A 41,519-nucleotide genomic window follows, 5' to 3' on the forward strand; every position below is an offset into this window, starting at 1 on the left:
GGCGGGCGCGCCGCCCCCCCCGGTGGGCCCACCGGCGCCCCCCGCGGGCGGGCTCCCCGGGGATCGGGGAGCCGGCCCTGCGCTGCCGATTCGAGGAGTCAGACCTTCACCGGCTCCGGCATCTGCGGCGCCACCGGACCGCCCGAGGCCACCGGGACCTCCGCCGGCTCCGTCTCCACGTTGAACTCCTCCAGGAGCTCGCGGCTGAAGCCCCAGAAGTACGTCGCCACGAAGCCCACCACGTAGCCGACCAGCAGCCCGCCCGCGTAGATCGCGATCGTCTCGCCGAGGCCCTTGTTGCCGTCGAGGAGCGGGAAGAGGGCCCAGCCCGAGGGGCCGATGGCCGTCGAGCCGACCTTGTCGCCCAGCATGTTGAACAGGCCGACGAAGCCGCCGCCGAACGCGCCGCCGACGCAGGCCGTGACGAACGGGCGGCCGAGCGGGAGCGAGACACCGTAGATCAGCGGTTCGCCGACACCGAGGAAGCCGGCGGGGAGGGCGGACTTGATGGTGCGGCGGATCGAGCCGTTGCGGGGGAGCTTGAGGTAGACGGCGACCGCCGCGCCGACCTGGCCCGCGCCCGCCATCGCGAGGATCGGGAGGAGGACGGTGAAGCCCTGCTGCTCGATCAGGGTGGTGTGGATCGGGATCAGGGCCTGGTGAAGGCCCAGCATCACCAGCGGCAGGAACAGTCCGCCGAGTACGAAGCCGGCGCCGGCGCCCGCGTTGGCGAGGAGCCAGTTGGCGAAGTCCCCGATCGCGGTGGAGACCTCACCGGCCACGAACATCAGGCCGAAGATCGTGACCAGGCCGGAGACCAGGACCGTGAGCGTCGGAGTGACCAGGACGTCGAGCGCCTCCGGCACCCAGCGACGGCACCACTTCTCGACGTACACCGCGAGTACGGCCGCGCCGAGCGCGCCGAGGACACCGCCCTGGCCGGGCGACAGCGTCTGGCCGAAGGCGTCGATCTTGGCGACACCGGGGAAGACGATGATCGCCGCGACGGCGCCGCCCAGGATCGGCGTACCGCCGAACTCCTTCGCGGTGTTGAAGCCGACGAAGACCGCGATCAGCGCCATGAAGCCGCTCGCCATCGCCGCGAGGGCGGGGGTGACGGACGGCAGCCGGCCGAGGTTGATGAGCAGGCCGTTGAGGCCGGCGATGATGCCGCAGCCGATGAGGGCGGGGATCAGCGGGACGAAGATGTTCGCGATCCGGCGGAGGAACAGCTTGAAGGGGGTCTGGTTCTTCGCCTTCCTCGCGGCCTTGATCGCCGCGCCCTGCGCCGCGAGCTCGTCGGCGGTGTGCGTCGGTGCCGACGCGGCGACGAGCGCCTCGAACTCCGGCGTCACCCTCGCCACCGTGCCCGGGCCGAGCACGATCTGGTACGTGTCGTCCTCCACCACGCCCATCACGGACGGCAGGGCCTTCAGGGCCTCGTCCTGGACGAGCGAGCGGTCCCGCAGACCCAGCCGGAGCCGGGTCATGCAGTGGGCCACGGAGCCGATGTTCTCTGCGCCGCCGACGAGCGGGAGGATCGCGGCGGCGATGGCGCGGTTCTTGTCGTCTGTGCTCATGGTGCGGTGGTGCCTTGCTGTGCGGGGGCGGGGAGGTTCAGGACTGCGCGTGCAGGGCGGCGCGCAGATGGCCCTGTGAGTCGGTGAGGCGCTGGTCGGCGCTCTTGGCGTCGATGTCGGCGAGGATCATCAGGATCGCGGTCTTCACCTCGCCGTCGGCGGCGGCGAGGGAGGTCTCGATCTGCTCGTCCGGGGCTCCGGTGGCGAGCGCGACGATCCGCCGCGACCTGGCCTGGAGCTTCTCGTTGGAGGCGCGAACGTCGACCATCAGGTTTCCGTACGTCTTGCCGAGCCGGATCATGGTGATCGTCGAGATCATGTTGAGGACGAGCTTCTGGGCCGTGCCCGCCTTCAACCGGGTGGATCCGGTGAGGAGTTCGGGGCCGGTGACGACCTCGATGCCGTGTTCGGCGGCGGCGCCCAGCCCGCTGTCCGCGTTGCAGGAGAGGCCGATCGTCAACGCGCCCTTGGCGCGGGCGTGTTCGACGGCGCCGATGGCGTACGGGGTGCGGCCGGAGGCGGAGATGCCGACCACCGTGTCGTTCGCGGTGAGGTTCAGGGCGTCGAGGTCGGCGGCGGCGAGTTCGCGGGAGTCCTCCGCGCCTTCCACGGCCTTCACCATGGCGGAGGGGCCGCCCGCGATCAGGCCGACGACCTCGGTGGGGTCGGTGTTGAAGGTGGGCGGGCACTCGCTGGCGTCGAGGACGCCGAGCCGGCCGGCCGTGCCGGCTCCGGCGTAGATCAGCCGCCCGCCGCGCGCCATACGGGCGGCGGTGGCGTCGATGGCGGCGGCGATCGCCGGCAGCCGCTCGGCGACGGCGGCCGGGACGGTCCGGTCCTCGGCGTTCATGGTGCGGGCGATGTCGAGGGTCGGGAGCTGGTCGATCTCCGCGAGCTCGGGCCGGAACGCCTCGGTGGTGAGTGTGGCCAGTTGCGCCTGAAGCTCGGAGTACGTAGAGGACACGTGCGGCTCTTTCGGTGCGTCGTCGTTGACGTTCAGCGGGTGCGGGGGGAGTGGCGGTGGGCGAGGGCTTCGTACGAGGCCGCGAGGGCAGGGGCCGCCGTCTCGTACGTACGTTGGGTGACGCAGGTGAACAGGCAGTCCACGACCAGGAGTTGGCTGGTACGGGACGACATGGCCGCGGGTCGCAGCTCGCTCTCGCGGGCGGTGGAGGTGGTGAGGATGTGGTCGGCGTACTGCGTCACGGGCCCGTCCGGGCGGCCGGTGATCGCGACGGTGGTGGCGCCGTGGTCGAAGGCGACGCGGAGGGGTTCTATGACGTCGCCGGTCGAGCCGGAGTGGGTGATGGCGATGGCGACGTCGCCGGAGCGGAGCTGTACGGCGTTGGTGACGGCGAGGTGCGGGTCGCTGTGCGCGTGCGCGAGGAGGCCGATGCGGAGCAGCTTCTGGCCGAGGTCCTGGGCGACGAGGCCGGAGGCGCCGACGCCGTAGATGTCGATGCGGCGGGCGGTGGCGAGGGCGGCGACGGCGGCACCGAGCTGGACGGTGTCGAGTCCGGCGGCGGTGTCGGCGAGGGTCTGCTGCTCGTCGTAGGCGAGCTTGGCGACCACGTCGGCGATCGGGTCGTCGACGGCGATGTCGGCGGTGACGGAGGGCGCGCGGCCGGACTGCTGCTGGGCGGCGAGTCCGGCGAGGGCGAGGCGGAGGTCGCGGTACCCGGGGTAGCCGAGGAGGCGGGCGGTGCGGACCACGGTCGCCTCGCTCGTGCCGGTGAGCTCGGCCAGGCCGGTGACCGTGAGGGCGGCGCAGCCGGCCGGGTCCCCGGCGACGGCTTCGGCGACCCGCTGCATGGAGCGGGTCATGGACGGCGCGAGGGTGCGCACCTTGGCCGCGAGGGCGGCGGGCGCGGGCGGGGCGTCCTGGGTCGGTCCGGGGGTGGGCCCGCCGGGCCGGCCGACCACCCGGCCGCCTCTGAAACTTTCCTTCACGTCATTGGTCACACCTGAAAGATATTTTCGGGCGCTGGGGGCGTCAAGACCCCTTCGGTCCCGGATGGTCCCGGATGCGGAAGGGACCTTCGTCCCGGAGGCTTGTCGGGTGACCGGCAAGTAAGGGATTGGTGAGTTGACGGTTGTCAACCGAGCCATTCATGATCCCGAAAGGACTTGACCACGCGGGGAGGTGCCACGTGAAGCTGCGTTACAACGAGCGGATCTATCCGACTGTCGAGCAGCAGGTCATGCTGGCGCGGACCTTCGGGTGTGCGCGGACCGTCTACAACGACGGTCTGAGGATGCGGAACGAGGCATACAAGCGGGGCGAGCCGTTCATCACGGACGCCCAGTTGCAGAAGCTCGTCATCACCGCTGGGAAGAAGACCGAAGATCGGGAGTGGCTCAAAGAGGTCTCGTCGGTGGCGCTGGTGCAGTCCCTGGGGGACCTGCATGCCGCCTACCGGAACTTCTTCGCCTCCAGGCGCGGTATGCGCAAGGGTCCGAAGATGCAGCCGCCCCGCATGAAGAAGAAGTCCGGCAGGCAGACGGCCCGGTTCACCCGCAACGGCTTCGTGCTGCGCGGCGATGGTCGGTTGTTCATCGCGAAAGTCGGCGACATCAAGGTCCGCTGGTCCCGCTCGCTGCCTTCCGAGCCGTCGTCGGTCACTGTCATCAAAGACCCGGCGGGCCGCTATTTCGCCTCGTTCGTCGTGGAGGTGGGCGACACCCCACTGGATCCGCTTCACCCGGAAGAGACAGACACTGGTATCGATCTGGGTCTGTCCTCCTATGCGGTCCTGCGTGGCCGGAGGATCGCCTCGCCGAAGTTCTTCCGGCGTCAGGAGAAGAAGCTCAAGCGGGGCCAGCGGAAGCTGTCCCGCGCCCAGACGGGCAGTAGCAACAGACGTAAGGCCAAGCTCGCCGTAGCCAAAGTGCATGCACGCATCGCCGATCAGCGGCGCGACTTCATCGAGCAGGAAACCACCCGTATCGTCCGCGAGAGCCAAGCGGTCTATCTGGAGGACCTGAACGTGAGGGGCATGAGCACCAGGCGCGGCAAGCTCGGCAAGTCCGTCCACGACCAGTCATTCGGCACGTTCGCCCGCGCTCTCGAAGCCAAGTGCGCCCGCTACGGGCGGAGCTTCGTGAAGGTGTCCCGTTGGTTCCCCTCCACCCAGCTGTGTTCCGAATGCGGGGCACTCGTCGGCCCGAAGGGACGCGACCAGCTGCACATCCGGGAGTGGGTGTGCGACTGCGGAGCCCGCCACGATCGGGACGCCAATGCCGAGGCCAATCTCCGCGCCGAAGGGCGCACCCTCCTCGCGGCGGGGCACGCCGAGAGCTAAAACGCCTGCGGAGCCCGGGTAAGACCTCCCAAGAGGGGGTGCCGGGCGATGAAACAGGAACCACCCGGGAGGCCGTGAGGCCGACCTGGGACCCCGGGCCTCAGGCGCGGGAGGGTGCCAGAATGTGTGCATGGACGACATCGACCCTCTGGAGCAGGCGCTGCATGCCGCCCGTGCCCTGGTCCTCGCCGATCTCGCGGCGCGCGACGTGGCAGCGGCCGAGGTCGTGTCGATGGTCGAGGACGCCGTCACCCACCGCCGGTGGTGGGTGGAGCAGTGGCCCGAGGGCATCACGTACGTCGCCGGGCTCGTCGCCCAGGACGTGCAGGACGCGCTCCTGGAGCGCTACGGCCGCTGGCCCATCTGCCCCGTGTGCTCCTCCGGCGACCCGCACGCCCTGGACGTCGAACCCGAACTCGGCCCGGACCCGCACTGGGTCTGCGGCAAGGCGGGCGTGGTCGTCGCCCCGGTCGGAGGTCTGACGTGACGGCGGTCCTCAGGTGACTCTCTTCATCGACCCGCCGACCTGGCCGGGCCACGGCCGTATGTGGTCGCACCTCGTCAGCGACATCTCGCACGAGGAGCTCCACGCCTTCGCCGCGAGGATCGGCGCCCCGCCGCGCGCCTTCGAGCGCGACCACTACGACATCCCGTCGGACCGCTACGCGGACGCGGTGGCGGCCGGCGCGGTCGAGGTCGGCTCGAAGGAACTCGTACGGCGGATCACGGAGGCGGGACTGCGGCGGCCGAAGTTCCCGCGGCGGGAGACGGAGTCCGACCCGCTGTAGCGGGCGGTGCCGCTTGTGGGGCCCGCCTTTCGGGACAGGCCCCATGACCGCGTGCGGCTCAGTAGCTGTAGGCCACGCCGTGCGTCGCCGCGATCCTGCCCGAGGCGTAGTCGTCGTGGATCTTCACCGGGTTGCCGTCGACGTTCCGTACCTTCAGCGTCATCCGGATCTGGCTGCAGCCGCCGAGCTGTGCCTTCGTCAGGCGCAGGGTGTTCGCCGCCGTCTGGTGGTGCTTGGCGTTGCTGATGTTCCACACCGAGACCGGGCCCTTGATCGGGCCGCCGCACAGTGCGCCGTCCGCGTTCTTGGGCTGCGCCTCGACCCACGTCTCGACGCGCGTGAAGGTGTGGTCTGCGGTGCCGCCCGAGCAGATCGAGGAGCCGGCCAGGCAGGTCGTGAGCTCCGCGTCCTGGTAGACGATGATGTCCTCGCCCGTCGGGGTGTTGGTGGAGCCGAGGGTGCTGGCCGTGGCGCCGCGGGCGACGGTGGTGCCGCTGCCGGCGAGCAGCGTCCAGCGGGACATCGAGGAGTAGGTGTCCCTGGCCAGTTCGGCTCCGGCAGGGACGCGCATGGTGACGGTGCGGCCGCCGGTGATGATCGAGGAGTACGAGAGGATCGACAGGCGGCAGGTGTAGCTGCCGTCAGCGGGCGCGATGAACATCCAGCGGAGCCCTGCGGTCAGCGAGGTCTCGTTCGGCGGCACCAGGTTGGCCGCCCAGAAGGCCCCGGCCTCCGTCCCGGTCGGCAGGGCCGTGCCGTCCGCGTTGCGGCAGCGGACGGCGAAGGTGTTGCCGATGTTGTCACCGGCCCCGACGGCCGAGACCGGTCCCGTCGAGAAGTGCCGGGACCAGAGGACCGACCGCTCGCCGGCGAGCGCGTCGAAGGCGATCTCCGTACCCGGCACGTCGAGGTACGTGTCGGCGTTCCGCGTCACCTGGTACTCGAACGCCGTCGACGCCGCGGTGGCGGGCGCGGCGCCCAGCAACGAGCCGCCCAGGGCAAGTGCGAGGACGCCGACCGCCGCCCGGCCAAGCCCCTTGATTCTGTTGAGTTTCACTGCGTTCTCCCCCACGGTCTCGTGTGTGACAGGCGATCGTCGCACACCCGTGCGGGCGGGAGCCCTGTCAGTCGGCAGCCGTGAGCGACGTACGGGGGGCGACGAGCTCCTTCTCCCGCTCCGGGGTGGAGGAGGCCACCACACGCGAGCGGGACTTGTGCAGCCGTAGTGAGAGCGCGACCGTCGCCAGTGCCACCACTGTCATGGCCGCTCCCGCCCACGCGGTCGCCGCGAAGCCGAAGTCCGCGTCGATGACCGTGCCGCCGAACCAGGGGCCGGCGGTGTTGCCCAGGTTGAAGGCGGCCGTGGTGGTGGCGCCCGCGAGGGTCGGCGCGGCGCCGGCCACGTTGAACATGCGGGCGTTGAGGGCGGGCGCGGTGTAGAAGGCCGAGACGCCGAGCAGGAAGGACAGGGCGATCACTGCGGCCGGGCTGGACGCGAAGAGGGCCAGGGCGACCAGGAAGACCGTCGAGGCGGTGATGCCGGTGAGCAGGACCCCGAAGAGGTGGGCGTCGGCGACCCGGCCGCCGATCGTCGTACCGATCAGCGCGCCGATGCCGAAGAGGCCGAGGATCGCGGAGACCCAGCGGGTGTCGATCCCGGCGACGTCCGTGATGACCGGGGCCAGGTACGAGAACGCGCAGAAGACACCGCCCGCGGCGAGCGCCGTGATCACGATCGAGAGCAGGACCTGGCGGTCGCGGTAGATCACCAGCTCACGCTTGAGGCGGGGCTTGGTCTCGGGGAGCGGGATGTGCGGGATCCGGGTCACCACGCCCACGAGCGCGATCGCCGAGGCCACGCCGACCGCCCAGAACGCGGCGCGCCAACCGAGGTGCTCGCCGAGGAAGGCGCCGGCGGGGACGCCGAGGACGTTGGCGATCGAGAGACCGCCGATCATGACCGCCATGGCACGGGCGCGCGAGCTCACGGGGACCATCGCGATGGCGACGGCGGCGCCGACCGCCCAGAATCCGGCGCAGGCGAGCGCGCTCACGATCCGGGAGGCGAAGAGGACGGCGTAGTTGGGTGCGAGGGCGCCGGCGACCTGGCCGAGGCCGAAGACGGTGATCAGGGTGACCAGGGTCGTCTTGCGGGGGAGCCGGAGGGTCGCGACGGCGAGCAGCGGGGCGCCGACGACCATGCCGATGGCGAAGGCGGAGATGAGGAGGCCGGCGCGGGGGATCGAGACGTTCATGTCGTCGGCGATGGGTGGGAGGAGGCCGGACAGCATGAATTCGCTCGTGCCGAGCGCGAAGACGGAGAGGCCGAGGATGTAGACGGCCAGGGGCATACGGGTGGCGGCGGGGGCGGACGGGGGTGCGGTGCGCTCGGCGGAGGTTGACGGCATGACATGCGTCAACCTGCGGTTTGTGCCTGACATTCCCCCGGGGCGGGTTGTCTCGCGATACGGACGCCGGTCCCGCCGTGCCTGCGGCGGGACCGGTGCCGCGTGCCGTCAGGCGACGTGGTCGCCCGGGTCCCCGACGTTGGGCAGGGAAGCCGGTTGCCGGCCGCCGAGGGGAGCACGCCAGTTGCCCGTGCCCTGGTAGAGGTACTGGCCGTTCGGGCTGACGGCGACGAGGTCGGCGCGGCCGTCCCGGTTGGCGTCGCCGACGCCGACCAGGTGCGTGTACCCGCCCCAGCCGGTGCCGATCCTGATGCGGGTGTCGAAGGTGCCGTCGCCCTTGCCGAGGTACGCCCAGAGGACACCCGCGCTGTCGCGGGCGACGAGGTCACCTGCGGCGCCTCCGGCGATGTCACCGGTGGCGGTGATCTGGTTGTAGCCCTGCCAGCCCCAGCCGATCTTCACGCGGGTCGTGTACGGCGTCCGCCAGCTGCCGGTGCCCTTGTGGAGCCACATGGCCCCGGCGGCGTCGGTGGCCACGAGGTCGGGCTTCCCGTCGCCGTTGAGGTCGCTGCCGGCGGCGATCTTGGTGTAGCCGCCCCAGCCGGTGCCGATCTTGTAGCGGCCGGCGAAGGTGCCGTCGCCGTTGCCGAGGTGGTGCCACAGGACACCGGCGGCGTCACGGGCGACGATGTCCCCGTGGGCGGCTCCGGCGATGTTGCCGGCGGCCTCGATCTGGTTGTAGCCGCCCCAGCCGGTGCCGATCAGCTTGCGCGACTGGGCCGTCAGCTGGCCGGACTCCTCGTAGAAGCTGGTGTCGCTCCGCCACAGCCTGCCGGAGCCGTCACGGGAGAGCAGGTCCGGGGAGCCGTTGTCGTCGTAGTCGTGCGGCGCGGCCTTGCGGGTGACCTTGAACGCGCCGGAGGCGCTCGCGGCCGGGCCGATCCCGTTGAGCGGCTTCGCGGTCAGCTGCCAGGTGTAGTCGCCGTTGTAGGCGCTCGTGAAGTCCGAGCCGATGATGCCGTCCCAGGTGAAGGTCACGCTCGGGTTGTACGGGTGGGTCTCGGTGAACGTGCGGACCTTCCCGGTCCGGACGTGGCGCAGGGTGACGTCCACCTTGACGGTGCTCCGGGAGAGTCCCCAGGTGAAGGCCGCCTTCCCGCCGTTCTTGTCGAGGTCGACGACGGAGGGGATGTCGTTGGCGCCGATGACGACGTGGGTGGGCTCGCCGGTGGTCGCCACCAGGCCGACGGTCGGAGCCGCCCCGTCCGCGCCGGGCACGATCTTGTAGAGGCCCTCGCCCTGGGCGATGGTGCCGCCGCGTACGTACAGGCCGTCGGGAGCCGCCGAGGACGACGTCAGGTGGTCGAGCAGCTTCACCTTCGCCCCGGTGGCGGCGTTGTAGGCGGTCAGGGCGTACAGCGGGTTCGTGTCGCCGTTGGAGAGGCCGCCGGCCTCGCCGTACACCACCCAGCCGCCGACCAGGCCGAGCTGGAGGTCGTTCGTGTACGCGTCCTCGACCGGGACCTCCGCGACCGTGTCCGTGGCCCGGTCCAGGAGGTACACCGCCGGGCGGTCGGTCTCGTCGCCGTCGGTCCAGGCGACGTGCGTCTGCGAGACGGCGATGTCGCCGTTGCCGGAGGTCGGCGTGCGGTGGTGGATCTCGTCGACGGTTCCGGTGGCGAGATCGAGCAGGCCCCACTTCTTCCCTGTGCCGTCCATGAACGTGACCAGGGCGTCATCCGGGGTGCCCGGGGTGACCGAGACGGCGCTCGCCCCGGCCGGGAGGCCGGTCACGGTCACGGTGCCACCCTCGGACGGGTGCCTGTGCTGCCGCACCGTGCCGTCCGCGGACCGCGTGAACACCGCGTTCGCCGCCGATCCGACGTAGGTGGCGCCGGCGGCCGACCCGACGGGGACGTCGAGCACCGACATGGTGGTCAGGTTCCGGAGGGTGACCTGGTAGGTCATCGGAAAGACCAGGTAGTCCGTGGTCCGCGAGGACCGCAGGGCGGTGCTGAACCCGTAACCCGTGCCGGTTCCGTCCTTGAGCGACCGAACCGCCGTGGTGAAGCTTCCGTCGGCCCGCGTGGTGAAGTAGCCCAGCCCGGCATCGATCAGCTTGGCGTTCTTCGGGAAGGCGACAGGGGCCGCGGCGGTGTTCGCCACATCCGTCGTCGCCGCCGTCGTCGCCGTGGTGACGGCGTGCGCCGGGGCGGACAGCGTGCCCGCACCGAGCGTGACGGCGAGAACGGTGGTGGTGGCGGCGATGAGCCGCCGCCGGGTCGAGCGGGCGTGCGCCACGTTCTGTTCTCCCTCACAAGCATCAGGCGCACCGTGCGCCACACCTGATGTGACCCGTGACGGAGCGAAAGGTTGTACGAGGAGCGGGTGTCGGCCCGTCAGGCCCCGAGGGCCGCCAGCTCCCTTTCCAGGTTCCGTCGGGCCGCCGATTCCCAGGCCGCCGCGCCGTACGGGGTGCGGAACAGGCGGGGCAGGGAGAGGAGTTGGCGCAGGACCGCCGCGCGGCCCTGGCGGAACGCGTCCTCCGGGACGAAGCCGTACTCCTCACGGACCGCCCGCACATACCCCCCGTACGTATCCTCGTCCGTCGCCAGGATCGCCAGGTCCGCATCGCAGAGGATCTCGCCGTTGATGTCGCCGTCCGCCGGGTCGTGGGTGATCGTCAGGCGGACCAGGCGGGCCACCTCCGCCACCTCGTGGGGAGTGAGGCCCGCCTCGGTCAGGGCCTTTTCGGCCAGGACCGCCGAGCGCTCCTCGTTCTCCGAGCGTTCCGGGCGGTAGACCGCGTCGTGGAACCAGGCGGCCAGCCGGACCAGCTCCAACTCCCCACCCTCGCCGCCCTGATCGGCGAGCTCGTCGATGCGGTCGAGGACCGCCCGCAGGTGGTCCACCGTGTGGTACCTCCGCTGCGGCTCGGCCCACCGGGTCAGCAGATTCCGGCCGTACGGGGCGGGGTCCGGGCCCTCGTGGCCGGTGCGGGCGGCGCGCAGGGTGGCGTTCCAGCGCTGGAGCAGGGCGGGGTCCGAAGGTTCGGTCATGGCTGCATTCTGCCGCCCCGAGAACCTGGAAGCTCGCGTTCCAACTCCCCCTCCATCACAGCCTTACATACCCCCCATAGGTATGCTACGGTGCTCCGCGAAGGTACCCCCTAGGGGTATGTGCGAGAGAAGGAGCAGGGCAATGTCAACCGTCAATCCCCGGCGCTGGTGGGCACTTGTCGTGCTCGCCGCCGCCCAGTTCATGGTCATCATGGACACGTCGATCATCGGCGTCGCGCTCCCCGAGATGCAGAAGGACCTGGGCTTCTCGCAGAGTGAACTCCAGTGGATCTTCAACGCCTACGTCATCGTCTTCGGCGGACTCCTGCTCCTCGGCGGCCGCCTCTCCGACCTTGTCGGCGCCCGCAAGATCTTCGTCTCCGGCTGGGCGATCATGATCGCCGGCTCGGTCGTCGCCGCCGCCGCGCAGACCGCCTGGGTCGAGATCGTCGGCCGCGCCGTCCAGGGTGTCGGCGGTGCGCTCATCGCGCCCTCCGCCATGACCCTGCTGATGATGCTCTTCATGCACGACCCGAAGGAGCTCGGCAAGGCGATGGCGCTCTACGGCGCCGCGGCCCCCGCCGGCGGCACCGCGGGCGTCTTCCTCGGCGGTGTCTTCACCGAGTGGATGAGCTGGCAGTGGGTCTTCATCATCTACATCCCGATCGGCCTCGCCACCCTCGCCGCCACCAAGCTGCTCCCGGCCGTCGAGTCCCGCCGCGGCTCCGTCGACATCCTCGGCGCCGTCGCCGTCACCGCCGGTCTCGCGCTCGCCGTGTTCGCCGTCGTCCGTGCCCCCGAGGTCGGCTGGGGCGCCACCGCCACCATCCTGGAACTGGTCGGCGCCGCCGCCCTGCTCATCCTCTTCTTCGTGATCCAGAAGTCGGTCCGCGAGCCGCTCATGCCGCTCAGCGTGTGGCGCGTCCCGCGCCTCGGCTCGGCCAACCTGGCGATGACGCTGCTCGGCGCCGCGTGGATCCCGATGTGGTACTTCCTCAACCTCTACCTGCAGCAGGTCCTCGGCTACGGCGCCTTCGCCTCCGGTGCCGCCCTGCTCCCGATGACCGTCCTGCTGATGATCTTCATGACGGCCATCACCGCCCGCCTCATGGGCAGGTTCGGTGCCAAGCCGCTGATCGCCGGCGGCCTGCTCGTCCTCGCGGCCGGGCTCGTCTGGCTGGCGGCCGTCCCGCCGACCGGCAGCTTCCTCGTCGACGTCCTGCCCGCCTCGCTGGTCGCCGCGCTCGGCATGTCCCTCGCCTACATCCCCGCGATGATCGCCGCGATGGCCGGCGCCCCGCAGGAGCAGGCCGGTCTCGCCTCCGGCATCGTCAACACCACCTACAACGTGGGCTCCGCCCTCGGTCTGGCCGCGCTGACCGCCGTCGCCATGTCCCAGGGCGCCGACAGGATCGGCGACCTGCCCGCCCTCACGGACGGCTTCTCGGCCGCCTTCGTCGGCGCCGCGGTCATCGCCGCCGTCGGTGGTGTGATCACGCTCCTCGTCATGAAGAGCGACAAGTCCCTCGCAGCCGAGTCCACCCCCGCCCCGCAGGGGGAGAAGGTCTCCGCGTGAGGCGTGACCGCGCCGACCGAGGGGCCGCCCGATGTCCGTCCACAGGACATCGGGCGGCCCCTTTTCCGTATCCGAGTCAGGGAGCAGCCATGGACATCCGTACCCGCGCCGTGCACGTCGTCGACGAGCCGCCCGAGGAGGGCGGTCGGCCGCTCTCCGTACCGCTCGTGCAGTCCTCGGCCTTCGCCTTCGACTCGGCCGACGCGCTGGCCGAGGCCATGGCGGGCCCCGACGGCCGCTACGTCTACAGCAGGCGCGGCAATCCCACCGTACGAGCCCTGGAGCGAACCCTGGCCGGGCTCGAAGGCGGTGCGTCCGCCCTCGCCTTCGCCTCCGGCATGGGCGCGATCAGCGGCGTCCTGCTCGCCCTGCTGCGGCCCGGCGACCGGGTGGTGGCGCAACGGTGCCTGTACGGAGGGACGTACGCGGTCCTGTCGGATCTCGCGGAGCGGTACGGGATCGAGGTCACGTACATCTCGGGTGACGACGTCGCCGAGTTCGAGGAGGCGGCCGCACGCGGGGCCCGGCTGCTCGTCCTGGAGACCATCGCCAATCCGACCGGACACGTCCCGCAGCTGCCCGGCCTGCTGGCGGCCGCCCGGCACCTCGGGGTGACCTCGCTCGTCGACAACTCGCTCGCCTCGCCGGTTCTCTGCCGCCCCCTGGAGCTCGGCGCGGACATCGTCGTCCACTCCACCACCAAGTACCTCTCCGGGCACTCGGACGTCCTCGGTGGCGCCGCGGTCTTCGCCGACGACGGGCTGCGGCGCGCGGTGTGGCCGCGGACGGTCGAACTGGGCGCCTGCGCCGACCCGTTCGCCGCCTGGCTGACGCTGCGCGGGCTGCAGACGCTGCCGCTGCGGATGCGGGAGCACTGCGCGAACGCCGCCGTTCTCGCCGAGCGGCTCGCGGTCCGCCCGGACGTGACCGCCGTCCATCATCCGTGGCTCGTGGGCCACCCCTCGTACGGCACGGCCCGCGAGGTGCTCTCCGGGGGCGGCGGGCTGCTCTCCTTCGAGCTGGCGGGCGGCCGGGAGGCGGGCCGGGCGTTCATCGAGCGGGTGCGGATCGCCCGGCTCGCGCTCTCCCTCGGCGGCGTCGAGACGCTCGTGACCCATCCCGCGTCCACCTCCCACCGGGAGCTCGACGCCGAGGCGCTGAACGCGGCCGGCATAGGCGTCGGCCTGGTGCGGGTGTCCGTCGGCATCGAGGACGTCGAGGACCTGTGGGGGGACTTCGAGCAGGCGCTCGGCGGCGGTGAAGAGCCGGGCGGCTGGGGGCACATGAGTCTTCTTTTGGGTTGACAAAATAAATGAGCCATTCGTAGATTGGGTGATGTCAGAGAACGCCAGGGAACGACCATCCTTTAGGTCAAGGGGGGCGCGGGATGCGCTACTTCGAGGACTTCCGGCCGGGCGACGTCCATGAACTGGGCACCGTCACCGTCACCACGGAGGAGGTGCTGGAGTTCGGCAGGCGCTTCGATCCGCAGCCCTTCCACACGGACCCCGATCTCGCCACGCGCTCGCAGTTCGGCGGACTGATCGCGAGCGGCTTCCACACCCAGGCCATGTTCATGCGGCGCTACGTGGACGGACTGCTCGCCTACAGCGCCTGCATGGGCTCACCCGGAATCGACGAGGTCCGCTATCTGCGTCCCGTACGACCCGGGGACGTCCTGACCGCCCGCGTGGAGATCCTTGGCTCCACCCCGTCGCCGTTCAATCCCGCCACCGGCACCGTCAAACCGCGGTGCACGCTCGTGGCCGCCGACGGGACGGCCGTGTTCAGCATGATCCTGCACAGCATCTTCCGGCGCCGTCCCGCCGGTTCCGAGGCCGCGCATCTGTCGTCGATGCCCGCGGCCGAGGACCCCGTTGCCTGTGCGCGCGTCAGTGCCTGAACACGGCCGTCCGAATCTCTCCATCACATGAAGGGGGACCTCCTGTGGAGGCCGTATCCCGCACCGCCCAGTGGACCGCCGCAGCGCGCGCCCTGGAGACCGAGCGCGAGGACCGGCTGTTCGCCGATCCCTACGCGCGCACCGTCGCCGACGAGGTCGGCTTCGAACTGCTCGAGCGCTACGCCGGGGCCGGCACCGTGCCGTTCCTCGCCATCCGCACCACCTACCTGGACCGGGCCATCGTGCGCGCCGTCGAGGAGCGGGGCATCCGCCAGGTCGTCTTCCTCGCCGCCGGCATGGACACCCGTTTCTTCCGCCTGCCCTGGCCCGACGGCGTCACCGTCTACGAGCTCGACCGCCCGGCCCTCCTGGAGGCCAAGGCGAAGATGCTCGCCGACGAGCCCCTGCCGGCCGGCCGCACCCGGATCACCGTCCCGGTCGACCTGACCCAGGACTGGACCGGCCCCCTGAAGGAGGCCGGCTGGAAGAGCGACGAGCCCGTCCTGTGGGTGGTCGAGGGCCTGCTGTTCTTCCTCCCCGAGGAGGCCGTACGGACCCTCATCTCGACGCTCTCCGCCCACGCGGCGCCCGGCTCGGTGCTGCTCGGCGACGTCATCTCCCGGGCCGCGCTGGAGAACCCGTTGTCGCGTCCGTTCCTCGGCGCGCTGAGGGAGGACGGCAATCCGTGGCTCTTCGGCACCGAGGAGCCCGAGGCGCTGCTCGCCGCCTGCGGCTGGGACGTACGCGAGGTCAAGCAGCCCGGTGAGGACGGCGCCGACTTCCAACGCTGGCCGTACCCGGTTCCGGCGCGCAACGTGCCGGGCGTACCGCGGTCCTTCCTGTTCAGCTGCGACCTGCCGGGAGCCTCCGGCACCGGCTCGGGGTTCGCCGCGTGATCGCCGTGATCGGCCCGGCGGCGTGTTCCTCGGACCGCCGCGGCGCCCGATCCGTGACCGGCCGCCCCCCGACCCGAGAGGAGACTCCCGTATGAGCGCCCACGACTTCCACCAGAAGGTCATCACCGACGCCGGCGCCGCCGTCCGCGGCCTGACCGTCGCCCTCGGAGAGCGGCTCGGCCTCTACAAGGCGCTGGCCGAGTCCGGCCCGCTCACCTCCGTCCAGCTCGCCGAGAAGACCGGCACGAACCCCCGGTACATCGAGGAGTGGCTGCACGCGCAGCTCTCCGCCGGCTACGTCGAACGCCACCCGAGCGCCGCCACGTACACGCTCCCCGCCGACCACGTCGAGGTCCTCGCCGACCCGAAGGCCGTCACCTTCGCCGCCGGGTTCTTCACCGCGCTCAAGGCGCTGTACGCCACCGAGGACCTGCTCGTCGAGGCGTACCGCACCGGCGACGGCGTCGGCTGGGCCGAGCACGACGCGGCGCTCGACACCGGCATGGGCTCCTTCTTCCAGCCCACGTACGAGCACAAGCTCGTACCGGACTGGCTGCCCGCCCTGCACCAGGTCACGGACAAGCTCGCCGCGGGCGGCACCGTCGCCGACGTCGGCTGCGGTGTCGGCCACACCACCCTGCTGATCGCCAAGGCGTTCCCCCGGGCCACCGTCCACGGCTTCGACTACTCCGAAGAGGCCATCTCCATCGCCCGGCAGCTCGCCGAGGAGGCCGGCCTGTCCGACCGGGTCGTCTTCGAGGTCGCCTCCGCCGACGACTACCCCGGCTCCGGCTACGACCTGGTCTGCTTCTTCAACGCCCTGCACGACATGGGCGACCCGGTCGCCGCCGCCCAGCACGTCCACAAGTCCCTGGACGCGGACGGCACCTGGATGCTCGTCGAGTCGAACGTCTCGCCCGCCGACATCGACACCAACACCCCCGCCGCGCGCATGTTCATGGCCCTGTCCGCCGTGATGTGCCTGCCCGTCGCGGTCGCCCAGCGCGGCCGGCACGCGCTCGGCAATCACTCCGGCGAGAAGGCCTTCCGCGCCATCGCCGAGGAGGCCGGCTTCACCCGCTGGCGCCGCGCCACCGAGACCCCGGTCAACGCGGTCTACGAAGTCCGGCCCTGACCAGCTTTCCCGTCCTTAGGAGCTCTCCATGGGCGTCAGCGCCCCCCTGCCCGTCACCGACCGGTTCATGGAAGTCCTTGAGCGGCTCAGCTCCCGCTCCATCGAGGAGTACTACAACCCCTACCAGCAGTTCGACTGGCCCGATCGGCTGGAGGAGAAGCAGCTGTGGATGACGCCGGAGCTGCTCACCGTGTACGGCACCCCGTACTACGACGAGCTCGGTGAGGAGACGATCCAGAAGCTGTCGAAGTGGGAGTCGATCAACTTCTACAGCCTGAACGTGCACGGCATCCGCGAGCTCCTCATCGAGGTCGTCGGCCGTATCCACATGCCGGGCTTCGAGGTCCCCTCGGACTTCTTCCACCACTTCATCGGCGAAGAGAACGAACACATGTGGTTCTTCGCCGAGTTCTGCCGCCGCTACGGCAACAAGATCTACGGCTCCACCGCGATGCGCGCCGACTCCGCCTGGGAGCCGGAGGTGGAGAACTTCCTGGTCTTCGCCCGCATCCTGTTCTTCGAGGAGCTGGTCGACCACTACAACATGCGGATGGCACAGGACGACTCCCTGTGCCGCACCATCCGCGAGGTCAACCGCATCCACCACCAGGACGAGTCCCGCCACATCGCCTTCGGCCGCGAGCTCGTCTCGCTGCTCTTCTCCCGGATGCGCGAGGCGGTGCCCGCCGCACGGGTCGCGGAGGTCGAGGCGTATCTGAAGCGGTACGTCGTCTACAGCATCAACTCCCTCTACAACCCGCACGTCTACCGCGACGCCGGCGTCGCCGACCCGCTGGCCCTGCGCAACGCGCTGGTCGCCGACGAGCGCCGCCGCCCGTACGAGCGCAAGGCGATCCGCAAGCCGCTCGCCTTCTTCCTGAAGACCGGGATCTTCTCCGACGACACCCTGCCCGTCGTCTGACGGCCGCCGGACCGTCGCACCCGAGAGGTGAATCCACCATGACCGTGACGACCCCCGCGAGCGTCGGGGCCCCCGGGGAGGCCAGGGGACTGCCGTCCCTCGGCCCCGAGGCGACCGCGCTGCTGCGGCTGCTCGACGACACCTTCGAGAGCTGGGGAGTGACCGCGGGCGCCCGCCCGATGACCATGCCCCCGCTCCTGCCGGCCGCCGACCTGGCCCGGCTCGACTACTACGACAACTTCCCCCACCAGGCCGTCGTCGCCGCCCCGCTCGACCTGGAGCGCCGCGAGACCTCGACCTTCTGTTCCGACACCGGCTGCTTTCCGTGCGACGCGCTCGAACCCGCCGCGCTCGGACTGCCCTCGGCGTCCTGCTACGCCGTCTACCTCGACCACCAGGGCCGGCAGGTCGCCGACGACACCCTGGTGACCGTCTGCTCCTGGTGCTTCCGCAAGGAGACCCACTACGAGGGGATGCGGCGCCAACTCGGCTTCCGCATGCGGGAGATCGTCGCCATCGGCGGGCGCGAGCACGCCGAGACGCATCTCGTCGACTTCACCGACCGCATCCACTCCTTCGCCGCGGCGCTCGACCTGCCGCTGCGCCGGGAGGCCGCCTGCGACCCGTTCTTCGACAAGGGCGGATCCAAGGCGGTGCTCCAGCGCCTCACCCCGGTGAAGCACGAGTTCCTGTACGAGGACCTGGCGATCGCCTCGGTCAACACGCACCGCAACTTCTTCGGCGAGCGCTGCGCGATCACGCTGGCGTCGACCGGCGGGCCGGCGTTCACCAGCTGCGTCGCCTTCGGCCTGGAGCGCTGGCTGTCGGCGCTGACCCGGCGCCACGGCAGCTGGGATGCGGCCACCCGGGCGGTCCTCGACGCGAACGCCCGGATGCGGGCCGACGCGAGTGACGTCGGCGTGGCGGCCGGGCCGGTGATCTGACGTGCCGGCCCGACCTGCCGCCCCGCCGGCGGGCGGCCTGGGCTGGGCGAACCTCGGCATGGACATCGTGTCCGTCAACCGTGTCCGCCGGCTTCTCACCGAGTACGGCGAGACGTTCTTCGAGCGGATGCTCACCCCCGGCGAACTCGCCGACTGCCGCACCTCCACCGGGCTCGACGTCCTGAGCCTGTGCGGACGGATCGCGGCCAAGGAAGCGGCATTCAAGACCCTCCGGGTCAGGGGCAGGTTCCTGCCCTGGCCGGACATCGTCGTACGGCGCTCCGAAGGCGGCTGGCCGCTGGTGGAGCTGCACCGCAGCGCGGCCGAGATGGCCGCCGTGTCCGGCATCACCGAGATCACCGTGTCCATCAGCCACGACGTGGACTACGCGGTGGCGGTCGCCGCTCCGATCATCGTCGCGCCCCCCACCCCTTCCGTACCCCGCAGTTAAAAGGAGAGCAACCATGGCCGACGGCCTGCAGCAGGTGAAGAACTGGATCCTCGAGCGTCACCCCGAGCGCGAGGACATCGCCCCCGACCTCGACCTGATCGAGAACCGTCTCATCGACTCGCTGTCCTTCGTCGAGTTCGTCTTCCTGCTGGAGCAGGAGAGCGGCCGGTCCATCCGGATGGAGACCCTGCAGGTCGACGAGATCCGGACCCTCGCCGCCATCGGGACCCACTTCTTCGCGGACACGCGCCAGGAGGTGGGCCAGGCATGAGCAGCCGGCGCCTGTTCACCTCGGAGTCGGTGACCGAGGGACATCCCGACAAGATCGCCGACCGGATCAGCGACACCATCCTCGACGCCCTGCTCGCCGACGACCCCGGTGCGCGGGTCGCGGTGGAGACGCTGCTGACCACCGGGCTCGTGCACATCGCGGGCGAGGTGACCACCACCGCGTACGCACCGATCGCGAAGCTGGTGCGCGAGGCGATCCTCGACATCGGCTACGACTCCTCCACCAAGGGTTTCGACGGCGCCTCCTGTGGTGTGTCGGTCTCCATCGGCGCCCAGTCGCCGGACATCGCCCAGGGTGTGGACACCGCGTACGAGAGCCGGGTCGAGGGCGGCTCGGGCGCGCTCGACGCGCAGGGCGCCGGCGACCAGGGCCTGATGTTCGGCTACGCCTGCGACGACACGGCCGAGCTGATGCCGCTGCCGATCGCGCTGGCGCACCGGCTGGCGCGCCGGCTGACGGAGGTCCGCAGGAACGGGACCGTCCCGTATCTGCGGCCCGACGGCAAGACGCAGGTCACCATCGAGTACGACGGCGACCGGCCCGTACGTCTGGACACGGTGGTGGTGTCGTCGCAGCACGCGTCCGACATCAGCGTCGAGGGGCTGCTGACCCCGGACATCCGGGAGTTCGTCGTCGAGGCGGAGCTGAAGGCGCTCGCCGAGGAGGGCGTCAACCTGGAGTCCGACGGCTACCGGCTGCTCGTGAACCCGACCGGACGGTTCGAGGTCGGCGGCCCGATGGGCGACGCGGGCCTGACCGGCCGGAAGATCATCATCGACACGTACGGCGGCATGGCCCGCCACGGCGGCGGCGCGTTCTCCGGCAAGGACCCGTCCAAGGTGGACCGGAGCGCCGCCTACGCGATGCGCTGGGTCGCGAAGAACGTCGTCGCGGCGGGTCTGGCGCGACGCTGCGAGGTGCAGGTCGCGTACGCGATCGGCAAGGCGGAGCCGGTGGGCCTGTTCGTGGAGACCTTCGGCACGGGCACACTGCCGGACGAGGCGATCCAGGACGCGGTCCGCACGGTCTTCGACCTGCGGCCTGCCGCGATCATCCGAGACCTGGACCTGAAGCGGCCCATCTACGCCCAGACCTCGGCGTACGGCCACTTCGGCCGCGAACTCCCGGACTTCACCTGGGAGCGCACGGACCGGGTGGACGCGCTGAAGAAGGCCGCGCGCGCTCCGGAGCCGAGCAAGGTCAAAGGGGTCTGACATATGCGTATCGCTGTCACGGGATCCATCGCGACCGACCATCTGATGACCTTCCCCGGCTGGTTCAGCGAGCAGCTGCTCGCCGACCGGCTCGACCGGGTCTCCCTGTCGTTCCTCGCCGACAACCTGGAGGTCAGGCGCGGCGGAGTGGCAGCGAACATCGCCTTCGGGCTCGGGGTCCTCGGACTGCGTCCGGTCCTCGTGGGCGCGGTCGGCGCCGACTTCGAGCCGTACCGGATCTGGCTGAAGGACCACGGTGTGGACACCGACTCGGTGCGCGTCAGCGCGTCGCTCCACACCGCCCGGTTCGTCTGTACGACGGACCGGGCGCAGAACCAGATCGCCACCTTCTACGCCGGAGCGATGGCCGAGGCCCGCGAGATCGACCTGCGGGAGGTCGTCGCCCGGACGGGGCGTCTGGAACTGGTCCTGGTCTCCCCGGACGATCCCGAGGCCATGCTCCGGCACACCCGTACCTGCCGTGAGCTGGGGATTCCGTTCGCCGCCGACCCGTCGCAGCAGCTGGCGCGGCTCGGCCGGGACGAGGTGCGGGAGCTGGTGGACGGTGCGCGGTGGCTGTTCTCCAACGAGTACGAGACGGCCCTCCTCGGCGAGAAGTCGGGCTGGTCGGAGGCGGAGATCCTGCGCCGGGTCGGCGTCTGGGTCACCACCCACGGCGAGGCCGGTGTCCGTATCCGCGGCGAGGACCGGGACACCCTGGCCGTGCCGGCCGTGCCGGTGCCCGGGGTCGTGGACCCGACCGGTGTCGGGGACGCCTTTCGCGCCGGGTTCCTCGCCGGTACGGCGTGGGGCGTGCCGGAGCGGTGCGCGGCGCAGCTGGGCTGCGCGGTCGCCGCCACCGTCCTCGACTACGTGGGCACGCAGGAGTACCGGCTGCACCGCGACCCGCTCGTGGACCGGATCAGGACGACGTACGGCATGGGTTGCACGGCCGAACTGCTCGTTCATCTCAGGGGGTTGTCATGAGGAGGTCGCTGCGGGACGAGTTCGCGACCCGGGTCGTCGTCGCCGACGGGGCGATGGGCACGATGCTCCAGGCCGCCGACCCGACGATGGACGACTTCCAGAACCTGGAGGGCTGCAACGAGATCCTGAACGTCACTCGGCCCGACATCGTCGCCTCCGTCCACGACGCCTACTTCTCCGTCGGTGTGGACTGCGTCGAGACCAACACCTTCGGCGCGAACCTCGCCGCCCTCGCCGAGTACGGCATCGAGAACCGGGTCTACGAGCTGTCCGAGGCCGGCGCCCGGATCGCCCGTACCACCGCCGACGCCCACACGGCCCGCGACGGCCGGCCCCGCTGGGTCCTCGGCTCCATGGGCCCCGGCACGAAGCTGCCGACCCTCGGCCACATCACGTACGAGCCGCTGCGCGAGGCGTACCGGCAGAATGCCGAGGGGCTGCTGCGGGGCGGCGCCGACGCCCTGCTGATCGAGACCTCGCAGGACCTGCTCCAGACGAAGGCGGCCGTCGTCGGCGCCCGCCGGGCCCTGGAGTGGTGCGGGCTCGACCTGCCGCTGATCGTGCAGGTCACCGTGGAGACGACGGGCACGATGCTCCTCGGCTCGGAGATCGGGGCGGCGCTCACCGCCCTGGAGCCGCTCGGCATCGACATGATCGGGCTGAACTGCGCCACCGGCCCGGCGGAGATGGCCGAGCACCTGCGGTATCTGTCGCGGCACGCGGGGATCCCGGTGTCGGTGATGCCCAACGCGGGACTGCCGGTGCTGACCTCGGACGGTGCCCACTATCCGCTGTCGCCCGCCGAACTGGCCGACGCCCAGGAGCGTTTCGTACGGGAGTACGGCCCCGCGCTCGTCGGCGGCTGCTGCGGGACGACCCCGGAGCATCTGCGCGAGATCGTGGAGCGGGTGCGGGGCGCGGCCGTGCCGGCCCGTACCCCGGTCCCCGAACCGGGCGCCTCCTCGCTCTACAGCCATGTGCCCTTCCGCCAGGACACGTCGTACCTGGCGATCGGGGAGCGGACCAACGCCAACGGATCCAAGAAGTTCCGCGAGGCCATGCTGGACGGCCGCTGGGACGACTGCGTGGAGATGGCGCGCGACCAGATCCGCGAGGGCGCGCACATGCTCGATCTGTGCGTGGACTACGTCGGCCGGGACGGGACGGCCGACATGGCCGAGCTGGCGGGGCGTTTCGCCACCGCGTCCACGCTGCCGATCGTGCTCGACTCGACGGAGCTGGGTGTGCTGCGTGCCGGGCTCGAGAAGCTCGGCGGCCGGGCCGTGATCAACTCGGTCAACTACGAGGACGGTGACGGGCCCGAGTCCCGGTTCGCACAGGTCACGGCGCTCGCGAAGGAGCACGGGGCCGCGCTGATGGCGCTGACGATCGACGAGGAGGGGCAGGCCCGCACGGTCGAGGCGAAGGTCGCGATCGCGGAGCGGATCATCGCCGATCTGACGGAGAAGTGGGGCATCAGGGAGTCGGACATCCTGATCGACTGCCTGACCTTCACGATCTGCACCGGGCAGGAGGAGTCCCGGCGCGACGGCATCCACACCATCGAGGCGATCAGGGAGCTCAAGCGCCGCCACCCGGACGTCCAGACGACGCTGGGTCTGTCCAACATCTCCTTCGGCCTGAACCCGGCCGCGCGGATCGTGCTGAACTCGGTCTTCCTCGACGAGTGCGTGAAGGCGGGACTCGACTCGGCGATCGTGCACGCGTCGAAGATCCTGCCGATCGCCCGACTGGAGCCGGAGCAGGTCGAGGTGGCCCTCGATCTCGTGCACGACCGGCGCAGGGAGGGCTACGACCCGCTGCAGCGCCTCCTTGAGCTCTTCGAGGGTGCGACGGCGAAGTCCCTGAAGGCCGGGAAGGCCGAGGAACTGCTCGCGCTGCCGCTGGAGGAGCGCCTGAAGCGGCGGATCGTCGACGGCGAGAAGAACGGCCTGGAGGCCGATCTCGCGGATGCCCTGGAAGGGCGGCCGGCGCTGGAGATCGTCAACGACATCCTGCTGGACGGGATGAAGACGGTCGGCGAGCTCTTCGGCTCGGGGCAGATGCAGCTGCCGTTCGTGCTCCAGTCGGCCGAGGTCATGAAGGCGGCCGTCGCCTACCTCGAACCGCACATGGAGAAGTCGGACGCCGAGGGCAAGGGCACGATCGTGCTGGCCACCGTCCGCGGAGACGTCCACGACATCGGCAAGAACCTCGTCGACATCATCCTGTCCAACAACGGCTACAACGTGGTGAATCTCGGCATCAAGCAGCCGGTCTCCGCGATCCTGGACGCCGCCGAGGAGCACCGCGCCGACGTCATCGGCATGTCGGGCCTGCTGGTGAAGTCGACCGTCATCATGAAGGAGAACCTGGAGGAGCTGAACGGCCGGGGACTCGCGGCGAAGTTCCCCGTGATCCTGGGTGGCGCCGCGCTGACCAGGGCGTACGTCGAGCAGGACCTGCACGAGCTGTACGCGGGCGAGGTGCGCTACGCCCGGGACGCCTTCGAGGGCCTGCGGCTGATGGACGCGCTGATGGCGGTCAAGCGGGGCATCCCCGGCGCCGTGCTCCCGGAGCTGAAGCAGCGGCGCGTGCCGAGGCGGGGCACGCCCGTCCTGGAGGTACGGGAGCCCGAGCCGGCGGGCCGCTCGGACGTGGCCCCGGACAACCCCGTACCGGAGCCGCCGTTCCTCGGCACCCGGGTCGTCAAGGGCATCCAGCTCGCCGAGTACGCGTCCTGGCTCGACGAAGGCGCCCTGTTCAAGGGCCAGTGGGGGCTCAAGGACGCCGGGACGATCGAGTCGGAGGGCCGGCCGCGGCTGCGCGGCTGGCTGGACCGGCTCCAGACCGACCAGCTCCTCGAAGCGGCCGTGGTGCACGGCTACTTCCCCTGTGTGTCCAAGGGCGACGACCTGATCGTCCTGGACGAGGACGGGGGCGAGCGGACCCGCTTCTCGTTCCCCCGCCAACAGCGGGGCCGCCGCCTCTGCCTGGCCGACTTCTTCCGCGCCGAGGACGCGGGCGAGGTGGACGTCCTCGCGCTCCAGGTCGTCACGGTCGGCTCCCGGATCGGCGGGGAGACGGCGAAGCTGTTCGCCGCGGACCGCTACCGGGACTATCTCGAACTGCACGGCCTGTCCGTGCAGTTGGCGGAGGCGCTGGCCGAGTACTGGCACGCGCGGGTGCGCGCGGAATGGGGTATCGGGGGAGCGGACCCGGCGGGCATCGAGGGGATGCTGCGCACCGAGTACCAGGGCTGTCGTTACTCGCTCGGCTACCCGGCCTGCCCCGACCTGGAGGACCGGGCGAAGATCGCCGACCTGCTCCGGCCCGAGCGGATCGGGGTCGAGCTGTCGGAGGAGTACCAGCTGCACCCCGAGCAGTCGACGGACGCGATCGTCGTCCACCACCCGGAGGCGAGCTACTTCAACGCGGGGGGCCGGCGTTGACCGCGCATCGCACTCTTTCCCACCACACGCGAGGAGCGTTGACCATGCCTGACAACGACTACAAGGTCGCGGACATCTCGTTGGCCGACTTCGGCCGCAAGGAGATCACGCTGGCCGAGCACGAGATGCCCGGCCTGATGGCGATCCGCCGGGAGTACGCGGAGGCCCGGCCGCTGGCCGGCGCCCGGATCACCGGCTCCCTGCACATGACCGTGCAGACGGCCGTCCTCATCGAGACGCTCGTCGCGCTCGGCGCCGAGGTGCGCTGGGTGTCGTGCAACATCTACTCGACCCAGGACCACGCGGCCGCCGCGATCGCCGCCGCCGGGATCCCGGTCTTCGCCTGGAAGGGCGAGACCCTGGAGGAGTACTGGTGGTGCACGGAGCAGGCCCTGACCTGGCCCGGCGCGATCGGTCCCAACATGATCCTGGACGACGGCGGTGACGCCACGCTCCTCGTCCACAAGGGCGTGGAGTACCAGAAGGCGGGCGAGGTCCCGGACCCGTCGACGGCGGACAACGACGAACTGCGCGTCGTCCTCGAGCTGCTGCGGCGCACGTCGATCGACTGGACGGCGCTCGCGGCCGGGATCCGCGGGGTGACGGAGGAGACCACGACCGGTGTCCACCGCCTGTACGAGATGCACCGCGAGGGTGCGCTGCTCTTCCCGGCGATCAACGTGAACGACGCCGTGACGAAGTCGAAGTTCGACAACAAGTACGGCTGCCGGCACTCCCTGGTCGACGGCATCAACCGGGCGACGGACGTGCTGATCGGCGGCAAGACGGCCGTGGTCTGCGGCTACGGCGATGTGGGCAAGGGCTCGGCGGAGTCGTTGCGCGGGCAGGGCGCGCGGGTGATCGTCACGGAGATCGACCCGATCTGCGCGCTCCAGGCGGCGATGGACGGCTACCAGGTCGCGACCCTGGACGACGTGGTCGAGACGGCGGACATCTTCGTCACGACGACCGGCAACAAGGACATCATCATGGCGTCCGACATCGCCAGGATGAAGCACCAGGCGATCGTGGGGAACATCGGCCACTTCGACAACGAGATCGACATGGCGGGGCTCGCCCGGATCCCCGGCATCGTGAAGGACGAGGTCAAGCCGCAGGTCCACACCTGGACCTTCCCCGACGGCAAGGTCGTGATCGTGCTGTCGGAGGGCCGGCTCCTCAACCTGGGCAACGCGACCGGGCATCCGTCGTTCGTGATGTCGAACTCCTTCGCGGACCAGACCCTGGCCCAGATCGAGCTCTTCACCAAGCCGGAGGAGTACCCGACGGATGTGTACGTCCTGCCGAAGCACCTGGACGAGAAGGTCGCGCGGCTCCACCTCGACGCGCTGGGCGTGCGGCTGACCGAGCTGCGCCCGGAGCAGGCGTCGTACATCGGGGTCCCGGTGGAGGGACCGTACAAGCCGGACCACTACCGCTACTGATGTGCACGACCGACGTGCGCGACCCCGATGTGCGTGATCCATGGCTCCCGGACCGGCTGCTGCGGACGGAACGGGACGCGCTGATGCCACTGCTGCGGCGCACCCCGGAGGCGTCGTTCGACCTGCGCACCGCCTGCCCGGGCTGGACGGCCCGGCAGGTGCTCGCGCACTGCGCGGCGGCCCTCGTCAGGATCGTCGAGGGCCGCCTCGAGGAGGGCGTCTTCCTGCCGGAGGCCAACGCGGCCGACGTCGCCGAGAGGGAGCCCTGGCCGCTCGGCCGGATCCTCGACGAACTGGAGCGCGGCTTCACGGAGGCCGGGCCGGTGATCGCGGAGACCGACGGCACGCTGGACGCGGTGGCGCTGGGGGAGTGGGTCCACGCCGGAGACGTACGGGAGGCCTTCGGCGCCCCCGGCGCGTACGGCGGCGCCGGACTGGAGCTCGCGCTCCCGCTCCTGTCGGTCACGAGCCGCAGACGTGAGACACCGGCGCTCGTCGGAATCCTGCCGGGCCGCCCCGAGCCCGTCTCCCTCGGCAACAGGATCGCAGGCCGTCCCGCGGCCCGGTTCCACGGCGAGGCGTCCACCTTGATCCGTATCTACGCGGGCCGCCCGCTGGTCCGCACGCGCTACGCCCTGACGGGCGCGACGGAACAGGAACTCCTGATCTACCGCTGAGCGCGTGGCTGTCGCACGCGGCGCACATCGACTCGTCCGCGACAGGCCGGAACAGCGTTGCCTGGTCGTGTGCGCCCGTGCACTCCCGTGTCCCGGCCGGCCGCGCCGCCAGCTGCGGCCCGGTGCCGGTCGGCGTGGGTACGAGTGGCCGGGGCGCGACCTCGCGGAGCAGGTGGCGTGGGGCGTCGTCGTGTGCGGGGCGCTCGTTCGGTCCTCCTCGCCGTGCGGGAGGCGGAGGACGGGTGGTGTGCTGGTCGGGACCCCATCCCCACGCACGGGAGCAGCATCATGGCCGTCATCGTCACTGTGGAGATCCCCGGCGGTACGCAGGAGCTCTACGAGCGCACCACACAGAGGGTCACCAACGCGCCGTGGTGGCCGCCCGAGGGCTTTCTCGCCCACGCGGCGGGCCCCGACGGCTCGGGCGGCTGGCGAGTGGTCGACTTCTTCGAGTCGGCGGAGGCGTTCCAGGCTTTCGTGGACAAGGCGATGCCGATCTTCCAGGAGGAAGGTATGCCGCCGATCGTGCCGAGGATCGAACCGGCGGTGAACGTCGTGCTCAAGTAGCGGCCGGCCGGGAAACCCTCGCGGACGGGTCTCCCGAAAACCCTTTGCAGCCTGGCGCCCCGGCGGCCAGGCTGCACCGTATGACCGCAGATTTGTTCGCCGCCGACGGACGCCTGAAGGTGATCCCGCGCCGGCCCGCCCGCCGCGAGGCGCTCCTCGCGCACCTCGCCGATTCCCTCTTCGACCCCGCCCGCTCGTACACCGAGCGCGAGGTCAACGAGGCGCTGCTGACCGTCCACGAGGACTTCCCGGCCCTGCGCCGTTACCTCGTCGTCGGCGGCCACCTGACCCGTACGAAGGACGGCGCGGTCTACCGCCGACAGCAGCAGCCCGGCTCCCCCGGAGGCGCGACCCTGTCCGTCGCGTGACCGCCGCGGTGGTGGCCGGCCTGCTCGCCGGCTACGGAATCGCGATCCCGGTCGGCGCCGTCGGCGCCTACCTGGTGGCGGTCACGGCGCGCACGAACTGGCGTACGGGAGCGGGTGCGGCCCTCGGCGTCGCCGCGGCGGACGGGGTGTACGCCCTGATCGCGGTCCTCGGCGGCTCGGCGCTCGTGCCGCTTCTCGCTCCGGTCATGGCCCCGCTGCGCTGGGTCTCGGCGGTGGTCCTCGTGGGCCTCGCCGCCCGTTCCGCGTGGACGGCCCTCCGCGCCTACCGCACGCGGGACCTCGCGAGCCGGGACGACCGCGACAGCCCCCTCACCCCGTCGCGCGCCTTCCTCACGTTCCTGGGCATCACGATCCTGAACCCCATGACCGTGATCTACTTCGTGGCCCTGATCCTGGCGACGGGCCCCTCGGGTCCGGCCACCCCCCTGGACCGTACGGCCTTCGTGCTCGCGGCCCTGGTCGCCTCCGCCAGCTGGCAGCTCTTCCTGGCCACGGGCGGGGCACTGCTGGGCCGCGGCCTGACGGGCCCGAGGGGGCGGCTCGCGACGGCGCTCGTCTCGAGCGGGCTCATCGCCGGACTGGCGGTCCACCTCGTGAGCTGATCGGCTCTGCCGCGGCGGCAAGACCATCGCCGCCGCGAGCGCCGACAGGTCGGTCCGCCCGCCGAGGGTCCACTAGCGGGGCTCGGCGGGCCGGAGCCGGAGCATGGAGATCTCCGGCCGGACCTCGGCGATCGCGGCGAAGTCGTCGTCCACGTGGATCAGCGTGAGGCGATGCTGCTCGGCGGTGAGCGCGATGAGGATGTCCGTGGGTGACGGTCCCCGGTGGTGGCCGGTCCTCAGCAACTCCCGCTGGACAGCGATGATTCGCGGCCAGGGGTCTTCGAGCGCGGGCACCCAGCCGAAGGTTTGGTTCAGCATGGTGAAGAAGGGCTCATGGTCCCGATCGGCGCGCAGGCCGGGCATGAGCTCGGCTTCCACCGGGGGGCAGATGGCCACTTGTCCGCGCGCTACGTGTCCGGGCCACGGTTCGCCGATCTGGCGCCGGAGGATGCGCCAGACCGCCGAAGTGTCGGCGAGGTAGTTCACAGCCCGTTGCGCTCCCGCTCTTCGAGGACGTCGAAGTCCAGGAAGTCCTGGGCGTTGTCCCGGAGCCAGCGCAGTGCCCTCGCCCGGTCGTCGGCGCTGATGGCCGCCGCTATCGTCAGCGCGCGATTGATGGTGTCGCGCTTCGTCTTGGTTCCGAGCTGCTGCTGGGCGAAGGCCAGCATGTCGTCGTCGATGTCGACCAGCGTCTTGGACATGGAGTCTCCACGCGACAGATGTATATACGGCCTCCGTCAGTATATATCGCTGTGAGGCTACGGGTCGGTCACATCTCCCGGCCGCGGACCGCGGCCGGTTCGCCGGGCGCCCAGGATGGCGGCATGCGATTCCGCCGCCCCGCCGCCGCTCTGCTCCTCCTCGTCCTGGCCGCCGGCGGCTGCGCCGACCCCGCCGACGATCCTCGGGCGGCCGGGGCGCCCACGAGTCAGGCGTCCTGTCCTGCTCCGGAGGACGCGCGGCCCGCGGATCCGGGACCGTGCAACGCGTACGACCCGGAGGACCCGGCCGACAAGTACGCCGAGAACCACGGGTATCGGCGCGAGACGGAGCTCACCGCGGAGCAGCGCGCGGGCGCGGAGGGGGCGGCGGAGGCGCTCGCCGCCGAGCTGCGGAAGTTCGCGGGGAAGCGCGCCACGGAGGACGAGTTGCAGGCCGCTGTCGCCTCCGTGATCGGCGTTCGGGAGAACGAGGTCGAGGTACGGGGCGAGTTCGACAAGGTCCTGAAGGACGTCCTGGTCGGCGGCGGGCACGGGAAGGTGTGCGTCAACGGCCATATCGGCGAGAGCGGCGCCACCGCCGAGGTCGCCGGCCGCACGATGGACGGCACGTGCATCCCGGGCCTGGGCGGCCACTGACCACCTCTCACCTCACCGGCCCGCACCGGCTTCGGCGTGCCAGCGGCGGAACCGCATGTCACGTCCCCCATGCTGGCGGCATGAACGGTGACGACTCGGGCGGTGGGCTTCAGGCGTCGGCGCGTGGATGGATGTCGCTGCAGTTGCCGGTGCTGGGGTTCGTGGGGCTGTGCGGTGCGCTCAAGAGCGGGAACGGTACGGCCGCCCCGAGGGTCGTGGAGGCGGTCGCGGGTGTGCTCGTGCTGCTCGCCCTGGCCGTCGCCTGTCTGTCGACGTATCTGGTGGCGCGGACGGCATGGCCGCTCTTCGGTGGGCCCGGGGCGGGCGGTGCCGCGGGGGAGGCGCGGCGGCTACGGACGGGGATCGGGCTCACCTTCGCCGCCGTGGCCCTGACGGCGGCCGCCGCCACGGTCGCCTGGTGGCCGGAGCCCGAGTCGGCGGATTCCGCCGCACTCGTGGAGGTCGCGACCTCGTCGGGCACCTGGTGCGGGTCGCTGCTGCCGGGTACCGAAGGTGCGGTGCGGCTGAGCGCGGAGGGGCGGTCCGTGGACGTGCCGCTCACGGGTGTTCTCGGCGTGACGCCCGTGACGGCCTGCCGCTGAGGCCGGAGGACCGCGCAGGGGTCAGCGGCCCCCGCGCGTACGAGCGGCCGCCATCAGCGCGACCGCGGTGACCGCCATGCCCGTTCCGGCGGCCATCACCCCGCAGCGGGAGCGCCAGGACATGACCGACCAGCAGGACTGCGCCGACAGCAGGGAGCCCGTACTCAGCCAGGACCCGATCGAGGCGACGGAGGCGGCCGAGCCGACGGACCCGACGGAGAGGACCGAGCCGACCGAGCCGATCGACAGACAGGACCCCACCGAGCCGATCGACAGCACGGAGTCACGCGACCAGAGGGAGAGCGTCGACATGCCTCCATCGTAGGTTCGCGGCCGGGGCGTCACGACCGGACCGACGTCGCCCCTCGCCCCCACGGTCACGCGTGACGCCCGCCTCCGGCCGACGAGAGGGTGCCGACGGCGGCAGGACGCCGGTCACGTGGAAGCAGCCGGCGAGTCCACCCGTCGGTACGCCCGGTCCCACAGCCAGGGGTGATGTCGGGTCCGGCCCACGAGGTCGCCGCTGTGCGCCGCGGCCACGGCGCCGACGATCGGTGTGGCGAGGAGGGTGAGCAGGGTCGGCAGGTAGCCGAGGTCGGTGGCGAACGCCACGACGACCGCCTCGGGCAGGAACAGCGCGCTCGCGACGGCTCCGGCGAGCAGCCCCCGCAGCGGGGCCCGAGCGGTGAGCCGGTCGGGCGCCAGGGCGAGCGCGCCGCCGGTCGCCGCACCGAGCAGCACACCGACCGCCATCGTCCCGCCGACCGCCACGACGCCGCGCAGGATGCCCATGAGGGCGTCCCCGCGCATCCCGGTGAAGAGCCACGCGATGGCGTGCACGAGCCACAACACCCCGAAGAAGCCCGCGGGCCCCACGGCGATGCGCACCCCGAGCCGAACGCCTCGACGGACCACCTGTGCGACGTTCACATGCCCCCCAGCCTGTCGTCGCGTACCTCGGCGGGTACGCCTCACGTCAAGGTAGAGCATTCGCCGGAGGGCGGGCTCAGTCGATGTGCACGATCTGGAACGCCTCCGCCATCCGGCCCGCCGGCAGTCCGCCGGCCGTCGCGTGTTCGCTCAGCCAGTCCCGCAGCAGGCCCGCCAGGTCGTCGAAGTGGGCCGTCTGGGAGGTGTGGATGCGCAGGGCCTCGACCTTGCGGTCGAAGACCGGGGTGACGTCGACGTACTGATTGGGCGTCGGGCCGGTCATCAGCCACAGCTCGTGGACGATCCACGGCTCCAGGCCCTCCTCCTTCAGGAGGGACGCGTGCGCGAAGGGGTTGCGGGCTTCCGGGTAGATCGCGCGGAGGCAGGCGTCGCCGACCGCGCGGTGGTCGGGGTGGAGGTCGGCCACGCGCGCCCAGTTGATCTCGGGGGAGGGGATGATCGCCCGCTGCGGGCGCACCTCGCGGATGACCCGGCACAGGTCGCGGCGGAGTTCCACGCTCGGTTCCACGAAGCTGTCGGGGTAGCCGAGGAAGCGGACGTCGGCGACACCGCTCAGCTTGGCGGAGTGGACCTGTTCGGCGCGGCGCAGGTCCGCCATCGCCTGGCGCGGGAGCTGTTCGTCGTAGCCGCCGGCGCCGCCGTCCGTGACGATGCAGTACGTGACCCGGGTGCCGCGCTCGATCCACTGCATGACCGTGCCGCTGACGCAGAACTCGATGTCGTCCGGGTGTGCGGCCACCACGAGCAGGGACGCGGGGGCGGTGCGATCGGTGTGGTCGAAGTCCTCCATGAGGTCAGCCTGTTGGGGTGGCGGGGGCGTCGCAAGGCCAAGCCGTGGCGTGAACCGGACATGGCACTTACGCGCCATTCAAAAACTTGGTAGATTCAAATTATTGGTAGTCACGGGTGACGTGCTTGGAGGGTGACCGGTATGTGCAGGATCCTCGGCTCCTTCGCCGCCGGGGCGGCGGCCCGCGCGGCCCGCCCCGAGCCGGCCGAGCTCTCGGCGGTCTCGGCCCGTCAGCGGCACGGCGGCCCCGACGAGCACCAGGTGCTGAGCGGGCCCGGCTGGTCGCTGGGATGCGATCGCCTCGCCGTCACCGACCCCTGCGGCGGGCAGCAGCCCTACCGGCTGCCGCACCTGCCCGGGATCCTGGCCGTCCTCAACGGCGAGATCTACAACCACGCCTCTCTGCGCCGGCACCTCGCCGCCCGCGGACACCGCTTCCCCGACCGCTGCGACGGCACCGTGCTGCCCGCGCTGTACGCGGAGTACGGCCCCGCGTTCGCCGACCACCTCGACGGCATGTTCGCCGTCGCGGTCCTCGACCTCAGGCCCGGGTGTACTCAACTCGTCCTCGCCGTCGACGACATGGGCATGAAGCCCGTCCACTGGCACCACGATCCCGCCGACGGATCCACCCGCTTCGCCTCCGAGATCCCCGCGCTGCTCGCGTTCGAGGGCGTACGGATCGCCCCGCGCGAGGACTCCCTCGACACCGTCCTCGCCACCCGCACGTCGTTCTCCGCCCACACCGCCCTCGACGGCATCGAGGTGCTCCCGCCCGGCGCCACCGCCGTCGTACGGCCGGGATTCCGGCCGTACGTACGGCGCCGCACCCCGCACCCGGCCGCACCGGTGGGGGACACGCAGGACGTACTGCGCAGCGAGGTGCGCCGGCTCGCCCGCGCCGAGGTGCCCGTCTGCGCGATCACGAGCGGCGGCCTCGACTCCGGGCTCGTCACCGCGCTCGCCGCCGAGCACGCCCGCGAGGCCGACGCGCCGCCGCTGCACACCTTCCACCTCACCTACCGGGGCAAGTGGCCCGACTCCGAATCCGCGTACGCCCGTTCGGTCGCCCGGCGCGCCAGGACCACACACCACGAGGTCGCGCTCGACCCCGACGAGCTCCCCTCGCTCCTCACCCGCACCGTCCGTCACCTCGGCCAGCCCAACGCCGACCCCATCGCGCTCTCCACCTACGCGCTGTTCCGTGCGGTACGGGAGGCCGGCTTCACCGTGGCCCTCGCCGGGGACGGCGCGGACGAACTCTTCGGCGGGTACGACCGGATGCGCGCCGCCCTGGACGCCCCGGCGGGGCCGGACGGCGCGGACTGGGCGGGGGCGTACGCGGACGCGCTGTCGGCGGCGCCGCGGCTGCTGCGCGAGCACCTCTACACGCCGTCCTACCGGGCGTTCATCGCCGACCAGGGTTCGGCCGCCGACCGGATCGAACAGGAGCTGCGCTCGGCGGAGGCGGCCGGCGCGGACCGGATGGTGGCGATGACGGGGTTCGAGACGCGCTGGCGGCTGCCCGCGTACCACCTGCGACGCGTGGACCATCTGTCGATGGCCTGGGCGGTCGAGGCGCGGATGCCGTTCTGTCAGCCGTCGGTGGTCGCGCACGCCCGCTCGCTGGCGCCGGCGGCGCTGCGGGGGAAGCGGGCGCTGTACGAGGCCGGGGCCGACCTGCTGCCGCCGGCGGTCCTCAACCGGCCCAAGCAGCCCTTCACGCTGCCGATCGCGGCCATGCTGACCCCGGGCGGCCCGCTGCTCGACACGGTCCGCGAACTCCTCTCCCCGGCCCGCCTGGTCCTGGGTGGCAAGGTCCGTGCCGACCGCGTCCAGAAGCTCCTCGCCCGGCAGCTCGAACGGCCCTCGCAGCACGACGCGTTGGCCCTGTGGGGGCTTGCCGTGCACGAGCTGTGGTCGGACGTGGTGCAGGGCATGAGGATCCCGGTGGGTTGTGCGGCATGAGGCCGGTGCGGGTGCTGCCGGGCCGCCCCGGGGAGGCCTGAGCGGCTCCCCGGAGCCCGGTGCGCCACGCCGGAATCCGGGCGCCGCGTCCCGTGGCGCCGCGCCGCCCGTGGTGGCCGCCACCGTCGTGCGGGCGGAGGACGCGCCCGGGCCCACGCTCGTCGTGGAGCTCGGCCAACTGCCCGACGGCGCACTGGCGTTGCGCGACGAACTCGGCACGCTGCGCCGAGCCCTCGCCGGGACGCCGTACGCCCGGCTGAACAAGATCGCGCTGTACGGCTCCTCCACCCGCCCAGGCCGTGACCTCGACTACCGCTTCGTCCAGGCCCTCCCCGACGGCGGCTTCGACTTCCGCACCGGCTGCGGCCACTCCCTGCTCGCCTGTGTCGTGGCGTCCGGCCGCCGGGGACCGGTCACCGTCCATGCCGTCACGACGGGCGACCTCGTGCGCTGCACCCCCGAAACGGCCTCCGGCGCGCACTCCCTCCGCTTCCTCCGGCCGCCCGACACCCCCGGGACCCTCCCCACCGGCCGCCCCGTCGACGTCCTCGGCGGGCTGCCCGTCTCCCTCGTCCGGTACGGCAATCCGTATGCGTTCGTCGACGCCGAACACCTCGGGATCCGTACCACCGAAAGGCTGTTCAGAGCCGAAGACGCCACCCTCCGGCGGCTCCTCGCGCTGCGCGCCCACGCCGCCCGGGTGCTCGGCCACGCACCGCACTCCGCCCTGCCCAAGATCGCCGCCTTCACCGCCGGGCCCGGCGGGCTCGCCGTCCGCGCCCTCACCGTCGGCGGCTGGCACCCCCGGCTCGCGCTCACCGGCGCCGCCGCGCTCGCCGCCGCGGCCGCGCTCCCCGGTACCGTCGTACCGGCCCTGGACGGGCCCGTGCACACCCCCGGCGGGCCGGTGGCCGTCTCCGCCGACGACCACTCCGTCGCCGTCCACCGCAAGCGCGCGACCGTGCTCGACAGGGTCGAACTGCCATGGCGTATCCACGCAACGGCGTGAACGCGCACCCCTCTCACCACGCTCCGGCGCCGATTCCTCTGCCACGCTGAATTCGACCGGCAACCGGTATCCATGGGGAGAGCGGACGAGCATGAAATTCGAGAACCTGCGTGTCGTCGTGACCGGAGCGTCCCGCTATTTCGGCCGCGCGCTCGCCGTCGGATTCGCGCATCTCGGTGCCGAGGTCTATGTCTCGGCCCGCACCGTCGAGGCCGCCGAGCGGACCCGCACCGAGGTCATGGGCTCCGCCCGCGACCGTATCCACGCGTTCGGCTGCGACCTCAGCAGGCCCGCCGAGATCCGCGAGTTCGCGGCGCGGGTCGGCGAACGCACCGACCGGGTCGACCTGCTGGTGAACAACGGCGCCCGCTGGCTCGACGGCATGGACCTGGAGGCGGCCAGCGACGACCAGATCGTGGAGACGATCGAGTCGACGGCCGGCGGCACCGTCCTGATGGTCAAGCACTTCCTGCCGCTGCTGCGCGGCTCGCTGCGGCCCGACATCGTCAACATGGTGGCCGTGCGGGACGCCGAGGGCGCCTCCGCGGCGGCCGGCGCGGCCCATGAGGCGTTCTGGGCGGCGAAGAGCGCGCAGGCGGGCTTCGCCGACATTCTCTCGCGCCGCCTCCGTCCGTCCGGTGTCCGGGTCTTCTCGCTCTTCCCACCCGATTTCTCCACCTCCGATCCGCGGTTCGCGGAATGGGACGGATCGAATCCGGACGGAATGGCACCGGACGAGAAGCTGACCACCCAGGCCCTTTTCGAATGCATCGTCTATGCCGTCGAACAGCCCCGTGACTGCTTCATCCGCTCTTTCCATTTCGAACCTCGCTGAAGCTCAGGAGGTCCCATGAGCACCGTTTCTAGAGACTGAGCGGGAGTGAGTCCTGATGCCAGAACCCATGCTCAGCCGCGTGCCCCGAACGGTGTTGGGCACACTGGTCGCCCGCGTTCGCTCCGCGTCCGGGCGGCGCGCATCCTGTGCGCGGTCCGGGAACGCGGGGGCGGGGTTCCTCACGTCCAAGAGTGCCCGATGGGGCCTGGACGGTCCGATGCCCACGACGATCACTCCGGTCGTCGTGGGGCGGTGCCGTCCGTCGCCGGATCGGGTGCCCTTGGGCGCGCCTTCCGATCGCCACGGCGGCAGCGTCGTGACGAGTGGTCTTACGGGTCTTGCTGTTGAGGGGCTTCTGCCAGTGCTGGGCGCCCCATCGGCTGGTGTAGGCGGGGTCCACGGCGATGATGCTGATGCCGGTCTGGTCGGCCATCGAGGTGAGGCGGGCTCGGAGCTTGCCTGTGGGCATACCGGAGATCAGCTGCCGGAACCGTTTGCGTCGGCCGTGCTTCTCACGGGTCTTCTCCGCCCGGAAGTCCAGATCCTCGACCGCGATCGCCTTCACGCCGCAGGCCTTCGCCCAGTTCAGGAGCCGGGTGAGGGCGTGACGGACCTGGGCGTCACGGTGCTGGGCGGTGCCGGACAGATCGTAGAGGAAGCGGCGCGGGTTGCCGATGGGGTTGCCGTGGGCGTCGAGGCGCCAGGCGGCGAGGTGGTCAGCGTTGGTGTCGACACCGATCACACCGTGCGCGAGCGCAACCTCCAGCGGAACCGTGGGTGCCGCCGAGATCTGCCACGAGGCTGTCAGGTACCAGCGTCCGCGCGCCGCGTCGTATTGGATGCGATAGGCCACGGACCGGTTCGCCTCGACGCGATCAGCCCACTCAGTTCCCCGGTGGGTGAACCGCACCCGTGCTGCGAGGACGTATCGGCCATGTGGTGCGTTCGCCAGCCCGGCCAAGGGCACGGGGAGCTTGATGGACACCTCGCCGGCGGGGGTGATGCGGATGGTCTCGTTGCCGTACCGCTTCCCCGACTCCCCGTCCGCGGAGAGGAACCAGCGTTCGGCCTCCCACCGCTCCCGCCACTCGGCCTCGGTGAGCCCGGCGTGGCCAAGGTTGTGCCGGGTGTTCAGCAGACGCCTGCCGCCCCGGACTACCCGAACCCGGCCAGCCCGCCAGTCGGCGACCGCAGCCTCATGCCGGGCCTCCAGCACGGCCAGACGCCGGGACTTCGCATGCCACTCCCGCCGCGAGCGGTAGCCACCCGGAGCCTTCTTCGAACCGCGCTCACCAACCAGCAGGGACAGTCGGTGCCGGAGCGTCCGGGTCCCGGCCTCAAGAGTTTGAATGTGCGCGGCCAGGCAGCGACGGGCCAACGCCCACTGGTCATGCGACGCCTTTGTCACCGTCCCCGCCCACCGCGACGACGACACGCCCGTCAGTGCTCGCTTCCGCCCCGCCCACGACTCGGCGCAGTGCTCCAGACCGTCGGTGCAGCGCATTCTGAGATCCAGCGAGGCCAGCGCGCCCATGTGCGCGCCCAGCAGCCGCAGTACCTTCTCGTCTTCGACCGTGAGGTGCTTCAAGCGGTCGCGCACGGCGGCACCCGTAGGACCGGAGGCAACGAAGGACGCAGCGGGCACCCGCAGACCCGAAACCGCCCTCTCTCCATCCCGGCGCACCGCAACCACCCCCCACTCCAGGCCCAGAGTCCCCTCATCCCGGACTGGTCAACGAACCGCACCCGAAAAGGTCACCCGTTCCCACCCCGAACACTCAACCGCCCCACCGAAACGCGCGCTCACACCCACGCACCCGAACGCAGTAGTACGCAGAAAGGAGTCAGTCGTTGACCACCCCTGTCTGGATCACCGCGACCCCTCCGGCCACCCATGGCGAACTGCACATCGGCCATCTCGCGGGGCCGTACGTCGCCGCCGACGTCCTGTCCCGGTACCTGCGCGCCGAGGGCGAGCCCGTACGGTTCACCACCGGCACCGCCGACCACGCCAGCTCCGTCGAGGTCCGGGCGCTGCGCCACCACCGCAAGCCCGAGGAGGTCGCCGAGGGCTACCGTGCCGCGATCACCGCCGACTGGCTGCGCTCGGGCGTCGAGTTCGACCACATCGTCCGGCCGCGCCGCGACCGCGGCTACGGCCGCTGGGTGCAGGACCTCTTCAACAGCCTGTACGCGCAGGGCGTCATCGCGCCGCGCACCCGCCTCCTGCCGTACTGCGAGCCGTGCGAGCGCTGGCTGTACGGCGCGCACGTCACCGGCACCTGCCCGCACTGCGGCGCGGTCAGCGGCGGCGGGATGTGCCACGAGTGCGCCCGGCCCAACGACGGCGGCGACCTGATCGCGCCTCGGTGCTCGCTCTGCGACACCGCCGCGCTGTCCCGCCGCTGCCGCCGCCTCTACATCCCCCTCGAACCCTTCCGCGAGACCCTCGCCGACTACTGGGCCACCGCCGGCCTCCCGCCCCGGCTCGCCGCGCTGTGCGAGTCCCTGGTGGAGGACGGGCTGCCGGACATCGCCGTCGGCCACCCGGCCGAGTGGGGGCTCCAGGTGCCGGTCGAGGGCTTCCCCGACCATCGCGTCGACGGCTGCTTCGAGGCCGCCGCGATGCATCTGTTCGGCTACGACACCAAGGGCCCGCTGCCGAGCCGCGCCATCCACTTCTGCGGATTCGGGCACGCCTTCTGCCATGCCGTGCTGCTGCCGGTGATGCTCCTGGCCCAGGGCATCAAGCTGCCGCAGGACTTCTGCGTCAACGAGTCGTACGTGATCGAGGAGGGCGTCCAGGAGGGCAACGTCTGGGCGCTCGACCTGCTCACCGAGTTCGGCTCCGACACCCTGCGCCGCCATGTCCTCCAGGCCCGCCCGCTGGGCCGCCGCACGGTCTTCCACCGTGACCGGCTCGCCGCGGCCCGCCGAGAGCTGGACGAGAACTGGAACAGCTGGCTCGCGCGGCTCTTCACCTCCGTACGCGAGGAGTGCGCGGGGCTCGCCCCGGAGGCGCTGCCCGGCGGCACCGGCTGGGAGATCCTGGACCGCCGGCTGTACCGGGCCGTCGAGGACCTGCGCGAGGCGTACGGCCCCGATGCCTTCGACCCGCGGCGGGCGGTGGCCGTTCTCGACGAGGTGGTCCGCTCGGTGGCCGACTTCGGCCATGTCAACGCGCACGAGCGCTGCCGGCCCACCACGGCATGCCGTCATCTGCCCGCTCTCGCCACCCAGTTGGCGGTCGCGTCGGCGCTGTCCGCCTGGGCCCGTCCGGTGATGCCGGAGGGCGCCGACCGGCTGGCGGCCGCGCTGAAGGTCGAGCCCGGCCGGGCGATCGACGTCTCGGCCCTGACCGGGCCCCTGCCGGGCACCAGGCTCGCCCCGCCGTCCGGCCCCGTCTTCGGATTCTGATCCAGCCCCCAGCCCCCAGCCCCCGACCCCGTCCGACCACCCCCATCCCCAGCCGATCCACCCCCACCGCCGCGTGGTCGTGCGCGACGCAACGCAGGGACACGTGGCCCGCCCTCACAGGAGCCCCACGTGTCTCTGCGCGTCGCCATGCTCAGCGTCCACACCTCCCCGCTCCACCAGCCAGGAACCGGGGACGCCGGTGGGATGAACGTCTACATGGTCGAACTCTCCCGGGCCCTCGCCGAACAGGGCGCCGAGGTCGATCTGTTCACCCGTTGCCGGGGCGAGGACCACTCCCCGCTCGTCGATCTCGCGCCGGGCGTGCGGGTCCGTCATCTGCACGCGGGCCCGTGCCGGGCGCTCCCCAAAGAAGCTCTGCCGGGTCTTGTCGTGCCGTTCTCCCTGGCCCTGCTCAAGGAGGACCGGCGCTACGACCTGATCCACTCCCACTACTGGCTCTCCGGGCAGGCCGGCCGGATCGCCTCCGCGGGCTGGCGGATACCGCTGGTCCACACCGCGCACACGCTGGCCCGGGTGAAGAACGCGGCCCTCGCGGAGGGCGACACCCCCGAGCCCGAGCTCCGGATCCGCGGCGAGCACCAGGTGATCGACTCCGCCGACCGGTTGATCGCCAACACGGTCGACGAGGCCGAGGCGCTGGGCGCGCTGTACGGGGCTTCGGCGCCGCGCACCGAGGTGGTGCGGCCGGGGGTCGATCTGCGGACGTTCCGCCCGGGCGCGGGGCGCGCGGCCGCCAGGGCCCGGCTCGGGCTGCCGGCCGATGCCTTCATCCCCCTGTACGCGGGCCGCATCCAGCCCCTCAAGGGTCCCGATGTGCTCGTTCGGGCGGTGGCGGAGCTGCTGCTGATGGCGCCCGATCTGCGTCGCCGGCTGCTCGTCCCGGTCGTCGGAGGTCATTCCGGGGCGAGCAGGGAGGGCTCGGTGTGGCAGCTGGCGCGCGAGCTGGGGGTCACCGATGTGCTGCGGCCCTGCCCTCCCGTACCGCAGTCACGCCTTGCGGACTGGTACCGGGCGGCGGATGTTCTCGTGGTGCCGTCGCGCAGCGAGTCCTTCGGTCTGGTGGCCCTGGAGGCGCAGGCCTGTGGGACGCCGGTGCTCGCGGCCGCGGTGGGCGGGCTGCCGACGGCGGTGTGGGACGGGGTGACGGGGCTGCTCGTCCGGGGACACGACCCGGTGGAGTACGCCCGTCGGCTGCTGTGGCTCGCGACGCATCCGAAGGCGCGGGAGTCGATGGGGGAGGCGGCGGTCCGTCATGCCCGGGGGATGAGCTGGCGTGGATCCGCCGCCCGGACGATCGGGGTGTACGAGACCGCGATGAGTGGGGCAGGAGCGGCGGCACGCCCCTGCCCCGGCGGCCTCCCTCTCCTGGAGGAACGAGAAGGCCGCAGGACCAGCCTAGCATCTCTTTTGGTCTGACCAAAGATATGCAACGCTCCGGATCCGTCAATTCCGTGGCTCTGTAACCGGATTGGCGGAATGACGCATCCACGCCATGGCGGATCCACGCATGGAGAAACTCTGGATCCGTATCCCGGGGCGGGCCAATATGGAGATGTCTTCAGGGAGCGCCCGGCGGCACGGGCCCCCGAAGTCGGAATTCCCATTCCAACTCCTGGAGGAATCATGTCTGCTGTGCGTATCCCGGCCGTCCGCAGGACCGTCCGCCAGTTCGTCGTCGCGATGGTGGCGTGTGCGGCCGTCGCGGGTGGCGCCGCGCTGGCTGCCGCCCCCGGCGCCACCTCGGCCTCGACCTCGCAGCAGGCCGGTGCGGAGAACGACTGGCCGAAGGCGCCGAGCCCGTCCCCGGTCGCGCCCACCAACTGATGTGACATCACGCTGAATTCAGCTGGGGAGTCAGCGGTAATCAGCTGGAATAGGGAAAGCCCCGCGGTCGCCGTAACGGCGAACCCGGGGGATATGCGGTACCCGTCCACACCGGGAGCGGAGTTTCGATTAAGTGGATCCAGCCGAGGCGTACC

At 71.3% G+C, this 41,519-nt stretch carries 40 protein-coding genes and 1 pseudogene; 28 read left to right on the plus strand and 13 right to left on the minus strand.

The window, feature by feature from the left end; all coding sequences use genetic code 11:
• Positions 1-98 precede the first annotated feature (98 nt).
• Genes ACFC0D_RS28090 through ACFC0D_RS28100 form a run of 3 tightly spaced genes read right to left on the minus strand, consistent with a single transcriptional unit; the run spans position 99 to position 3,542 of the window.
• Entirely contained in the window at positions 99-1,580 is a 1,482-nt protein-coding gene (locus ACFC0D_RS28090; protein WP_376441556.1) for a PTS transporter subunit EIIC, read from the minus strand.
• 37 nt (positions 1,581-1,617) lie between these two features.
• Entirely contained in the window at positions 1,618-2,544 is a 927-nt protein-coding gene (murQ, locus tag ACFC0D_RS28095; protein WP_376441559.1) for an N-acetylmuramic acid 6-phosphate etherase, read from the minus strand.
• Between the two features lie 32 nt (positions 2,545-2,576).
• Positions 2,577-3,542, minus strand: coding sequence for a MurR/RpiR family transcriptional regulator (locus tag ACFC0D_RS28100; protein WP_376441561.1), 966 nt, complete (start codon positions 3,540-3,542; stop codon positions 2,577-2,579).
• Positions 3,543-3,730: 188 nt separating this feature from the next.
• Here ACFC0D_RS28100 and ACFC0D_RS28105 point away from each other — a divergent pair, with 188 nt between their 5' ends.
• From ACFC0D_RS28105 to ACFC0D_RS28115, 3 genes are all read left to right on the plus strand, one after another.
• Positions 3,731-4,882 carry an RNA-guided endonuclease InsQ/TnpB family protein gene (locus ACFC0D_RS28105; protein WP_376441564.1) on the plus strand — a complete coding sequence of 384 codons (1,152 nt, stop codon included), beginning with the start codon at positions 3,731-3,733 and terminating at the stop codon, positions 4,880-4,882.
• Positions 4,883-5,012: 130 nt separating this feature from the next.
• Positions 5,013-5,369, plus strand: a complete 357-nt coding sequence (locus ACFC0D_RS28110; protein WP_329117808.1) for a hypothetical protein — start codon at positions 5,013-5,015, stop codon at positions 5,367-5,369.
• 13 nt (positions 5,370-5,382) lie between these two features.
• Positions 5,383-5,670: a DUF4031 domain-containing protein gene (locus ACFC0D_RS28115; protein WP_376441567.1), complete on the plus strand. Its 288-nt coding sequence runs from the start codon at positions 5,383-5,385 to the stop codon at positions 5,668-5,670.
• 58 nt (positions 5,671-5,728) lie between these two features.
• On the opposite strand, the gene ACFC0D_RS28120 is transcribed toward ACFC0D_RS28115, so the two are convergent.
• The 4 genes from ACFC0D_RS28120 to ACFC0D_RS28135 all read right to left on the minus strand — a co-directional run bounded on the left by ACFC0D_RS28120 (position 5,729) and on the right by ACFC0D_RS28135 (position 11,137).
• Entirely contained in the window at positions 5,729-6,727 is a 999-nt protein-coding gene (locus ACFC0D_RS28120) for a hypothetical protein (protein ID WP_376441569.1), read from the minus strand.
• A gap of 67 nt (positions 6,728-6,794) precedes the next feature.
• Positions 6,795-8,021, minus strand: a complete 1,227-nt coding sequence (locus tag ACFC0D_RS28125) for a Cmx/CmrA family chloramphenicol efflux MFS transporter (RefSeq protein ID WP_376441660.1) — start codon at positions 8,019-8,021, stop codon at positions 6,795-6,797.
• Positions 8,022-8,186: 165 nt separating this feature from the next.
• A complete protein-coding gene (locus tag ACFC0D_RS28130) occupies positions 8,187-10,379 on the minus strand; it encodes an FG-GAP repeat domain-containing protein (protein WP_376441572.1) in 2,193 nt (730 codons plus the stop codon).
• Positions 10,380-10,477: 98 nt separating this feature from the next.
• Positions 10,478-11,137, minus strand: coding sequence for a hypothetical protein (locus tag ACFC0D_RS28135; RefSeq protein ID WP_376441574.1), 660 nt, complete (start codon positions 11,135-11,137; stop codon positions 10,478-10,480).
• Positions 11,138-11,279: 142 nt separating this feature from the next.
• On the opposite strand from ACFC0D_RS28135, the gene ACFC0D_RS28140 reads away from it, so the two are divergent.
• The 17 genes from ACFC0D_RS28140 to ACFC0D_RS28220 all read left to right on the plus strand — a co-directional run bounded on the left by ACFC0D_RS28140 (position 11,280) and on the right by ACFC0D_RS28220 (position 28,589).
• The gene (locus tag ACFC0D_RS28140) at positions 11,280-12,713 is read left to right on the plus strand and encodes an MFS transporter (RefSeq protein WP_376441577.1); all 1,434 of its coding nucleotides are present in this window, start codon (positions 11,280-11,282) and stop codon (positions 12,711-12,713) included.
• A gap of 89 nt (positions 12,714-12,802) precedes the next feature.
• Positions 12,803-14,017, plus strand: a complete 1,215-nt coding sequence (locus ACFC0D_RS28145) for a trans-sulfuration enzyme family protein (protein WP_376441580.1) — start codon at positions 12,803-12,805, stop codon at positions 14,015-14,017.
• 83 nt (positions 14,018-14,100) lie between these two features.
• Positions 14,101-14,616, plus strand: coding sequence for a MaoC family dehydratase (locus tag ACFC0D_RS28150; protein WP_376441583.1), 516 nt, complete (start codon positions 14,101-14,103; stop codon positions 14,614-14,616).
• Between the two features lie 44 nt (positions 14,617-14,660).
• Positions 14,661-15,512, plus strand: coding sequence for a class I SAM-dependent methyltransferase (locus tag ACFC0D_RS28155; protein WP_376441586.1), 852 nt, complete (start codon positions 14,661-14,663; stop codon positions 15,510-15,512).
• A 91-nt stretch (positions 15,513-15,603) separates the two neighbouring features.
• Positions 15,604-16,647 carry a class I SAM-dependent methyltransferase gene (locus ACFC0D_RS28160; protein WP_376441588.1) on the plus strand — a complete coding sequence of 348 codons (1,044 nt, stop codon included), beginning with the start codon at positions 15,604-15,606 and terminating at the stop codon, positions 16,645-16,647.
• 28 nt (positions 16,648-16,675) lie between these two features.
• On the plus strand, positions 16,676-17,569 hold the full coding sequence (locus ACFC0D_RS28165) for a diiron oxygenase (RefSeq protein WP_376441590.1): 894 nt from the start codon (positions 16,676-16,678) through the stop codon (positions 17,567-17,569).
• Positions 17,570-17,607: 38 nt separating this feature from the next.
• Positions 17,608-18,513 (plus strand): hypothetical protein, encoded by a 906-nt coding sequence (locus ACFC0D_RS28170; protein WP_376441593.1) that lies wholly within the window; start codon positions 17,608-17,610, stop codon positions 18,511-18,513.
• 1 nt (position 18,514) lies between these two features.
• Entirely contained in the window at positions 18,515-18,964 is a 450-nt protein-coding gene (gene acpS / locus ACFC0D_RS28175) for a holo-ACP synthase (protein ID WP_376441596.1), read from the plus strand.
• A 13-nt stretch (positions 18,965-18,977) separates the two neighbouring features.
• Positions 18,978-19,235, plus strand: a complete 258-nt coding sequence (locus ACFC0D_RS28180) for a phosphopantetheine-binding protein (RefSeq protein WP_376441598.1) — start codon at positions 18,978-18,980, stop codon at positions 19,233-19,235.
• Complete coding sequence (gene metK, locus ACFC0D_RS28185) at positions 19,232-20,470, plus strand: methionine adenosyltransferase (RefSeq protein WP_376441601.1); 1,239 nt, start codon at positions 19,232-19,234, stop codon at positions 20,468-20,470. Before ACFC0D_RS28180 ends, metK begins: the two co-directional genes overlap by 4 nt.
• 3 nt (positions 20,471-20,473) lie before the next feature.
• On the plus strand, positions 20,474-21,457 hold the full coding sequence (locus ACFC0D_RS28190) for a carbohydrate kinase family protein (RefSeq protein WP_376441604.1): 984 nt from the start codon (positions 20,474-20,476) through the stop codon (positions 21,455-21,457).
• Positions 21,454-24,909, plus strand: a complete 3,456-nt coding sequence (gene metH, locus ACFC0D_RS28195; protein ID WP_376441607.1) for a methionine synthase — start codon at positions 21,454-21,456, stop codon at positions 24,907-24,909. Before ACFC0D_RS28190 ends, metH begins: the two co-directional genes overlap by 4 nt.
• Before the next feature lie 44 nt (positions 24,910-24,953).
• The gene (gene ahcY, locus ACFC0D_RS28200; RefSeq protein WP_376441609.1) at positions 24,954-26,354 is read left to right on the plus strand and encodes an adenosylhomocysteinase; all 1,401 of its coding nucleotides are present in this window, start codon (positions 24,954-24,956) and stop codon (positions 26,352-26,354) included.
• On the plus strand, positions 26,354-27,031 hold the full coding sequence (locus tag ACFC0D_RS28205; protein WP_376441611.1) for a maleylpyruvate isomerase family mycothiol-dependent enzyme: 678 nt from the start codon (positions 26,354-26,356) through the stop codon (positions 27,029-27,031). Before ahcY ends, ACFC0D_RS28205 begins: the two co-directional genes overlap by 1 nt.
• 288 nt (positions 27,032-27,319) lie before the next feature.
• Positions 27,320-27,598 (plus strand): hypothetical protein, encoded by a 279-nt coding sequence (locus ACFC0D_RS28210; RefSeq protein ID WP_376441614.1) that lies wholly within the window; start codon positions 27,320-27,322, stop codon positions 27,596-27,598.
• An 80-nt stretch (positions 27,599-27,678) separates the two neighbouring features.
• Positions 27,679-27,966: a DUF2087 domain-containing protein gene (locus ACFC0D_RS28215; protein WP_376441617.1), complete on the plus strand. Its 288-nt coding sequence runs from the start codon at positions 27,679-27,681 to the stop codon at positions 27,964-27,966.
• Positions 27,963-28,589 (plus strand): LysE/ArgO family amino acid transporter, encoded by a 627-nt coding sequence (locus ACFC0D_RS28220; RefSeq protein WP_376441619.1) that lies wholly within the window; start codon positions 27,963-27,965, stop codon positions 28,587-28,589. The genes ACFC0D_RS28215 and ACFC0D_RS28220 overlap by 4 nt, the downstream gene beginning before the upstream one ends.
• A gap of 72 nt (positions 28,590-28,661) precedes the next feature.
• On the opposite strand, the gene ACFC0D_RS28225 is transcribed toward ACFC0D_RS28220, so the two are convergent.
• Positions 28,662-29,075: a PIN domain-containing protein gene (locus ACFC0D_RS28225; RefSeq protein ID WP_376441622.1), complete on the minus strand. Its 414-nt coding sequence runs from the start codon at positions 29,073-29,075 to the stop codon at positions 28,662-28,664.
• Positions 29,072-29,290 (minus strand): type II toxin-antitoxin system VapB family antitoxin, encoded by a 219-nt coding sequence (locus tag ACFC0D_RS28230; protein WP_376441625.1) that lies wholly within the window; start codon positions 29,288-29,290, stop codon positions 29,072-29,074. The genes ACFC0D_RS28225 and ACFC0D_RS28230 overlap by 4 nt, the downstream gene beginning before the upstream one ends.
• Before the next feature lie 123 nt (positions 29,291-29,413).
• Between ACFC0D_RS28230 and ACFC0D_RS28235 the strand changes: the two genes are divergently transcribed.
• Positions 29,414-29,947 carry a precorrin-3B C(17)-methyltransferase gene (locus ACFC0D_RS28235; RefSeq protein ID WP_376441628.1) on the plus strand — a complete coding sequence of 178 codons (534 nt, stop codon included), beginning with the start codon at positions 29,414-29,416 and terminating at the stop codon, positions 29,945-29,947.
• An 80-nt stretch (positions 29,948-30,027) separates the two neighbouring features.
• A complete protein-coding gene (locus ACFC0D_RS28240) occupies positions 30,028-30,549 on the plus strand; it encodes a hypothetical protein (protein ID WP_376441631.1) in 522 nt (173 codons plus the stop codon).
• Between the two features lie 21 nt (positions 30,550-30,570).
• Here the strand turns inward: ACFC0D_RS28240 and ACFC0D_RS28245 are convergent, their stop codons facing one another.
• The 3 genes from ACFC0D_RS28245 to ACFC0D_RS28255 form a co-directional block, all read right to left on the minus strand.
• Complete coding sequence (locus tag ACFC0D_RS28245; RefSeq protein ID WP_376441634.1) at positions 30,571-30,861, minus strand: hypothetical protein; 291 nt, start codon at positions 30,859-30,861, stop codon at positions 30,571-30,573.
• A 123-nt stretch (positions 30,862-30,984) separates the two neighbouring features.
• Complete coding sequence (locus ACFC0D_RS28250; RefSeq protein ID WP_376441637.1) at positions 30,985-31,479, minus strand: hypothetical protein; 495 nt, start codon at positions 31,477-31,479, stop codon at positions 30,985-30,987.
• Positions 31,480-31,555: 76 nt separating this feature from the next.
• Positions 31,556-32,290 (minus strand): PIG-L deacetylase family protein, encoded by a 735-nt coding sequence (locus ACFC0D_RS28255; RefSeq protein WP_376441639.1) that lies wholly within the window; start codon positions 32,288-32,290, stop codon positions 31,556-31,558.
• Positions 32,291-32,431: 141 nt separating this feature from the next.
• Here ACFC0D_RS28255 and asnB point away from each other — a divergent pair, with 141 nt between their 5' ends.
• The 3 genes from asnB to ACFC0D_RS28270 all read left to right on the plus strand — a co-directional run bounded on the left by asnB (position 32,432) and on the right by ACFC0D_RS28270 (position 36,102).
• A complete protein-coding gene (asnB, locus tag ACFC0D_RS28260; protein ID WP_376441641.1) occupies positions 32,432-34,258 on the plus strand; it encodes an asparagine synthase (glutamine-hydrolyzing) in 1,827 nt (608 codons plus the stop codon).
• A gap of 109 nt (positions 34,259-34,367) precedes the next feature.
• On the plus strand, positions 34,368-35,267 hold the full coding sequence (locus ACFC0D_RS28265) for a PrpF domain-containing protein (RefSeq protein ID WP_376441644.1): 900 nt from the start codon (positions 34,368-34,370) through the stop codon (positions 35,265-35,267).
• Between the two features lie 91 nt (positions 35,268-35,358).
• Entirely contained in the window at positions 35,359-36,102 is a 744-nt protein-coding gene (locus ACFC0D_RS28270; RefSeq protein WP_376441647.1) for an SDR family oxidoreductase, read from the plus strand.
• Positions 36,103-36,130: 28 nt separating this feature from the next.
• Here ACFC0D_RS28270 and ACFC0D_RS28275 read toward each other — a convergent pair.
• Positions 36,131-37,786 (minus strand): annotated as a pseudogene (locus tag ACFC0D_RS28275) (IS200/IS605 family accessory protein TnpB-related protein).
• Between the two features lie 167 nt (positions 37,787-37,953).
• Here ACFC0D_RS28275 and ACFC0D_RS28280 point away from each other — a divergent pair.
• From ACFC0D_RS28280 to ACFC0D_RS28290, 3 genes are all read left to right on the plus strand, one after another.
• Entirely contained in the window at positions 37,954-39,519 is a 1,566-nt protein-coding gene (locus ACFC0D_RS28280) for a class I tRNA ligase family protein (RefSeq protein ID WP_376441651.1), read from the plus strand.
• A 129-nt stretch (positions 39,520-39,648) separates the two neighbouring features.
• Positions 39,649-40,956: a D-inositol-3-phosphate glycosyltransferase gene (gene mshA, locus ACFC0D_RS28285; RefSeq protein ID WP_376441654.1), complete on the plus strand. Its 1,308-nt coding sequence runs from the start codon at positions 39,649-39,651 to the stop codon at positions 40,954-40,956.
• A 207-nt stretch (positions 40,957-41,163) separates the two neighbouring features.
• A complete protein-coding gene (locus ACFC0D_RS28290; protein WP_376441657.1) occupies positions 41,164-41,364 on the plus strand; it encodes a hypothetical protein in 201 nt (66 codons plus the stop codon).
• The last annotated feature ends 155 nt before the right edge of the window (positions 41,365-41,519 follow it).

This window comes from Streptomyces sp. NPDC056222, assembly GCF_042264065.1.
In the GTDB taxonomy this organism is placed as follows: domain Bacteria; phylum Actinomycetota; class Actinomycetes; order Streptomycetales; family Streptomycetaceae; genus Streptomyces.

Excerpts from the sequence above, each read along its gene's own strand:
- ahcY (WP_376441609.1), top strand. The coding sequence starts at position 24,954 with ATGCCTGACAACGACTACAAGGTCGCGGACATCTCGTTGGCCGACTTC.
- ACFC0D_RS28205 (WP_376441611.1), top strand. The coding sequence starts at position 26,354 with ATGTGCACGACCGACGTGCGCGACCCCGATGTGCGTGATCCATGGCTC.
- ACFC0D_RS28180 (WP_376441598.1), top strand. The coding sequence starts at position 18,978 with ATGGCCGACGGCCTGCAGCAGGTGAAGAACTGGATCCTCGAGCGTCAC.
- ACFC0D_RS28145 (WP_376441580.1), top strand. The coding sequence starts at position 12,803 with ATGGACATCCGTACCCGCGCCGTGCACGTCGTCGACGAGCCGCCCGAG.
- ACFC0D_RS28190 (WP_376441604.1), top strand. The coding sequence starts at position 20,474 with ATGCGTATCGCTGTCACGGGATCCATCGCGACCGACCATCTGATGACC.
- asnB (WP_376441641.1), top strand. The coding sequence starts at position 32,432 with ATGTGCAGGATCCTCGGCTCCTTCGCCGCCGGGGCGGCGGCCCGCGCG.
- ACFC0D_RS28160 (WP_376441588.1), top strand. The coding sequence starts at position 15,604 with ATGAGCGCCCACGACTTCCACCAGAAGGTCATCACCGACGCCGGCGCC.
- ACFC0D_RS28090 (WP_376441556.1), bottom strand. The coding sequence starts at position 1,580 with ATGAGCACAGACGACAAGAACCGCGCCATCGCCGCCGCGATCCTCCCG.
- ACFC0D_RS28240 (WP_376441631.1), top strand. The coding sequence starts at position 30,028 with ATGAACGGTGACGACTCGGGCGGTGGGCTTCAGGCGTCGGCGCGTGGA.
- ACFC0D_RS28110 (WP_329117808.1), top strand. The coding sequence starts at position 5,013 with ATGGACGACATCGACCCTCTGGAGCAGGCGCTGCATGCCGCCCGTGCC.
- ACFC0D_RS28135 (WP_376441574.1), bottom strand. The coding sequence starts at position 11,137 with ATGACCGAACCTTCGGACCCCGCCCTGCTCCAGCGCTGGAACGCCACC.
- ACFC0D_RS28270 (WP_376441647.1), top strand. The coding sequence starts at position 35,359 with ATGAAATTCGAGAACCTGCGTGTCGTCGTGACCGGAGCGTCCCGCTAT.
- metH (WP_376441607.1), top strand. The coding sequence starts at position 21,454 with ATGAGGAGGTCGCTGCGGGACGAGTTCGCGACCCGGGTCGTCGTCGCC.
- ACFC0D_RS28165 (WP_376441590.1), top strand. The coding sequence starts at position 16,676 with ATGGGCGTCAGCGCCCCCCTGCCCGTCACCGACCGGTTCATGGAAGTC.
- ACFC0D_RS28290 (WP_376441657.1), top strand. The coding sequence starts at position 41,164 with ATGTCTGCTGTGCGTATCCCGGCCGTCCGCAGGACCGTCCGCCAGTTC.
- ACFC0D_RS28255 (WP_376441639.1), bottom strand. The coding sequence starts at position 32,290 with ATGGAGGACTTCGACCACACCGATCGCACCGCCCCCGCGTCCCTGCTC.
- ACFC0D_RS28230 (WP_376441625.1), bottom strand. The coding sequence starts at position 29,290 with ATGTCCAAGACGCTGGTCGACATCGACGACGACATGCTGGCCTTCGCC.
- ACFC0D_RS28140 (WP_376441577.1), top strand. The coding sequence starts at position 11,280 with ATGTCAACCGTCAATCCCCGGCGCTGGTGGGCACTTGTCGTGCTCGCC.
- ACFC0D_RS28235 (WP_376441628.1), top strand. The coding sequence starts at position 29,414 with ATGCGATTCCGCCGCCCCGCCGCCGCTCTGCTCCTCCTCGTCCTGGCC.
- ACFC0D_RS28125 (WP_376441660.1), bottom strand. The coding sequence starts at position 8,021 with ATGCCCCTGGCCGTCTACATCCTCGGCCTCTCCGTCTTCGCGCTCGGC.
- metK (WP_376441601.1), top strand. The coding sequence starts at position 19,232 with ATGAGCAGCCGGCGCCTGTTCACCTCGGAGTCGGTGACCGAGGGACAT.
- ACFC0D_RS28245 (WP_376441634.1), bottom strand. The coding sequence starts at position 30,861 with ATGTCGACGCTCTCCCTCTGGTCGCGTGACTCCGTGCTGTCGATCGGC.
- ACFC0D_RS28215 (WP_376441617.1), top strand. The coding sequence starts at position 27,679 with ATGACCGCAGATTTGTTCGCCGCCGACGGACGCCTGAAGGTGATCCCG.
- ACFC0D_RS28170 (WP_376441593.1), top strand. The coding sequence starts at position 17,608 with ATGACCGTGACGACCCCCGCGAGCGTCGGGGCCCCCGGGGAGGCCAGG.
- ACFC0D_RS28210 (WP_376441614.1), top strand. The coding sequence starts at position 27,320 with ATGGCCGTCATCGTCACTGTGGAGATCCCCGGCGGTACGCAGGAGCTC.
- ACFC0D_RS28150 (WP_376441583.1), top strand. The coding sequence starts at position 14,101 with ATGCGCTACTTCGAGGACTTCCGGCCGGGCGACGTCCATGAACTGGGC.